The sequence below is a fragment of the Haemophilus haemolyticus M19501 genome, assembly GCF_000222025.1.
GTDB lineage: Bacteria > Pseudomonadota > Gammaproteobacteria > Enterobacterales > Pasteurellaceae > Haemophilus > Haemophilus haemolyticus_G.
Map to the genome: position 1 here is coordinate 230686 of NZ_AFQO01000003.1, position 54266 is coordinate 284951.

Sequence of the window (54266 nt, forward strand, 5' to 3'; positions counted from 1 at the left end):
ATTGCCGTACGTCATGGCAATTTCTACTTGGACATCGATATTTTGCTTATCTAAATAGGCTTGTAATGCGTCTTTTTGTTGTCGCGAAATGGCAAGTAAAGGCGATCCTTGTTTTGTCCAAATTGCTTGATAATTTTTAGCGATACGTTTTGAACGCAATGGCAAAATAATGGCTTTAAGCAGTGGATACCATTTGCAACGCGGTAAATCTACCACGCGAGGATCCGTTAAAAATTGCCATAAATAGTGGCTAATTGACTTCGGTGTTGGGCTATCTGGCGTGCCTAGATTGGCAAGTAACACGCCGATTTTTGCGGATTTTGTCATAAATTGATTACGGAAAGGGTTAATCGAGAAACACAACAAAGTTTATTCTCTTCTGTGCGGATGTCAATTTGCCAAACTTGGATATTTCTGCCCAAATTAATTGGTGTGGCTCTTGCAGTCACTTTACCTGAACGAACAGGGCGAAGATGATTGGCGTTAATATCCAATCCAACCGTAGCTTTGCCTTCTTCTAAACAAAGCGAACTCGCAAGAGAACCAATTGTTTCAGCTAAAGCAACCGAAACCCCACCGTGCAATACACCAAACGGCTGCATAGTACGATGATCCACAGGCATCGTCGCTTCAATCCAATCCTCGCCAAAAGCAGAAATTTCAATGCCAAGATGACTAACTGCACTGTTGGAGCAAAGTTGATTTAAGTTTTCAAGGGTAAAAGTTTTTTTCCAGAGCATTTTTATCTTTATAAAAAATAAAGGTAAATTATTAGACTTACTTCATTAATAATTGCCTTTTTTAATTAATGTATCGACGGTCATTTTGATTTTTTTCAAGATTGCTTCATTATTTTTTTCATTTAATGAGCCAAACATTTTATCGTGAGTGATTAAAAATCTGACAGAGAAACTATATTCTCCTCGTTTATCTTCATTATCTTTTCTTAATACGATTAAAGGGTCATTCTTCTCTGAAATTCTAGCGTGATAAAGTTCTAAATACCAAGGGATAGCGTATTTACCCAGATCAGAACGTTTTAAACGACCAACTTTGCGATCACTATAATTTTCGTAAACTTCAACAAACCCTTGTTGTTCCCATTTATCAAGTAATTCAAAAACATCCATTGCGTAATTATCGATGTCTTCATCACTAAAACCTAGTTCTCGACTGATTTCTCGAAACAATTTATGTAGAGAAACTTTTGCTGGAATCTTTATTACATTTGCCATAATTGTAAATTTCCATAAATTTTTTTAAACGCTCTTCACGTGTTTCGCCTGTGATTCTGGTGCTTTCAATATGATTGCCCAACTTTATTAGCTCATTAATGAGTTCTTGATTGGTTGGTGGTGAAAGATGTCTAGACATATTTCCTCCTTAGTAGTATCAAGTTTTGATGTTATTGTGGCATAAGTTCTCTTTTATTCCAATATTTCTAATAATGCCTGCACAGGATGCTTTAACACCACATTTTCATAACGTTTTACCTGACTGCGGCAAGAATAACCAGTTGCTAAACAAAAGTGCGGATCTTTTCCATGCAGTTTTTTATGCCATGATACATCGTAGATTTCTCGGCTCATTTTTTGATTTTGCACTTCATGCCCAAATACACCAGCCATACCACAACATCCTACTTTTTCTACAGTAAGTTGTTGTCCAAATCTTCCAAAAATTTCTTGCCATTCTTTTGGACTATTCGGCATAAAAGTAGATTCTGTACAATGCGGGAATAAATACCAATCGGAAGTGCGGTCAGTTTTGGCGATGTTTTTCAGTTTATCTTGTAATGCCGTATTTTGTAATCTTTGTTTTAACCATTCGTGTGCGGTGAGAACGTGAAAATCGCCACGTTTTTCTTGTAGTGCTTCTTTGTATTCATCTCGATAAGATAGCACGATGGCTGGATCAACGCCTACAAGTGGAATGCCTAATTTTGCCATTCGATTTAAAAACTCGGCTTGGTTTTGTGCTGTTTTGCTAAAGCGTTTTAAGAAACCTTTAATGTGCATTGCTTTGCCGTTTGGTTTAAATGGCAACAGAATTGGTTTGAAACCTAATTTCTGCGTGAGCATAACAAAATCGCGAACCACTTTGGCATCATAGTAAGAGGTATAAGGATCTTGCACAATAAATAAAACATCGTTTTTTTCTACCGCACTTAGGTCTTCCAATTCTTCCAAGGATTTGTCTTGATAATGAATTTCCACCAGCTGTTGTTGCAAATTGGGTTCAGAAAGCAAAGGCAAATCGGTCATGCCTAGCGTTTTTTCCACTAATGTTTGCGTGACTTTTAGCTTGGTAAAATAATTAAAGAATTTTGCTTGTTTTGCCATATAAGGCGCTGCGATTTCTAAATTTGCCACAATGTGATCTTTTACTGGACGTAAGTAGCGGTTGTGATAAAAATGAAAGAATTTCGCACGGAAACTTGGTACATCGATTTTTATCGGGCATTGGCTTGCACAGGCTTTACAAGCAAGGCAAGTGTCCATTGCAGCTTTCACTTCGTGAGAAAAATCATAATCGCCTCGCCATTTTTGAACCGTATTGCTCAGTCTTTTTACAAGTGCGGTTAATTTTATTTCTGTTTTACGGAAGTCTAATTGTTCGGGCGAAACATTTTCATTTGCCATCAATCGAAGCCATTCTCTAACCATGGCTGCGCGACCTTTCGGCGAAAATACACGGTTTTTACTGACTTTCATCGATGGGCACATAATGCTGTGTTCATCAAAATTGAAACATAAACCGTTTCCATTGCAGTTCATCGCACCCTTAAATTCATCGCGCATTTGGATCGGAATTTGACGATCGTTATCAGCCCGCATAGGCGAAAGAATAGAATAAAGTTCCTCTTTGGAATCTAAAGGCGTACAGATTTTGCCGGGATTTAAGCGATTGTTCGGATCGAATAAGGTTTTGATATAACGAAGTTCGTGCCAGAGTTCTGGCGTAAAGAATTTTTCGCCGTAATGGGAACGCACGCCTTTTCCATGCTCTCCCCAGAGTAATCCACCATATTTAATCGTAAGTTCTGCTACTTCATCTGAAATTTGTTTGAATAATTTCACTTGTTCTTTGTCGCATAAATCAAGCGCAGGGCGAACGTGCAACACGCCAGCATCCACGTGACCAAACATGCCATATTGTAAATTGTGTTTGTCTAATAAAGCGCGAAATTCACTGATGTAATCCGCAAGATTTTCTGGGGGGACACAAGTATCTTCCACGAAAGGAATCGGTTTGGCAGCACCTTTTGCATTACCCAGTAAGCCCACTGCTTTTTTTCGCATTGCATAAATACGCTCAATAGAAGGTAAATCTGAGCAAACTTGATAGCCAATAATGTGATCTTGGTTGTGTTCGATTTTTTCATCAAGTGAGCGACAAAGTGCGGTAACTTGGCGGTCTATTTTTTCTTGATTATTACCAGCAAATTCCACAATATTTAAACCAAGAATTGGATCCGTTTCATCTTCTGTAAGAAGTTCATTCACCGAGTGCCAAATAATATCTTGTTTGGCAAGGTTTAAGACTTTGGAATCAACTGTTTCCACAGAAAGCGCATTGGCTTTCACCATAAAAGGTGCATTGCGTAATGCCGCATCAAAAGAACGATATTTAATATTGATGAGCGTGCGATACTGAGGAATTGGCAGAAGATTGAGTTTGGCTTCACAAATAAATGCGAGAGAACCTTCAGAGCCAGTGAGAATTCTCGTAAGATTAAATTCACTTTCATCTTCATTAAAGACATTTTTTAGATCGTATCCCGTTAAAAAACGGTTAAGTTGTGGCAAATCTTTAATGATTGCTGCTCTTTTTTCTTTACAGTGTTGCGCAATGGTTTGATGGAGTCTTTTGCTACTGTCACTTAATTCAAGCGCATCGATGTTTTCTAAAACATCAACAGAATTGACCGCACTTGTATCTAAAATCTCACCGTTCATTAATACTGCGCGTAATGCCAAAACATGATTAGAGGTTTTACCGTATTGCAATGAGCCTTGCCCAGAGGCATCGGTGTTAATCATTCCACCTAAAGTCGCTCGATTGCTGGTGGATAACTCTGGGGCAAAGAATAAACCATGTGGTTTTAAAAATTGATTAAGTTGATCTTTTACTACACCTGCTTGTACTCGAACCCAACGCTCTTTTACATTGAGTTCCAAAATAGCAGTCATATGGCGAGAAAGATCCACTATTATATTGTTATTGATAGATTGACCATTAGTGCCAGTGCCACCACCGCGAGGCGTAAAAGTGAGTGATTGATATTTTGGTAAATTTGCCAATTTGGTTATACGCACTATATCAGCAACAGTTTTCGGAAAAAGAATCGCCTGTGGAAGCTGTTGGTAAACGCTGTTATCCGTAGCAAGACTTAATCTATCTGCATAATTTGTAGCGATATCTCCTTCAAAATGTTGTTTTTTAAGCGCTTGGAGATAGTTAAGTACATTTTGTTCAATTTGTGGAGTGCGATTTAGACTTGGCAACATGGCATTTAACTCATTTAAAGATATAAATATCGAGGATATCTTCGATAATATCTTAAGGTGAGAACAATGTCGAATTAGATTTTAGGCGTTTTGGGGAGGCATTTTATGGAGTGAATTAGTCAAGAAAACGATGTTGTTTGATTAAATAATAGGCAAAATACTCAAAAGAATTTGATCTTTTCAATTTTTGTAGGATAATAAGCGCACTTTTGAACGTTCCTTTGGCGTAAACAAAGGAATTGAATTTGTCAAAAGGTAAAAAGTAGGGCAAATTCAAAACCCTAGTTAAGCGACTGTTTAGAGTGTAACTTTAATTAAAAGTTCAGTATAAACAAGGACACTTTTTTATTATTATTCGATGACTAAATAGAGGACATCAAAATGAAAAAAACTGCAATCGCATTAGTAGTTGCTGGTTTAGCAGCGGCTTCAGTAGCTCAAGCAGCTCCACAAGAAAATACTTTCTACGCTGGCGTTAAAGCCGGTCAAGCATCTTTCCACGATGGCATTCGTGCTCTAGCTCGTGAAAATAGTGAGGGTTATCACCGTAATTCTTTCACTTACGGTGTATTTGGTGGTTATCAAATTTTAAATCAAGATAACTTAGGTTTAGCGGTTGAATTAGGTTACGATGATTTCGGTCGTGCTAAAGGTCGCCAAGCAGGTAAAACTGATGCTAAACACACTAACCACGGTGCACACTTAAGCTTAAAAGGCAGCTATGAAGTGTTAGAAGGTTTAGATGTTTATGGTAAAGCAGGTGTTGCTTTAGTGCGTTCTGACTATAAAAAAGTTAGTGATCAGTTCCGTGAACATAGCTTGCGTACTTCTGGTTTATTCGCAGTTGGTGCAGAATATGCAGTGTTACCAGAGTTAGCAGTTCGTTTAGAATACCAATGGCTAACTCGTGTAGGTAAATTACGTACAGGCGATGATGCTCATAGTGCAATTAATTATAATCCATGGATTGGTTCTATCAATGCAGGTATTTCTTACCGCTTCGGTCAAGGCTCAGCGCCAGTTGTTGCAGCACCTGAAATGGTAAGCAAAACTTTCAACTTAAACTCTGATGTAACTTTTGCGTTCGGTAAAGCAAACTTAAAACCACAAGCTCAAGCAACCTTAGATGGTATTTACGGTGAAATCGCACAAATCAACGGTGCTAAAGTAGCTGTTGCTGGTTACACTGACCGTATTGGTTCTGATGCGTTCAACGTTAAACTTTCTCAACAACGTGCTGACACTGTAGCTAACTACTTCGTTGCTAAAGGTGTTTCTGCAGATGCAATCTCTGCAACTGGTTACGGTAAAGCAAACCCAGTGACTGGCGCAACTTGTGACCAAGTTAAAGGTCGTAAAGCGCTTATCGCATGTCTTGCTCCAGACCGTCGTGTAGAGATCGCAGTTAACGGTACTAAATAATTTTAGTGTTCGTTTAACGAAAGATTAAATACAGCAAAAGGCTTAAACTTCGGTTTAGGCCTTTTGTCTTATATGAATCTAAAACCAAGCATTTCAATCAAGTTTTAACTTATGATAGAATACGGTTCTCATTTATTTATAGGGAACATTATGGAAACCTTAGACAAAATCAAAAAGCAAATTAGTGAAAATCCAATTCTTATTTATATGAAAGGTTCACCAAAATTACCATCTTGTGGCTTTTCTGCTCGTGCATCTGAAGCATTGATGAATTGTAAAGTACCTTTTGGTTATGTAGATATTTTGCAACATCCAGATATTCGTGCTGAATTACCAGCATATGCAAACTGGCCAACTTTTCCGCAATTATGGGTAGAGGGGGAATTAATTGGTGGTTGTGATATCATTTTAGAGATGTATCAATCTGGTGAATTACAAACTTTATTAGCTGAAGTTGCAGCAAAGCACGCTTAATTACATTAGAAAAATGAAACCCGCTTATAGCGGGTTTTTTATACAAATAAATTTGTTTTTTATTGAATAAATAGTCTAGGCAAGCTTTAATACCTTAGAAAGTGCGGTAAAAAATCGATTATTTTCTTCAGGTAAACCAATACTTATACGCAAATGATTCGGCATGCCATAACCAGCAATAGGGCGAACGATTACGCCTTCGCGTAATAACGCATCATAAATTGGGGCAGCAGGTTGTTTGAAATCAATGGTTATAAAATTTCCTTTGGAGGGAATATATTCCAATTGATTTTTTTGACAAAAGTCTTCATAACGTCGCATTTCTACTCGATTATTTTCAGCTACTTTCTCAACAAATTCATCGTCATTCATTACGGCAACTGCAGCGGTTAATGCCAAAGAATTACAGTTAAATGGTTGTCGAACTCGATTTAATAAATCTGCGATTTCAGGATTAGATACCGCATAACCAATGCGTAAACCCGCCAAGCCATAGGCTTTAGAAAGAGAGCGTGAAATAATTAAATTTGAATATTTTTTTAATAAACGGAAGGAGTCCACTCGTTCTTCAGATCTGGTAAATTCGGTGTAGGCTTCATCTAATACCACGATTACATTTTGTGGAACTTCTACTAAAAAATCTTCAATTTCTTGCGACGTTAAAAAATTACCCGTTGGATTATTGGGATTAGCAATGTAAATGAGCTTTGTTTTATCAGAAAGTGCGGTCAAAAATCCTTGTAAATCGTGCCCCCAATTTTTAGCTGGAATTTCTTTTGCAATTGCATTAATCGCTTTAGTTACTAAAGGATAAACAATAAAGGCATATTGTGAATAAATGATTTCATCGCCTTCGGTTGCGAAAGTGTGAGCAAAAAGTTCTAATAAATCGTTTGATCCATTTCCGAGTGTAATTTGATTTGGTTGAACGCCAAATTTTTTTGCGATAGTTTGTTTTAGTTCAAAGCCATTCGCATCTGGATAACGAGTCAGTTTATCTAATTGTTCGAAAATTGCTTTTTTTGCACTTTCTGGAAAACCAAATGGGCTTTCGTTTGAGGCAAGTTTAACGATATTGGAAATCCCAAGTTCTCTTTCTAATTCTTCAATGGGTTTGCCTGCTTGATAAGGGGATAAGGATTGTACGCCTCGATTGGCAATATTTATGTACTGCATAGTGTTATTTGAAAATATTGATGTGGATTAGGAGTAATTTTCAAGTAAATTTGGGCGTAGTAAATACGCCCATTGAAAATGTTCTTTAACTATTGAGGAAGATTTTCAGCTTCAAATTTTTTCATAAATGAAATGAGTGTCTCAACGCCTTCCTGTGGCATAGCATTATAAATAGATGCTCGCATTCCACCTAAAACTTTGTGGCCTTTCAAAGCTTGTAAGCCCGCAGCAGTGGATTCTGCGACAAATTTAGCATCTAATTCAGCATTACCAGTGATGAAAGTGACATTCATTGTTGAGCGGTTTTCTTTTGCTACCACATTGCGGTAAAGTTTGCTCGAATCAATATAATCATAAAGGGTTTGTGCTTTTAGCATATTACGTTTTGCGATCACCGCTAAGCCCCCCCATCTCTTTAAGATGTTTAAATACGAGGGAACATAAATACCAAGCAAATGTTGGTGGTGTATTGATCATTGAATCTGCATCACGTTGAGTTGCATAATTCCAAATAGATGGGGTTTCTTTACGTGCATTACCGATTAAATCATCACGAATAATGACTAATGTAATGCCCGCAGGACCAAGATTTTTTTGCGCACCTGCATAAATTACACCAAATTTACTGATATCGATTTGGCGTGAAAGAATATTTGAAGACATATCAGCCACCAATATAGCATCGCCCACATTTGGAACATCAAAAATCTCTACACCACTGATAGTTTCATTTGGGCAATAATGAACGTAGTCATATTGATCAGCAATATGGCTAAAATCAAGATCGGTAATTCGAGTCTGTTCGCCATTTTCTACAATAGTGATTTCATCAATTTCTGCAAAACTTCTTGCTTCTTTTGCTGCTGTAGCTGACCAATGTCCACTATTTAAATAAAGGGCTTTGCCTTTTTTACCGATTAAGTTCATCGGAATCGCTGCAAATTGACCGCGAGCACCACCTTGTAGGAAAAGTACGCGATAGTTATCAGGAATATTGTAAACCTCACGTAGATCTTTTTCTGCTTGTGCAATAAGCTCCATGAAATATTTACCGCGATGGCTTACTTCCATCACGGACACACCTTGATTGAGCCAGTTTGTCAGTTCACCTTGTGCTTTTTGTAGTACTTCTGGAAAAATCATCGCTGGTCCAGCGCTAAAATTAAAGACTTGTGACATTGTGTTTCCTTATTTTTGTAGATAGTTGAATCTGTTTTATCACTACAAAAGCAGAGAATCAAACGCTTTTTTGGTAAATAAAAAATTTTTTTGAGCTGACTCACAAAATTTACTTTCAGCTTTTGACGAATTACCAAAAAGAGGCTACATTACCGCCATCAATTTTCTTACTAAAAGAGAGTCATTATGGAAACTGTAAACAAGCAATCTTTCCAAGAGGTGTTGGAATACGTGCGTATGTATCGTTCGAAAAACAAAATTAAGCGCGACATGGAAGACAATAATCGTAAAATCCGTGACAACCAAAAACGCGTATTATTGTTAGATAACTTAAATCAATACATTCGTGATGATATGACCATCGAAGAGGTGCGCGGAATTATTGAAAGTATGCGTGATGACTATGAAGGTCGTGTTGATGATTATACGATTCGCAATGCAGAGCTTTCTACGCAACGTCGAGAGATCAGTGCGAAAATGAAAAGTCAGAAAAAAGCGCATGCGGAATTATTGAAAAATTCTGAAAAATAATTGTAATGAAATAGCCGGCTGAATCAGTCGGCTTATTTTTTATAAGCCATTCATTGCATTAATGATTTTAATTTCATCGAAATTGCCAATATCTTCTAGGAATATTGTACGTTCTTGAATTTTCCTCTCTTGTAATAATTTTTCTCGTTGTGTGCCTAAAAGCAATGGCGTATCTGGTGTGTACCATTTTTTTCCTTGGCGAAAAATTAAATTACCAATGGAACAATCTGTCACTTTTCCATTTTTGATAATCATAATTTCATCACAAGTGCCTCGTTGAGCAAACAATGTATTAATTAAACTGCGATCAGAATATTTCAAGCTATATTCGATGTCGTCACAAATTACAGGTTGAAAAGTGCGGTAAATTTTTCGATGGTATTCAAAATATTGAATTTGTGTGGTTTCGGCATTGTAATCAATGCGGCAGCGAACTAATCGATTTTGTAAATTTTCAGGTAGTTGAATAAGGGAAAAAAGATTAAAAATTTTTACCGCACTTTTGCCATAATATGCACGTAAACTACGTTCATATCTCGCTTGGTGTAAATCGATATTTTTAATTTCCCCCTTTTCAATGCAAAGGGTTTCAAATAAAGGGAACATTAAGGTATTCCTGTTAGTTATTGACTAGGGTAAGCATAATTAAACCGATTTTGGGGCGGTAGTTAGAAATATCCCAAAGGGGAATATGCGTAACCGTGGGTACACTTACCCACGGTATAACAGATTTTTATATCGCGTAAGTTTCTGAAATAGGCAAATAAACTTTTTCTAATAATTCTTCATATTCATCTTGCACATTGCTATGAATGGTAATCCCGCCTCCACTATGAAAATAAAATTTTTCATCTACTTGAGAAATAAATCGAATTGCCACCGCACTTTGTAGTGTTTTACCATCAAATATGCCAAAAATTCCTGTGTAATAACCGCGTTTTTGTTTTTCTGCTTGTTGAATAATTTGTGTGGTTTTCTCTTTTGGTGCGCCACTAATGGAACCAGCAGGCAAGAGTTTCGCTAAAATATCTCCAATTTGATTTTGCCAGTTTTCATTCAATTTTCCGCAAATCTCAGAACTGGTTTGCAGTATTTCGCCTTTCTGGGTCTTGATACGATCGATATAACGAAATTTTTTCACCTGAATGTGTTCTGCCACCATTGATAAATCATTACGCATTAAATCAACAATTGTGTAATGCTCGCGTTGTTCTTTTTCATTTGTGAGTAACTGATTTTCTGCATCGGGCAGAGACGCATTAATTGTCCCTTTCATGGGATAAGTAAAAATGCGGTTATCCTGAATATTGACAAAACATTCAGGCGAAAAGCAAACAAATTGATCTTGTAACCACAATTTATAAGGTGCATTGGTTTGATGAAAAATTTGTTCAAGTGAAATATTGCCTGAAATTTCAGTAGGATAAGTGAGATTCAATAAATAAGAATTGCCTTTTTGTAATTCATTTTGAACAAGTTCAAAACCTTGTTGATAACGCGAGAAAGGCATTGGATGTTTGGTAAAATTAAGAGGAATAGATTGTGGAGAAATCGTGCTATTTCTTTTCCCTAAAATATCAAAATAAATGCCTTGTTGTGCAGAATTTTCGAGAGGACAAATCAAGGGTTTTTCTTTTTCAAAATCAATAAGAAAGAAAAATGGCGTGCGTTGTTTGCCATAATGATTAGCCTGTTCAATAAAATGTTGCATTGTGATTTGTGTTATTTTGCGTAAAATTGCACGATTATAACGAATACCGAGCGGTTATGAAATTACTCATCATTAATAATCACGATTCTTTTACTTTTAACTTGGTAGATTTAATTCGCAAATTAAATGTGCCTTATGATGTTTTAAATGTGGAAGATTTGAAAGAAAATACAGCGGAAAAATATAGTCATATATTGATTTCGCCGGGGCCTGATGTGCCACGCGCTTACCCACAACTTTTTTCCATGTTGGAAAAATATTATCAGCAGAAATCTATTTTAGGTGTGTGTTTAGGGCATCAAACCTTATGTGAATTTTTTGGCGGTACATTGTATAACTTAGAGAATGTTCGTCACGGGCAGAAAAGAACATTAAAAGTGCGGTCAAATTCCCCATTGTTTTTTGATCTTCCTGCTGAATTTAATATCGGGCTATATCATTCTTGGGGCGTACAGAAAAAAGATTTTCCTAGTTGCCTAGAAGTTACCGCACTTTGTGATGAAAGCGTGGTGATGGCTATGCAGCATAAGTTTTTGCCAATTTATGGTGTTCAGTTTCATCCAGAATCTTATATGTCAGACTTTGGAGAGCAAATTTTGCGTAATTGGTTGGCAATTCCTCCCACAACTACCCCATAATACCGCTTGCTTATTAAGCAAAAATGCGTATTATAGCCGTCTATACGTCAATACATCCAAATTTAAAAGAAAAAGAGAGAAAATATGTCTAGCTATTTATTTACATCTGAATCTGTCTCTGAAGGGCATCCAGATAAAATTGCCGATCAAATTTCTGATGCGGTACTTGATGAAATCCTAAAACAAGATCCAAAAGCACGAGTCGCTTGTGAGACCTACGTAAAAACCGGTATGGCATTGGTGGGTGGTGAAATTACCACATCAGCATGGGTCGATATTGAGAATTTAACGCGTAAAGTGATTTGTGATATTGGTTATGAACATTCTGAAATGGGTTTTGATGGCCATTCTTGTGCGGTGCTTAATGCGATTGGTAAACAATCTGTAGATATTAATCAAGGCGTTGATCGTGAAAATCCATTAGATCAAGGTGCAGGCGACCAAGGTATTATGTTTGGTTATGCCACCAATGAAACAGATGTATTAATGCCAGCAGCCATTACTTATGCACATCGCTTAATGGAAAAACAAGCTGAAGTGCGTAAAAGCGGTAAATTAGCATGGTTACGCCCAGATGCGAAAAGCCAAGTCACGTTAAAATATGAAGATAATAAAATTGTTGGTGTGGATGCGGTTGTGCTTTCTACTCAACATTCTGAAGAAGTTAGCCAAAAAGATTTACACGAAGGTGTGATGGAAGAAATTATCAAACCTGTATTACCAAGTGAATGGCTTTCTAAAGAAACAAAATTCTTCATTAACCCGACTGGTCGTTTTGTTATTGGTGGGCCAATGGGCGATTGTGGTTTAACAGGTCGTAAAATTATCGTAGATACTTACGGTGGTGCCGCTCGTCACGGTGGTGGCGCATTCTCAGGAAAAGATCCATCTAAAGTAGATCGTTCCGCTGCTTATGCTGCACGTTATGTCGCAAAAAATATTGTGGCAGCTGGTTTGGCAGATCGTTGTGAAATCCAACTTTCTTATGCGATTGGTGTGGCTGATCCAACATCTATTATGGTCGAAACCTTTGGAACTGGAAAAGTTGCAAATGAATTATTAGTGTCATTAGTTCGTGAATTTTTTGATTTACGTCCTTATGGCTTAATTAAAATGTTAGATTTAATTCAACCAATCTATCGTGAAACGGCAGCTTATGGTCATTTCGGTCGTGAGCAATTCCCTTGGGAAAAAGTGGATCGTGCAGCAGAATTACGTATTGCGGCAGGTTTAAAATAATAGGCTTGAATTTTTAGTTTGAAAGGCTTATATTGGAAAGGCAACAAGGTTACTTGCTGCCTTGACTGATAAGTGTTACCAAGCTGGCGAGCTATACAGTAACACAATAAATATGATGACGATTATAAAGATAATTTTCATCAATTTTGTCTCCCAATCAGTGTTAAAACAAACTGATCGAGATGATTGCATTACCTGACCCCCCAGTCAGGTAATGACAACACCTGACCAGCCACTGATCATTCTATCATATAAAAGCCGCTTATCTAGCGGTTTTTTCTTTTCAATCATGACATCAATAGAGCAAATTCCATTTCGTCATTTAAAAATGCAAGTGCAACGCAAATTGAATCAGTCTTTGCTGCTTGCAGAGGCTTATTTTAAGCGAAAATTTACAATGCCTGAGGTAAATTATGATTTACGTGGCATAAAGGCAGGCGTGGCTTATCTGCAAAAAAATCAAATAAAATTTAACCGCACTTTATTACAAGAAAATGCAGATGAATTTATTCGACAAGTCGTGCCACACGAGCTTGCGCATTTGATTGTGTATCAAATGTTTGGTCGCGTAAAACCACACGGGAAAGAGTGGCAGCTTGTAATGAATGAAATTTTTAAGCTTCCCGCAGACACTTGCCATCAATTTGATATAAAAAATGTGCAAGGTAAAACCTTTGAATATCGTTGTGCGTGCCAAACCCATTTTCTAACTATTCGTCGGCATAACAAAATAATGAAAGAACACATCGAATATTTGTGTAAAAAATGTAAGGGAAAATTAGTTTTTGTCGATGAAACAGAATAATTTTTGTGATATATTTTTCCAGTTTATTCAATAAATAAAGGAGTTATCCAATGAAAAAATCTTTATTAGCAGTTATTGTTGGTGCATTTGCCTTTGCTTCTGTTGCAAATGCGAATATCTATGCTGAAGGCGATATCGGTTTATCTCAAACTAAAGCAAACGGTAGTAATAATACTCGAATTGAACCTCGTGTAGCGGTTGGTTATAAATTAGGAAATACGCGTGTTGCGGGTGATTATACTCATCATGGAAAAGTTGATGGTGCGAAAATTCACGGTTTAGGTGCATCAGTATTATATGATTTTGATACAAATTCTAAAGTTCAGCCTTATGTCGGTGCTCGTGTTGCAGCTAACCAATTCAAATATGATAATAGAGCTAATCAAGTATATAAAAGTTCTTCTGAAACTAAAATTGGCTATGGTGTTGTAGCAGGTGCGAAATATAAATTAGATGGCAACTGGTATGCAAATGGCGGTGTTGAATACAATCGTCTAGGTAGTTTTGATAATACTAAAGTTAATAACTATGGCGCGAAAGTTGGCGTGGGTTACGGATTCTAATTTTTAGAATACAAAAATCTTTTTATAAAACACTTTAATTTAACGGTGATCGTTTAAAACAATCACCGTTATTTATTTTTGGATTATTTCAATACGCTAAAACCCAAAACTTACCCCAGTTGCAGCACCCACACCGTTATTGGTATCAGCAGAGCCAGAAAGGCTAATTACCACATTTGGTTTAGGTGTATAACGAACCCCAACAGCAACAGCAGATTGTCCTCGATAAGTACCCGCAGCTGCCCCAACGGTAAAGCGTTTTCCTTGCACTGGGTAAATTTGCCCCATTGCCATTGCAGCTGCAATACCCGCACGGCTTTCACGAGTGGTTTTTCGGATTTGTCGATTGATTTCGCCAGTCGCTTGATTCAATCCTTTGATTGCTGCACGAGTGAGATCAGTTTCATTGGCAGAAAGTCCATTTGAACCATTGTTACCATTTATACCGTGATTAGCGTTAGCTCCATTTTGTCCGTTGGCTCCATTTTGTCCATTAGCACCGTCTTGACCTGCTGCACCGTTGGAACCTTGGCTACCAGCAGAACCTGCATTACCTGTTGAACCTGAACCACCAGCTTGTCCATTTTGTCCATTAGCACCGTCTTGACCTGCTGCACCGTTGGAACCTTGGCTACCTGCAGAACCTTCATTACCTGTCAAGCCTGTGCTACCAGCTTGTCCATTTTGTCCATTAGCACCGTCTTGACCTACCGAACCGTCTTGACCTGCTGTACCATTGGAACCTTGGCTACCAGCAGAACCTGCATTACCTGTTGAACCTGAACCACCAGCTTGTCCATTTTGTCCATTAGCACCGTCTTGACCTGTCGAACCATTGTGACCTACTGAACCATCAGCCCCTTGATTACCAGCAGAACCTGCATTACCTGTCGAGCCTACGCCACCAGCTTGTCCATTTTGTCCATTAGCACCGTCTTGACCTGCTGCACCATTGTGACCAGCTGTACCATTTGAACCTTGACTACCTGTAGAACCTGCATTACCTGTCGAGCCTGTGCCACCAGCTTGTCCATTTTGTCCATTAGCACCGCCTTGACCTGCCGAAGCATTGTGATCTGTTGTACCATTTGAACCTTGGCTACCAGCAGAACCTGCATTACCTGTCGAGCCTGTGCCACCAGCTTGTCCATTTTGTCCGTTAGCACCGTCTTGACCTGCTGTGTTGTGATTACCGTCTGTGCCATTATTCGGGGTTTGTGGTTTTTCTTTGGCTGCATTATTCGCTTCAGGTGCTTTTTCTTCCTGCATTAAATAGGTTTTACCCTTATTGTCTGTTTTGGCATAAAGTTCTAAAGATTTACTCGGATCATCTTTATTGACTAAGGTTAAACGGTCAAATACTGGATTAGTTTTCATTGCAATGCGAATACCGTCATTGTCGTGATAAGTAATCAAGTTGCGACTGCTATACAAATCTGCTTTGTAGCCAACACCACTCTCGCCTAAAATAGAGAGCGTTTCGCCCACGTGTTTGTAGAAGTTGGTTTTATCCGTGTCAGTAAAACCTTGATTGTCGGAATTAACCGCAAAACGCAAGCCTGCCGATTTCAACTGTGCCAAGTTTACGGCATCAGTGTCTGCCGTCCCCGCTGCTACACCAGTAATTTGGCGGGTTAAATTGCGATAGCGATTTCCTACAGAAAATGCCCCCGTAGTACCACGCCACACTGAAACAATTTTATTTTGAGCTATTTGTTTTTCTTTTAGATTTCCTTCATCTGTAACAAGTTGTGCATCAAGTGCGGTCAGTTTTTGCTCAATTTCTTCGAGTTCTTTTTTAGTTTTCTCTGAATTGTTATTATTTGCCGTATCAGATGACATTGCTACTTCATTGTTAATGCTATGTTTGGTTTCCAATTCACTACGGCGAGCCTTTAACTTATTCAAATTTGCTTCAGCTGTTTCTTTAGCTTCTTTGGCTTTTTGTACATCTTCGGCTTTTGGTTTTTGATTGCTTGAACTTGTACTATTCATTTTGTTTTGCAATGTAGTATACGCAGTATTTCGAGAATTAAATGTACTGTTTGCAGCAGGGATTTCTCCCTCGATCAAATTCCGCAATTCTGATAACTCGCTGTATTTTTCTACATCCGTTTTAAATCTCTCTTTTGCATTATTAATGTCAGTTTGCATAGCCTCTGATTTAGTTTTCAATTCTCCTTTTAGAATGTACTGATTATTAGCATCTATACCTGTATATTCGCCACTGAAATCAACACCCACCGAGTTTGCTCCTCGATCGGTAATAGAATGCGACCCAAGAGCAACACCACCATCAATAATTACTTGCGAATATGTACCAATAGAAACCGAATTGTCTGCGTGAGCGGTAGCAATTCGACCTATGGCTATGCCACTTTCTCTTTTCGCTACAGCAGACGAACCAATTGCTAAAGAATAATGCCCACGTGATTCAGCAGCAATACCAAAAGAAAGCGAATCCGCTCCTGATGCACGAGTGCCTGCACCAAATGCGATACTTTGATGTCCTACAGTTTGTGCAAGTGTGCCAAAGGCAATACTATTTTCAAATTGTTTGGCGTATTCAGGAAAAATAAGGCGATACTTTGATATTGCAATACGTTTAATGCCTTCAGCTGAGTTTGCAATATATTCCGAGCCACCAATTTTTTCTGGATTTTCATCCACAGAAATTTTTTGTTCGCCCGGTTTTAACAACATTGTTAGCTTGCTAGGTTGCGTGCCACGCCCTGCATAAGCTCCATTACCGATAATAATATTTGTTGCTGTTCCCACATTATTGATAGCAGAATTAACCCCTATAGAAATACCATATTTTCCTTGACTGATTGCGTGATCCCCGATAGCGATTGCCCCATTTCCTGTACTAATAGATGCAAAACCCTGAGCTATCGCACGTTCAGCATAAGTTACCGAATTCAATCCGATTGATATACCACCTTCTTTTAAGGCTTTGGTACTACGACCGATAGCAACGGAATATTTACCAGATGCGTTTGATTGAGCTCCCAAGGCTAACGCACTATCTTCTAACGCTGTTGCCCAAGGTCCCAACGTAACAGAATAGTCGCCACTTGCTTTTGTATCATAACCAATAGAAATAGCTTCTCCTTTAGATGCCGTAGCATTATGTCCTATTGCTATAGTATATGCCTCTGATGCCTTTGAATCTTCCCCAAATACTATTGCACGATTACCTGAAGCAGTGGAATTGATCCCTATTACCATAGCCCCTTGTCCAGTTGCAACGGTTTTATTACCAATAGCGATATTATCATTTTGAGTTACATTAGTATCCTTGCCTATGGCAATGGTATTTTTTTTATTTGAATTGCTCGTTTCTAAACCAATTAGCTTACTATTTTCGTCGGTGACTTTAACAAATTTAAGTAGCATACTCACTTTTTCGTTAAGTTCTTTATTTTGTTTCTTTATTTCTTCATATTGTTTCTTAATTTCTTCATTGGTAGGGCTAGAATTTGTATTATCCCCCGCCAACACCGCACCACTCACTAATGCCATACAAAGTGCGGTTAATTTTACCGATGTTTTTGCAGATTTTACCTTGCCTTTAGCAAGTTCAGAGACCACTTGAAAAACACCTGATGCCCGATTAAAAATAATTCTATAAATATGATTCATACTAACCTCGATTTGATTTTTCGTTTATGTTTACAATAAAAAAGACAAAGAAAACCCCAGCCGTGTTTTAAGGTTGAAAAACACAGCGAGACTAAAGAATAATGTTTTCTTTAAAATGAACTGGATTTGTGCGATGAAGTGCAGAAAAAAGACATCCACACAACACAGAAGAGATGTATCGCCTCAGCTTAAAAGGTGTTGTGCCTCTGGCGGAAAGTGCTAGTATTGTTTGTTTGTTTGTTTGTTTGTTTGTTTGTTTGTTTGTTTGTTCACAAAGTCTATCCTTATTATTTGCAATAACAAATTTCTTTTAATTCTACGCGGATTAATCTCAAAAATATGTGATCAAGATCACAAAATAGAAAATCCCAACCTAGTTTGGGATTTAAAAATCACTAAAAATTTTACCGCACTTTATGCTTTGCTTACTTCAAAACGTTCAAATGCCAATACTTTGTTCTCTAATTTACGTAGTAATAAAGTCGCAATGCCCGTAATAATTAAATAGATACCGCCTGCGATGCCGTAAATTGTGAGTGCATCATATTCTGTACCATAAAGTTGGCGAGCATAGCCCATAATATCCATAATGGTAATGGTGGAAGCTAATGCTGTGCCTTTAAATACCAAAATAATTTCGTTACTGTAAGACGGCAATGCGCGTTTTAAGGCATAAGGAATTAAAATTTTTAAAGTTTGTATGCGGTTTAGTCCTAATGCGGCACAACTTTCCCATTGCCCTTTTGGAATAGCTTTCACTGCACCATGAAATAATTGTGTGGAATAGGCTGCGCTGTTTAGTGCTAAAGCTAATGCGGCACAGAACCACGCATTGGATAAGAAAAACCATAATGGGCTGTCAATAATCCACTGGAATTGGCCGGGCCCCGCATAAATTAAAAAGAACTGTACTAACAGTGGCGTGCCAGTGAATAAAGTAAGGTATAAATTGACCGCACTTTTTACCCATTTATTTTCCATTGAAAGTAAAAAAGTCAGAAATAAGGCTAAAAAGAAAGCAATCAGTAAGGATACGACAGTAAGTAGTAAACTCGTTGGGATCCCTTGTACGATCACGCTTAAATATTCTTGAAACATTATTTCACGCCCCTTTCAAAACGAGTAAAACGCAGCTCTAATTTTCGAATACCAACTTGGCTAATTAATGTCACTGCCAAATAAATTAACGCAGCAATGCCGTACCAAGTAAAGGGTTGATGTGTATTAGTATTAATCAGATCCGCTTGACGCATTAAATCGTCCACGCCGATTAATGAAACTAATGCCGTATCTTTTAGCAATACAAGCCATTGATTGCTTAAACCCGGTAAGGCGTGACGCCATACTTGTGGCATAACAATGTGAATAAAGGTATAGCTTTTGCTTAAGCCTAACGCTGCACCAGACTCCCATTGACCTTTCGGGATAGCTTGAATTGCACCACGTAATGTTTGTGAAGCATAAGCTGCAAAAATAAGAGAAAGCGCAAACACACCACAGCCAAATGCCCCAAATTCAATGTATTCTCCTGTTAGCATTTCTACTAATTCAGTAGAACCAAAATAGACAAGTAATACAACAATAATTTCGGGTAAGCCACGTAATAATGCCACAAATACTGTCATCGGCTTGCCAACAAAACGATTTGCTTCAAGTGCGGCAAAAATTAGGCTTAAAAATAAGCCTAAGATCAATGAGCAGACCGCAAGCCCTAAAGTCATTAAGGCAGCGGTAAACATTAAAGAAAGAAAATCAGAAAACATAAATTATTTTGTCATCCATTTATCATAGATTTTTTGGTATTCGCCATTCGCTTTAATTGCGGCTAAACCTTTATTTAGTTGTGCAGCCAAATCTTTGTTTGATTTATGCATTGCAATGGCTAAACCGTTACCAAAATATTTTTTATTGGTCACTTTTTCGCCTATAAATTGAATTTCTGGTTCTTTGGAAATCATATCGGAAAGCACTGCGGTATCGCCAAAAATAATGTCAATTCGACCGCTTTTTAAGTCTAAAATAGCATTTTGTAAACTCGCATAGGATTTTGGACTATATTGCTTGGTTTCCGCTACGGTATATTGTTGAAGCGTGCTTCCATTTTGAACGCCTACATTTTTTGCACTTTCTAAGGTCATTTTGCCTTTAAGAGCAACATAGCTTGCTGTGCTGTCGTAATAAGCATCAGAGAATAAAACCTGTTTTGCACGAGCATCAGTAATATCAATTGCGGAAATTGCGGCATCAAAACGTTTTGCTTTTAAATTTGGAATTAACGCATCAAAGGCTTCGCTCTTAAATTTACAAGTTGCTTGAATTTCTTGACAAATTGCATTCGCCACATCAACATCAAAGCCGATAATTTCGCCTTTTTCATTTGTGGTTTCAAATGGTGGATAGCTAGGTTCCATTGCAAAAGTGAGTTCTTGTGCGTTTGCAGCAACAGATGATCCCAATAAAATGGCAGTTAATAATGTTTTTTTCATCGTAAGCTCCTTATTTCTAGTGAGAAAGATAGTGTTTAAATTGTTCCGTTTTTGGATTTTCAAAGCAATCTGCCGATCCTATTTCGACGATTTTACCTTGTTCCATATAGACGACTTTTGTCGCCACTTTTTGTGCCACATTGACTTCGTGGGTTACAATCACTTGCGTAATGCCGGTTTCTTGTAATTCTTTAATAATATCTACAACTTGTGCCGTAATTTCTGGATCTAATGCAGCTGTTGGTTCATCAAATAACAGAACTTGTGGCTTCATCATCAGTGCGCGGGCTATTGCAACACGTTGTTGTTGCCCGCCTGACAAATGTAATGGAAAGCGATCGGCAAGTTGTTCTAAACGTAAACGTTTTAACAATTCCATTGCATCGGTTTTCGCTTCATTTTCACTCACACCACGCACTTTCATTGGTGCTTCAATTAAGTTTTCAATTACCGTTAAGTGCGGCCAAAGATGATATTGTTGAAATACCATTCCTACATCTTGACGTAATTGTCGGATTGCTTTTGGATTTGCCATTGCATTGGATAAATTAAATTCATTGTTTGCAATGCTTAATTCGCCAGATTTTGGCACTTCTAACAAATTTAATGTGCGAATTAATGTGCTTTTTCCTGCGCCACTTGGACCCAGCAATACAACGGTATCGCCTTCTTCTGCTTCAAGGTTAATATCAAATAACGCTTGTGATGAACCGTAAAAGAAATTGAGATTTTTAACACGAATAGCCATTTTTCTTCTCTATGCTTTATAAGATGAAAAAATATTACATTTTTATGCATAATTATGCAAGTGCTATTAATAAAAAATCCCAAAAAAATTTGGGATTTTAAAAACTCGATTGAAATCAACCGCACTTTAGGCTTGTTTTGCCATTTCAAACTCAATTAACATCATTAAAATATGAATGACTTTGATATGGATTTCTTGAATACGATCTGCATAACGGAAATGGGGTACGCGAATTTCAACATCTGCTAATCCTGCCATTTTTCCGCCGTCTTTGCCTGTCATCGCAATCACTTTCATTCCTTTTGCTTTTGCCGCTTCAATAGCATTTAAGATATTTTTTGAATTGCCTGAAGTCGATAAGCCAAATAACACATCGCCTTTTTGACCCACCGCTTCAACATAGCGTGAAAAGACATATTCATAGCCAAAATCATTACTTACACAGCTTAAATGGCTTGCATCTGAAATCGCAATGGCGGGATAGCCTGGGCGATTTTCACGATAACGACCCGTTAATTCTTCTGCAAAATGCATCGCATCACAGTGCGAACCGCCATTACCACAAGAAAGCACTTTTCCGCCTTGTTTGAAGCTATTCGAAATTAATAATGCCGCTTCTTGAATTAATTTAATGTTATTTTCATCAGAAATAAATTTGTTTAACACATCTTGTGCTTCTACAAGTTCCGCTTTGATTTGATCTAAATACATTGATTGCTCCTTTTAGCATAAAATCGCGATGGCATTGTATAGCAGATAAACATTCTTCGCTAGCGTAAATAAAAATTCATCTTTTTTCGATGAAATGATGATTTTTTGCGATTTAGATCGAAAAAATAAGTTTGAGTGGTTGGGGATTTTTCAAGATATGTTTATCTTGCGTAAACTTATTAGCCTTTTAATTTTCAAAAACACAATGAAATTTTACCGCACTTTGTTACTTTTCTTGGCGAGTTCTTTTGCTTTTGCTAACTCAGATTTAATGCTTCTTCATACTTACAATAATCAACCCATAGAGGGTTGGGTCATGTCTGAAAAGTTAGATGGCGTACGCGGTTATTGGAATGGAAAGCAATTATTAACCCGACAAGGGCAACGTTTATTACCGCCAGCCTATTTCATTAAGGATTTTCCGCCTTTTGCCATTGATGGCGAATTATTTAGCGAGCGGAATCATTTTGAGGAAATTTCATCCATCACAAAATCTTTTAAAGGCGACGGTTGGGAAAAACTGAAATTGTATGTTTTTGATGTGCCTGATGCAAAGGGCAATTTATTTGAGCGTTTAGCTAAATTGAAAACCTATTTACTTGAACATCCAACAACTTATATTGACATTATTGAGCAAATTCCTGTTAAAGATAAAACCCATTTATATCAATTTCTTGCACAAGTTGAAAATTTGCAAGGCGAGGGCGTTGTTGTACGCAACCCCAATGTACCTTATGAACGTAAGCGAAGCTCACAAATTTTAAAATTAAAAACAGCACGAGATGAAGAATGTACAGTCATTGCACACCATAAAGGCAAAGGACAATTTGAAAATGTGATGGGTGCTTTAACTTGTAAAAATCATCGGGGAGAATTTAAAATCGGTTCGGGGTTTAATTTAAAGGAACGAGAAAATCCCCCTCCGATAGGATCTGTAATTACTTATAAATATCGAGGTCTCACGAGTCGTGGAAAACCTCGATTTGCAACCTATTGGCAAGAGAAAAAATAAGCCTATTTATCAGGCTGATAAAATGAATTTAATCAATATGGAAACAAGCGATTAATTTGCCATCAGTATGTTGCGCTAAGTGCGGTTGATTTTCACGACATTTTTCTGTCGCTTTCCAACAACGAGGATTAAATGCACAGCCTTTGGGCGGATTAATCGGACTTGGCAATTCGCCTGTTAGTTTTATTCGCTCACGGCGTAAGTTTGGCGACAAACGTGGTGTTGCGGAAAGTAACGCTTTGGTATATGGATGCTGAGGATTAGAAAAAATCTGCTCTGTCGTCCCTTTTTCAACACAACGACCTAGATACATTACCATCACTTCATCAGCGATATGTTCTACTACAGAAAGATCGTGTGAAATGAACACGTAAGACAAGCCTAGTTCATCTTGTAAATCCATCATTAAATTTAGTACTTGCGCACGCACGGAAACATCTAATGCAGAAACAGGTTCATCGGCAACAACGACATCGGGATCTAACATTAAACCTCGTGCAATGGCTATACGCTGGCGTTGTCCGCCTGAGAACATGTGAGGATAACGATCATAAAATTCAGCACGCAATCCCACTTTTTCCATCATCGATAAAACTTTTTCTCGACGTTCTTTGGCGGAAAGTTTTGTGTTGATAATTAATGGTTCTTCTAAAATTGAACCAATCTTTTTGCGTGGATTCAATGATGCATAAGGATTTTGAAAAACAATCTGAATTTTTTTACGACGTAGTGCTTTTGTTTCAGAATCATTTTCTAAAAAATTATGCCCTTTGTAATAAAGTTCGCCTTCGGTGGGTTGTTCAATCATTGTTAATAAACGACCTAGCGTTGATTTTCCACAACCAGACTCCCCCACGACAGCTAACGTTTTACCCCGTTCAAGCTGAAAAGAGACACCGTCTAACGCCTTTACTTGCTGTGGTTTTGCAAACAAGCCTTTTTTTACAGGGTAATATTTTTTCAAGCCAATGGCATCTAATAATGGCGCATTTTCTTTTACTTCATTCGTCATTATTAAGCTCCTTGATATTCAACGGGATTGCCTTGCTCGTTCAGCGGAGTATGGCATTTTACTTTACGCGAACCGATCTGATGCAATTGAGGTTCGACTTCGCGGCAGTATTCAGTGGCATAAGGGCAACGAGGATTTAATAAGCAGCCTGTTGGGCGATCGTATTTTCCAGGTACTACACCTTGTAATGACGCTAAGCGAGATTTTCCTTCTGCAAATTCAGGTAATGAACGTAACAAGGCTTGCGTGTAAGGATGTTTTGGCTCGCGGAAAATATCTTTTGCTGTGCCTTCTTCAACGATTTGTCCAGCATACATCACGATAATTCGATCTGCCGCTTCAGCCACAAGTGCTAGATCGTGAGTAATCAAAATTAGGGACATACACTCTTTCTTTTGCAATTCAAGTAAGAGTTCCATAATTTGTGCTTGAATAGTCACGTCCAATGCCGTGGTTGGTTCGTCAGCAATCAATAATTTAGGTCTGCAGGCAATTGCCATCGCAATCATCACACGTTGGCTCATACCGCCAGAAAGCTGATGGGGATAAACATTCATTCGAGATTCAGGATCTGGAATACCGACCAATCTTAAAAGCTCTAAAGTACGGTCTTTTCTCGCCTTTTTTGTGCCACTCTCGTGAGTTTTTAACGCTTCCATAATTTGGAAACCCACAGTATAAGCTGGATTTAAACTTGTCATCGGATCTTGGAAAATCATCGCAACATCAGCACCAATAAGCTGGCGTTTGGCTTTATTATCTAAAGTGAGTAAATTTGTGTTTTCAAATTGCAAGGATTCTGCCGATACACGTCCGGGATGATCAATTAATCCCATAATAGCGAGCGAACTTACAGATTTACCCGAACCTGATTCTCCCACAATGCCAAGCACTTCGCCTTGTGCAACTTGATAGCTGATGCGATCCACTGCTTTAAATGGCGTTTTTTTATCGCCAAAGTGAACAGAAAGTTCTTTTACGTCTAATAATACCATTCTGTTTTCCTATTGTTTGAGTTTTGGATCAAGGGCATCACGCAAGCCATCGCCCATTAAGTTGAAAGCTAATACCAAAGATAAAATCACTAAACCGGGAATTGTAACCAACCAGTTTGCCGCTTGCATAAAACCACGCGCTTCTGAAAGCATTGTGCCAAGTTCTGGTGTTGGCGGTTTTGCACCAATGCCTAAGAAACCAAGTGTCGCGAGTTCTAAGATCGCATTGGAAATGCCCATTGTCATTTGCACAATTAAAGGAGCTAAACAGTTTGGTAAAATCACAATAAACATGAGGCGAAGAACACCTGCGCCAGCGACTTTAGATGAAGTCACATAATCACGATTTTTTTCATTCATTACCGCCGCTCGAGTTAAACGTACATAGCTAGGAATTGACACAACGGCGATAGCTAAAGTGGCATTGGCGAGTGATGGCTCTAAAATAGAGACGACGACAATCGTCAAGAGCAAGTTTGGAATCGCGAGCATAATATCAATTAGGCGAATGATAATTGTATCTAGCACGCCGCCATAATAACCAGAAATCAAGCCAAGACTGGTACCAAAGGCACAAGATAGCAATACAATAACAAATCCCGCAAAGACGGAAATTTGCGTTCCGTAAATGATGCGAGAAAGGATATCTCGCCCAATATCATCTGTTCCGAGTAGATAGGCAGGATTGCCGCCTTCATACCAAGCGGGAGGCAGTAAAAGTGCGGTACGATTTTGTTCTGTTGGATCAAAAGGCGCAATATAAGGCGCGAGAATGCTGATTAATGCAACCAGTAAAATAAAGATTAAGCCAATTAGCGCACCACGATTTTGTTTGAAGTAAAACCAAAATTCTTGCAAGGGCGTTTTTGGCGCGAAATTTGAAGGCGTGTCAGACATAATTTCTCCCACAATTAATGACGGATACGCGGATTGACCACGCCGTAAAGTAAATCGACAGTTAAATTTACCACAATAATAATTGTTGCAATAATCAGTACAGAACCTTGTAACACCGGATAATCACGCGCTTGAATAGCATCAATAATCCATTTTCCAATTCCCGGCCATGAGAAAATGGTTTCTGTCAGTACGGCACCGGAAAGCAATTGACCTACAATTAATCCCACCACAGTGACAACAGGGATTAACGCATTACGTAATGCATGAACAATGACGATTCGAGTATAACTTAAGCCTTTTGCTTTTGCCGTGCGAATGTAATCTTCACCTAACACTTCCAACATTGCAGAGCGTGTCATACGCGTAATAATGGCGAGAGGAACTGTGCCTAGGACTATTGCAGGAAGAATTAATGATTTAATCGCATTTTCGAATGCTCCAGGCATACCAGAAAGCCAGCTGTCAATGAGCATAAATCCTGTCGGCGTATCGATCCAAAATTCATTATCTAAACGTCCACCTTGCGGTAAACCGAGTTGTGGCGAAACATATAAAATTAAAATTAAACCCCACCAGAATATTGGCATAGAATAACCTGTGAGCGATGCTGCTGTAACCGTGTGAGAAATCCAACTGTCTTTTTTTACTGCAGCAATCGTGCCTAAAATCACTCCGCCTAATAATGACCAAAATAACGCAAAAAAAGCTAATTCAGCGGTAGCAGGAAAAAGCGTAAAAAATTCACTAAGAACGGGTTGTTGAGTGCGGAACGATGCACCGAAATCCCCTTGAATTACATTGCCAATATAGTGGAAATATTGCTGATAAAGAGGTAAATCTAAACCCAATTGGTGCATCATTTGTTGATGTACTTCTGGCGTTAAGCCACGTTCACCCATCATAATTTCCACAGGATCACCGGGAATAAAATGCACAAGGGCAAAGGTAATAAAAGTAATGGCAATAAAAGTAGGGATTACCATTAAGATTCGTTTGAATACAAATTTAAACATTCCATCACTCGTAGATAATAAAAGTGCGGTAAAAATTCACCGCACTTTTCAAAGAAATTAATCGGTAAAAAATATAATACTCTTGGATTCTACCGTACTTTTTCCAATTTTGCCAAATGCGCAATCAACCATTTAATGCCTTGTGCTTGGAATGCTATTTGTAAGCGTGTGTTATTTTCAGATCCTTCCACATTAATGACTGTGCCAAAACCAAATTTTTCGTGTTTAACTTTTTGCCCCATTTTCCATTCATTTTCGACGGCACTGGTATTAGACAATGAACCGACTTTTGCTAGATTCATTGCGCGAGTAACTGTTCCTCGTAAACGAATTTCTTGGATACATTCTCTCGGTAATTCTGCGATAAAACGTGATGGCAAATGGCGTTCTTCTTTTGCATATAACCGACGGCTTTCCGCATAAGAGATGGTCAGTTTTTTCTTCGCGCGAGTAATGCCGACATAAGCTAAACGACGTTCTTCCTCTAAACGTCCAGGTTCTTCAAAAGAACGGAAACTTGGGAATAAACCTTCTTCTACGCCAACCATAAATACACGCGGAAATTCTAAGCCTTTCGCAGAGTGCAACGTCATCATTTCTACACAAGATTGATGCGGCGAGGCTTGTTCTTCGCCAGCCTCTAAGGAAGCGTGCGTTAAAAAGGCGGTGAGCTCTGTCATATCTTCTGCATCATCAGGTTTGATAAATTCACGGGTTGCGGTAACTAATTCTTCCAAGTTTTCAATACGCACTTCGCCTTTTTCACCTTTTTCTTGTTGATACATTTCATATAAACCAGAATGTTTAATCACAAAATCAGTTTGTGCGAAAAGCGGCATTTCTGTGGTATCAAGTTGTAGTGAATTAATTAATTCCTGGAAACGCAATAATGCTGTTGAGGCTCGCCCAGCCAACATATTTTCTTGTGTTGCAACTTGTACTGCTTGCCATAAGGTAATTTGGCGTTCGCGTGTTAAGTTACGCAATATATCTAAAGTGCGGTCGCCAATGCCACGGGTTGGCGTATTAATTACACGCTCAAAAGCTGCATCATCTTGACGATTATTAATCAAACGAAGATAGGCTAACGCATCTTTAATTTCTTGGCGTTCGAAGAAACGCATACCGCCATAAATACGATATGGAATTTGACAGCGAATTAAGGCTTCTTCAATAACACGTGATTGGCTATTACTACGATAAAGTACCGCACAATCATCAAGTTTTCCGCTATGTTCTACCCAATCCTGAATTTGTGAGGCGACAAATTTTGCTTCGTCTAATTCATTAAAGGCAGCATAGATGCCTACCGGATCGCCTTTTTCACCCTCTGTCCATAAATTTTTACCAAGACGATCACTATTGTTTGCAATTAATTCATTTGCGCTGTTTAGGATATTGGCGGTAGAACGGTAGTTTTGTTCAAGGCGAATTGTTTCGGAGTTGAAATCTTTCAAGAATTTTTGGATATTTTCAATTTGTGCGCCACGCCAGCCATAAATAGATTGATCATCGTCGCCCACGATCATGACTTTGCCTGTTTCTCCTGCGAGAATTTTGATCCATTTATATTGAATTTTATTGGTGTCTTGGAACTCATCCACCAAAATATGCTGAAAACGTTGTTGATAACGTTGCAAAATTAATGGTTTTTTCTCAAATAATTCATAGGCTCGAATTAATAATTCGGCAAAATCGACCAATCCTGCGCGATCGCAAGTATCTTGATAGATCTTATAAATTTTAATCCATTCGCGTTCTTGACGATCATTAAAATCTTCAATGTCGTTTGGTCGCAAACCTTCATCTTTTTTGTTATTAATGTACCAACAAGCCTGTTTAGGCGGAAAAGCTTTTTCATCAAAATTATGTAATTTTAATAACCGTTTAATTAAACGAAGTTGATCTTCTGAATCCAGAATTTGGAAATCTTGTGGTAATCCCACATCTAAATGATGAGCTCGCAATAAACGATGGGCAATGCTGTGGAAGGTGCCAATCCACATACCAAATAATTGATGTTGTGCGTGTTTGGCAAGGGTAGATTGAATACGATGACGCATTTCTGCTGCTGCTTTATTGGTAAACGTCACCGCCATAATGCTGCCTTCAGAAATATTTTCTACCGCAATTAACCAAGCGATACGGTGCGTCAATACACGCGTTTTGCCAGAGCCTGCACCAGCTAGCACTAAGTGATTACCAAGAGGGGCAGCTACGGCTTCGCGTTGTTTATCGTTAAGTCCGTCAAGTAATTCAGAAATATCCATGATGAAATTTTTATCTGTTCAAATTTACAGGAATTATAAGTCTAATTTTTTTATATCACAATCAAGAAAATCATAAACTTATCCGACTTTACAAAAATAGTATTACAACTTATATTGATTCGCGGTTAGTCGGGGTGAGGACATCGCTGAGAAAATACCCGTGAACCTGAAACAGTTAGCACTGGCGTAGGAAACTAATCTCTCCCTCCTTAAAGAGCTGACTTACTTTTTTTCTGTATTCATATAAGTAAGGATGCATCATGGCACTCCCTTTTTCTTTAAAAAATTCTTTTAAATTGACCGCACTTTCCAGCGTGCTTGGTTGCGGCTTATTAGGATTAAGTTTATCAACCCCAGCTCAAGCGGAAGGCAAATTAGTGCTTTATTGCAGCGTCCAAAACACCACTTGTGAAAAAGTCGCTCACGCTTTTAGCAAAAAATATAATGTGGACACTCAGTTTGTGCGTAATAGCACAGGGACTGTATTAGGCAAAATCAAAGCCGAAAAAGAAAATCCACAAGCAGATGTGTGGTATGGTGGTACATTGGAACCGCACTTTCAAGCTCGAGATGCTGGTTTGTTAGAAACTTATCGTTCGCCTCTACAAAAAGAAATTATGCCTCAATTCAAAAAGCTAACGGAACAACGTGGCGATACCACATCGATTATTTATCTTATGGAACTTGGCATTGGGATGAATGAAAAACTGCTAGCTGAAAAAAATATCGCGAAGCCTCAATGTTATGCTGATTTATTAAAACCAGAATTTAAAGGGTTAATTCAATATCCAGATCCTCGTGTATCGGGCACAGGCTACACCATTCTTACAACTTTAATTGAAATTATGGGCGAAGATAAAGCCTTTGCTTATTTGAAAGACCTTGACAAAAACATTGCTCAATACACGAAAACTGGATTAGCAACGGCTAATATTTCTACGGGTGCTGCCGCAGTTGATATTGGTTTTATGCATACTTATGTGCGTGAAAAGGATAAAGGCGCATCGGTTATTGGTGCTTTACCTTGCGAAGGCACAGGCTATACGTTAGGGGCGCTCAGTATCATTAAAAATGGGCGCAATTTAGATAATGCTAAACGCTTTGTCGATTTTGTTCTTTCTGCTGAAGCTCAAGAAATTCCTTGGCGTGAGGCGGATTCTTACCAACTGCCAACAAATATTCATGCCAAAGCGCATCCACATCTTTCAGAGCCAGCAAAACTTAAATTACTTGATATTGATTTCATCAAATTTGGTTCGGATCAAGAAGCGAAACGATTAATAGAACGCTGGGTTGAAAATGTGAAGGAAAGAAAAGAGTAATTGATGTTAACCCAAGAAAAAGTGCGGTGAAAATTCACCGCACTTTGCTTTTCCCCTTGAAATCTTTCTTTTTATTCTTATATCTGTGACGTTCAATTTTTATCTTTATGAAGGAAAAAATTATGTCACAAAATCAAGAAACTCGCGGCTTCCAATCTGAAGTCAAACAACTTCTCCAATTAATGATTCATTCTTTGTATTCCAACAAAGAAATTTTCTTACGTGAACTGATTTCTAATGCCTCTGATGCGGCAGATAAATTACGCTTTAAAGCGCTTTCCAATCCTGCTTTATATGAAGGCGATGGCGACTTGCGTGTGCGTGTTAGCTTTGATTCGGATAAAGAAACAATCACAATTAGTGATAACGGCATAGGTATGACTCGTGAGCAAGTCATCGATCATTTGGGGACGATTGCAAAATCAGGAACAAAAGAATTTTTAACCGCACTTGGCCAAGATCAAGCAAAAAACAGCCAGCTTATTGGGCAGTTTGGTGTGGGTTTTTATTCTGCTTTTATTGTGGCAGATAAAGTGACTGTAAAAACTAGAGCGGCTGGCGAAGAGGCGGATAAAGCAGTACTTTGGGAATCTGCTGGCGAAGGTGAATATTCTGTGGCGGATATTGAGAAAAAATCCCGTGGCACAGATGTGATTTTACATTTACGCGAAGATGAAAAAGAATTTTTAAACGAATGGCGTTTACGTGAAATTATCGGTAAATATTCTGACCATATTGGCTTGCCAGTGGAAATGCTGACGAAAGAATACGATGATGAAGGCAAAGAGTGCGGTGAAAAATGGGAGAAAATTAATAAATCCGATGCGCTTTGGACGCGTTCTAAAAATGATGTGTCCGATGAGGAATACAAAGAGTTTTACAAACACTTAAGCCATGATTTTGCTGATCCTGTCACTTGGGCGCATAACAAAGTGGAAGGAAATCAAACATATACTAGTTTGCTTTATGTGCCAGCTAAAGCACCTTGGGATTTATTTAATCGCGAACATAAACATGGCTTAAAACTTTATGTTCAACGTGTATTTATTATGGATGATGCTGAGCAATTTATGCCGAATTATCTACGTTTTATGCGTGGTTTAATCGATAGCAATGATTTGCCATTAAATGTATCTCGTGAAATTTTACAAGATAACAAAATTACGGCAGCATTGCGCAAAGCATTAACTAAGCGTTCATTACAGATGCTAGAAAAATTAGCAAAAGATGATGCAGAAAAATATCTTCAATTCTGGAAAGAGTTTGGTTTAGTCTTAAAAGAAGGCCCAGCAGAAGATTTTGCTAACAAAGAAACTATCGCGAAGTTATTGCGTTTTGCTTCGACACATAATGATAGTAGCGAGCAAACTGTGTCTTTAGAAGATTACATCTCGCGTATGAAAGAAGGGCAAAAAGCTATCTATTACATTACAGCCGACAGTTATGTTGCAGCGAAAAATAGCCCGCACTTGGAATTATTCAATAAAAAAGGCATTGAGGTTTTATTGCTTTCCGATCGCATTGATGAATGGATGTTAAGCTATTTAACTGAATTTGACGGTAAACCATTACAAAGTATCACGAAAGCAGATTTGGATTTAGGCGATTTAGCGGATAAAGAATCTGAAACACAAAAACAACAAGATGAAGCCTTTGGTAGTTTTATTGAGCGTGTGAAAAACTTGCTTGGCGAACGTGTGAAAACGGTGCGTTTAACTCACAATTTAACAGATACACCAGCGGTGGTTTCTACAGATAACGATCAAATGACGACCCAAATGGCGAAATTGTTTGCAGCCGCGGGGCAACCTGTTCCAGAAGTAAAATACACTTTTGAACTTAATCCAGAACACCATTTAGTGAAAAAAGTGGCTGATATTGCCGATGAAACAGAATTTGCTGATTGGGTGGAACTGTTGCTTGAACAAGCTATGTTGGCAGAGCGTGGATCTTTGGAAAATCCAGCTGCGTTTATTAAACGCATAAATAAATTATTAGGCTAACTAAAAATAAATAAGCCCGATTTAATCGGGCTTATTTATTGGGATAGTATTTAGGATAATCCTCAATCCATTTTTTCATTGTTTTTTGTTGCTTGAGTGTATTCGCAAAATTAAATGTTTTTCGTTTATTATTAAATTTAGCACCTAAAATAATGACTTTTCTTTCGTCTTCGGCAACTTCATATAAAAAATAGATATTATTGATTGTAATGTATTTATAGCCTGTTTTTCCCCAGAAAGGTCTAAGTTGCGGGATATTCGTTAAAATCATTTTTAGTTTATCAAGATCATCTTGAGTTAGATAAGTCACGATAAATCGTTTTAGAAGATCTTTTTCAAGACAACCCCCTGATGTTTCAGCAATATAAACATCGTATGTTGGCAGCATAATCAACTCTATTTTTTAAAATCGAATGGCTCAATTTTATGATTTAAAATAGCTTGCCAAGCTTCCGAACTTGCTTTTGCAGCTAATTGTCGTTCTTCCAAACTAAAAGCGTATTCTTCCTTGTCTTTTTTTTGTGTTTTGAGTAAATCAGAAATTTGTTCAAAAGTGAGTGCCATTTGAGACTCCTTACTGTGAATATTGACAATATTATGCCTGACTAAGCGACTTTTTTCATCTGTTTTTTCATCGAATTATTGGTTGTTTTTCAGTTATAATACTCAGCCAAATAACAAATAAGAGAGAAAAATATGATTACAGTTTACGGTATTAAAAATTGCGATACAATAAAGAAAGCGTTGAAATGGTTGGCGGATCACAATATTGAACATAAACTCCATGATTACCGTATTGATGGGTTAGATTTGAATTTTTTAACTCAGGCGGAAGCTCAATTTGGCTGGGAGGCATTGGTCAATAAACGCAGTACAACTTGGCGTAATTTGGATGAGCAAGTTAAAAATTCTCTTGATAAAACCACCGCACTTTCTGTGTTGGAGGAAAATCCAACCTTAATTAAACGCCCAATTATTTTACAAGATGGAAAGGCATTAATTGGTTTTAATGAGAAGGAATATCAGGCTACATTTGCTTAAAGTGCGGTTATTTTTTTAGGAGTTTTTTATGAGAGGAAAAGTGGTTTCGTTAGCGCAAGATTTAATTCGTCGCCCGTCTATTAGCCCTAATGACGAAGGTTGTCAGCAAATTATTGCAGAATGTTTAGAAAAGTTAGATTTTCAAATTGAATGGATGCCTTTTAATGATACGCTGAATTTGTGGGCAAAACACGGAGCAGGTGAGCCAGTTATTGTTTTTGCAGGTCATACGGATGTTGTACCTACTGGCGATGAAAATCAATGGTCGTTTCCGCCGTTTTCTGCTGAGATTATCGATGGCATGCTTTATGGGCGTGGTGCGGCGGATATGAAAGGATCCCTTGCTGCAATGATTGTGGCGGCAGAAGAATATGTAAAAGCAAATCCTAATCATAAAGGCACAGTTGCATTATTGATTACGTCTGACGAAGAGGCAGCCGCAAAAGACGGCACCGTGCGAGTGGTTGAGACGTTAATGGCGCGTGATGAAAAAATTACTTATTGCATGGTTGGCGAGCCATCGAGTGCTAAAAATTTAGGCGATGTTGTCAAAAATGGTCGCCGAGGCTCAATTACAGGAAATCTCTATATTCAAGGTATTCAAGGACACGTAGCCTATCCGCATTTAGCTGAAAATCCAATCCATAAAGCAGCCCCGTTTTTGCAAGAATTAACGACCTATCAATGGGATAAAGGTAATGAATTTTTCCCGCCAACAAGCCTACAAATTGCTAATATTCACGCAGGGATGGGAAGTAATAATATAATTCCTGCAGAGTTATATATTCAGTTCAATTTACGTTATTGCACAGAAGTCACGGATGAAATCATCAAGCAAAAAGTAGCTGAAATGCTAGCAAAACACAATTTGAAATATCGTATTGAATGGAATTTATCAGGTAAACCGTTTTTAACAAAACCGGGTAAATTATTAGATTCGATAATCTCCGCTATTGAGGAAACCACAGGCATAACGTCAAAGGCTGAAACAGGTGGTGGCACGTCAGACGGTCGTTTTATTGCATTGATGGGCGCTGAAGTAGTGGAATTTGGGCCACTTAACGCAACAATTCATAAAGTCAACGAATGTGTCAGTGTAGAAGATCTTGGCAAGTGCGGTGAGATTTATCACAAAATGTTAGTGAATTTATTGGATAGCTAAAATGAAATTAACGCCAGAAATACTTACAGGAAAGTCTCGTGAGCATTTAGTCAATTTACCCGTAATTCATTCCTCAAATCATTTTTTGCAAACACAAGCGGTGAGCGCATTTCAAGGATTGCAACAAAGTGCGGCAAAAAATGGCTTTAATTTACAGCCATCGAGCAGTTTTCGTGATTTTGAACGCCAAAAGCTTATTTGGAACAGCAAATTTAAGGGCGAGAGAAAAGTCCATGATGACACAGGCAAGGCATTAGATTTGAACCAATTAGATGACTGGCAAAAATGTCAGGCGATTTTACGTTGGTCTGCATTGCCAGGGGCGAGCCGTCATCATTGGGGAACGGAAGTGGATATTTTCGATCCTGATCTTTTGCCACAAGGTCAATCTTTACAACTGGAGCCTTGGGAATATGAAAAAGGTGGCTACTTCTTTGAGTTAAGTGAATTTCTTACCGAAAATTTACCGCACTTTGATTTTGCTTTGCCTTTTATGAATATGCAATCCAATAAGAAAGTAGGGCGAGAGCCTTGGCATATCAGTTATTTGCCGCTAGCAGAACAAGCGAGTCAGCAATTTTCTCCAGAGATTTTGCAACAGGCATGGAAAGGGGAAAATATTTTAGGGGCAGGCTGTTTAATATCAAATCTTGAACAAATTTTTTCTGAATATATTGTTTGAAAATAAAGCCTTATCGTGAAGATAAGGCTTTATTCTTAGGCGTAAAAAAGCCCTTTTCCATGCAAATAAATTGGTAGCTCATCGCCAATAGATAAATCAGGGGAAATGATATTCTCAATCCATATTGTGTAGCCATTAATTTCAATTTGAATAGCGGTAATTTTCCCTTTAAATTCGATTTGTTTTACTTGCCCTTTGAAAAGTGCGGTTGGATTTTCCGATGTTTTAAACAGGCTAAATTGTTCTGGGCGAAGTAAAATCTTACCTTGTTTCAGCGAGATTGATTTGTTTTTTACAGGAATATTACCTAATTGGCATTGAACTGTGTTTTCATCAATCAGATTCGCCGATAGCACGATGTTGTCACCAATAAAACTTGCGGTTTCAATATGATTAGGCGACCAATAAAGTGTACGAGGCGTGTCGATTTGTAAAATTTTACCTTGTTGGATAACTGCGATTTTATCCGCATAACGTAATGCTTCATCACGATCATGGGTGACGAAAATCGCTGATGCACCACTTTGACGAAGTGCTTTTAGCATATCATGACGAATTTGCTGGCGAAGATGTTCATCTAAGGCACTAAAAGGTTCATCCAATAAAATTAGTTCGGGATTTGGCGCTAATGCTCGAGCTAGCGCCACTCGTTGTTGTTGTCCGCCTGAGAGTTGGTGAGGAAAACGTTCCGCCAGTTCACTAATTCCAGTGAGTTGCATTGCTTGCTCAATTCGCATTTTCTCTTCATCTGTTTTCCCTTTGCCATTCCCTAACCCGTAAGCAATGTTGCGATAGACATTTAAGTGAGGAAATAGTACGCCTTCTTGCACCACATAACCTAGATGGCGCTGTTGCGTTGGAACATTCGCATTCTCGCCAAAAATTAACCGCTCTTTTAGCCAAATTTCGCCCGTATTAGGTTGTTCAAATCCTGCGATCGCTCGCAATAACGTTGTTTTTCCACAACCAGAAGCACCAAGCAAAAAGAGGATTTCACCTCGTTGTAAGGTAAAGGAAATATCGTGAAGAACTTGTTGTTCATTAAAAAATTTATTGAGATTTTTAACGGTTAATAAAGGGTTATTTATCATTTTATTTGAATGCATATTTTTTCAATAAAAACACAGGAATCCCTGAAAAGAGAACGAGCATTAAGGCATAAGGCGTTGCCGCAGCGTATTGCGCATCACTGGTATATTCCCAAACGGCAATCGAAAGGGTTTTGATGTCGTTTGGCGTGAGCAAAAGTGTTGCAGTAAGCTCTTTCATTAAATTCAAAAATACTAGGGAGAATGCTGCCGCAATGCCTGGTAGCATTGCTGGTAACGTTAAAGTACGGAAAATATAGAATGGACTTCGTCCTAGGCTTTGTCCGACTTTCTCAATATTATCAGAAAGTTGCTCAAGTGAGGCTCTAAGTGTGGTTTGTGCCATTGGTAAATAGAGCATAAAGTAAGCCACGATAATAACTAAAAAGGTTTGATATAAGCTGTTGGCATAGTTGATTGTAAAGTAGATCAGCGATAATGCGATAACTAAGCCGGGTACAGCGTGTAATAGGTAAGGTAATCGATCGATCCAAATGGTTAATTTGCTACGATAGCGTACAGCTGCCCAAACCAATGGCAAAGCACAAACTACGGTAAGCAATGCGCCTAGTCCTGAAATGATAAATGAATTGCTGAATGCCGATAAAAATTCTGAAAAATCACCCGCACTTTCGAGTGAAGTTCCCACAATAAGCCAGTAAATTAACATAATCACAGGCACGCCAATACTTAAGATGAATATGCTAGAGAAAAAAACGAAGGTTAAACATTGTTTGCCAAAGGAAAGTGTTTTTACTGGATAAGGACGAGTGACACCTTTGCCACTGTTGTAAAGCGTTTGTTTACCGCGGAAGAATGTTTCTCCCAGCACAATAATGCTACAAATTGTCATTAATACAGCGGAAAGTAGTGCTGCGGTGCTGTTATTAAAAGACATTTCATATTCTTGGAAAATAGCTGTGGTGAATGTTTGGTAATTCAAAATTGAAACCGCACCGAAATCTACCAGCATATGTAATGCTATTAGCAATAAACTACTACCGATTGCTGGTTTTAATTGCGGGAAAATAGCGTGCCAAAAGGTGTAAGTTTGGCTTTTTCCTAATGAAAGGCTTACTTCTTCAAGAGAGCGATCTAGTCGTTTAAGTGTGGCTGAAATTGGCAAGTAAGCGAGTGGGAAAGAGCTTAATGTCATGATGCCAATCGTTCCCCAAAAACCTTCTACTCGAAAGGTGAGGCTGATCCAAGTAAAACAGCTCACAAAGGCTGGAATACAAAGTGGTAAGCTCATCGCCACTTCAAAAAATGATTTACCGAAAAAACGATAGCGTTCAAGTAAAAATGCACAAAGCGTACCGAGAGAAATGGAACCAATGGTTACACAGACCATGAGAAGCATTGTGTTACTCAGTAATTCCGCCATTCTTGGGCGAAACAATAGCTCAACACTTCGCGTTAATCCCACTTCTGTCGCACGCAAAATGACATACAGAAACGGCAAGCATAACGGAAGCCCGATTAAGATGATAAGTAAAGTGAGCCAGAATGGCGGTCTGCGAGGCAAAGTTAAATCCTTTTAGGAATGTGAACCTTTCAGTTCACGCACGCAAGCGGTTAATTTTGGAGGAGAATTGTAAACGCGTGCGTGAATTTTTTCAAATCCACACACGCAATATTTGGATTATTTCAATCCAGCTTCTTCAATTAATTTGGTCGCGTGTTCTTTATCTTGAGCTGTTGTTGCAGATACCACAGGGGCTTCTAATTTAGCATAAGGTTCAAGATTAAATGGCGAAACCACGTCAGCACGTAATGGATATTCTGCACGCACTGCCACTAATGCTTCCTGACCTTTTTTACTCGCTAAGAAATCAACGAATTTTTGTGCTTCAGCTTGATTTTTAGAGGCTTTTAATACTGCTGCACCTGAATAGCTAACTAACGCACCTGGATCTTGGTGGCGAACAAAATAAAGACGGCTTTTTAGGTTTTCCACGCCTTTTTCTTTTGCAAGGTTATACCAATAATAGTTATTGATTAACGCAGCAGGCACTTCGCCATTTTCTACCGCTTGTAATGCCACACTATTTTTAGCGTAAAGTTTACCGTTCTCTTTTAAGCCTTTTAACCAATTAAGTGCAACTTTGTCCCCTTTCATTTTGCTTAACGCAACAACTTGCTCTAAGAACGCGCCTGAAGTTGGCACATAGCCGATTTTATCTTTCCATTTTGGAGTTGCATAATCAAGCACTGATTTTTCCATATCTTTTTCAGATAATTTAGTGTGATCGTAAACCACTACGCGAGAACGTCCACTTAATGCAACCCAGTCTTTTTTCGGTGCAAGTGGTACGCCTTTTTGTGCAGTTTGTTTAATGGTTTGTTCTGAAATTGGTGCTAAAAGCCCAGCTTCAGAAAGATCAGCAAAAGTCGCTGTTTGTTCAGTATAGAAAACATCGGCTGGTGTTTTATCGCCTTCTTCTTTTAATTGACCTGCAAGTTGTGCACTTTTTCCGCTATTTAGCGTAACTTTAATGCCTGTTTCCTGTTCAAAGGCTTTTGCCACAGCAGCAGCGGCTTCTTTGTGCTGACCATTATAAACGGTAATATCAGCAAAACTATTAGCAGAAAAAGCAAGTGCTGCCGCAAGGGTAGCAAGTTTGAAATGTTTAAATTGCATTGAAAAGCTCCTTATGTTGAGTGCAAATTATTCAGTTAAGACTGAATTGCGGCTATTCTATGCCTAATTTTATTTAAATGCAAATAATTATCAATTTAAGTTAATATTTAGATGAAAAATAAAACGGTGCATAACACGCACCGTCCACAGATTATAGGTTTACAGGCTGGATATAACCTAATTTTGTTAATACATCACAAAGCGCATTAAACAACTCACTGCAATCATAAGTTTCATCAATCAATTTATCATTGTTGTTCATATCTTTATATTCATTTTGAATTAAATAGCCTTGTAATGCTGATTTCAACTCAGCTTTAGTTGTTGGTTTTTCCATTTGAGACATCATATAAAGATGAAGTTTATTCAAATCTTCTACGCCGCCGTTATACATATTTCCAACACCAATATACTGATTTGCGCCTTCTACCAATGTTTTTACATATTGAGTAAAGCGTTTCGGTATGTAAGTTTTGTTATCTTCAAAGGAATAAATTGGATAGGTCGTAAGATAAACATAGACATAACCTAAAATAACTAAAGATAGCACCGCAGAATACAGTTCATTTTCAGTAATATTGGCAAATTCTTTATTTTCCTCAATATGCTGTGTTAAAGATTGAATAGTAAATGAACCAACTTGATAAATAAAATATTCAAGCAAACGAACGAGTGCTTGATTGTTAAATTGATGACTAAGATGATTTGTATGATTGGTATTTATAAAGGTAAATTTATCTAACAAATGCTTTTCAACATTTTCTGTACGATTGATACTTTCTTGTAAATGCTGATGACATAACAAACTTCGTCTAAATGCCACATCGTAAAGATAATCAAGACATTGCTCACGGGCGACATAATCTGTCTCAGATAATTGATCGATCATTTCTCTCAAATGGTGAGGCATCCAAGAAATATAGGAAAGTTGGAAACTGGTATCGCCAATATAAGCTAATTGATGTTGATTGACGCTATCTACAAATTGATTTAAATAGAGAGGGTCATTGTGATATTCAAGATATTCATGTGCAATATAATGGTCATCTTGATTTTGAATAGTATCAAAATTTGAAATTCTAAATTTATTTCGTTCTTTTTCTGATTCAATAGATTTAATTGCATCGGAGAATAACTGAACAACGGCCTTGCCACGACGAGTTTGTTCTGCAAGCGGCAAATCCTGCGTATATTTATTGGCATAAAGCATAATATCCCGTGCAACTTCACGGCTTTTCCAACCTGGATAGGTATTATAAGAAATATAAGCAATACCATTCGGGGTTAAATTTTCGCGACAAATTTCAAGAATTTTATCTTTCACATTATCAGGCACCCAAGAATAAATACCATGCACGAGAATATAGTCAAACATGCCAAATTCAGGCGTAATATCGAGAATATTTTTTGCTTCTAAACGAACATTTATTAATCCTATTGATTTAATAATTTCATTACCTTGGGTAATTTGGATTTCTGATAAATCAATACCTACAAATTCTGTATCTGGATAATAAACCGCTTGAGAAATTAAGTTCCCACCAAAAGAAGAACCTAGTTCTAATACTTTAGCACCTTTGAGTGCTGGAGGGGTTAATCCCCATAATGTTGCATTTCCTTCCAAAAGCGCAATGCTCGTGTAAGAAAAGGGTTTTGAGTAGTATCTAAGTTCGTCGTAAGAGTTATTTTGCTCGGTCATAATATATCCAGTTTATCACATAATTAAAGTCGCATATTATAGAGGGAATAGGGATAAAAACAAAGCGATGATTATTTCCCATGAACTGGTAATTACGCTAGAATAACAGCAATTTTCACCAGCTTAGTATCCTCATGCTTTCATTTACTCTCGAACCTCAAGATAACGCACGTTTGCAATCTTTATGCGGTGCATTTGATGATCATCTAAAATTTATCGAAAAAGAATTTAATCTTGTCATTGCTCGTCATAATTTCACTTTCAATATTGATACTACGGAAGAGGATCCAAAACCTCATCATGCAAAATTGATAAAAAGTGCGGTGAAATTAATCCAAGATTTATATGTTGAAACTGCGCCCGTAAAAGGTAAAGTGAAAGAGTTAGATTTGGAAGATGTGCATATGGCTTTACAAGAAAGCCGAATGCTATCTCAAGTTGAACCGAACCGTGCTGAAAATCATGTTTTCAGTACAACGATTAAAACTAAACGAGGTGTGATTAAACCTCGCGGTGAAAATCAAGTTCAATATTTGCATAATATTTTAACTCACGATATTAGTTTTGGTATTGGCCCAGCAGGAACGGGGAAAACATTCTTAGCCGTTGCTGCAGCTGTTGAAGCCTTAGAGCGTCAAGAAATTCGTCGCGTTTTACTTACTCGTCCTGCGGTGGAAGCAGGCGAAAAGCTAGGTTTTTTACCTGGGGATTTAGGTCAGAAAATCGAACCTTATTTACGTCCGCTTTATGATGCTTTGTTTGAAATGTTAGGTTTTGAGCGTGTGCAAAAATTAATTGAACGTAATGTTATTGAAATAGCGCCTTTGGCTTATATGCGTGGGCGTACGCTTAATGATAGTTTTATTATTTTAGATGAAAGCCAAAATACGACAGTTGAGCAAATGAAAATGTTTTTAACCCGTATTGGTTTTAATTCTAAAGCCGTGATTACGGGCGATATTACGCAAATTGACTTACCTCGTAGCACAAAATCTGGTTTGCGTCATGCTATTGAAGTGTTGGAAAAAGTGCCAGAATTAAGTTTTAACTATTTTGATAGCAAAGATATTGTGCGTCATCCGGTGGTGGCTAAAGTCGTGCAAGCATACGAAGAATGGGAAGTGCAAGATGAAATTCGTCGAAAAGAATTAGCGGAGCTTCGTAAAGCCGAACGTGAAAAAGAGCGGTCAGAAATTGAAAAGAATTTAGGAGAGTGAAATGGAAAGTATATTCGTTGATCTGCAAATTGCCACAGAAAATATAGAGGGTTTGCCAACAGAAGAACAGATTGTGCAGTGGGCAACAGCTGCTGTTCAACCGGAAGGGGATGAAGTCGAAATGACGGTGCGTATTGTGGATGAAGCCGAAAGCCATGAATTAAATTTAACTTATCGTGGCAAGGATCGCCCTACTAACGTGCTTTCATTTCCATTTGAATGCCCTGATGAGGTGGAGTTGCCATTGTTAGGGGATCTCGTTATTTGTCGTCAAGTTGTGGAGCGAGAAGCCGCAGAACAAGAGAAACCATTAATTGCGCATTGGGCGCATATGGTCGTGCATGGTTGCTTACATTTACTCGGTTATGATCATATTGAAGACGATGAAGCTGAAGAAATGGAAAGTTTAGAAACCCAAATTATGCAAGGATTAGGCTTTGATGATCCTTATCTAGCAGAGAAATAATCTTTATTCGGAGTAATGATGTATAAAGCGGTATTTAGTGATTTTGATGGCACCTTATTAACCTCTCAACATACCATTTCCCCTCGAACTGTTGCAGCAATTAAGCGTTTAACGGCGAATGGTATTCCTTTTGTGCCAATTTCGGCGCGTTCTCCTTTGGGGATTTTGCCTTATTGGAAACAGCTTGAAACGAATAATGTGCTTGTTGCATTTAGTGGCGCGCTTATTTTGAATCAACACCTTGAACCAATTTATAGCGTACAAATTGAACCAAAAGATATTTTAGACATTAATACCGTTTTGGCGGATCACCCTTTGCTTGGTGTAAATTATTATACAAATAATGATTGCCATGCTCGTGACGTAGAAAATAAATGGGTGATTTTTGAACGCAGCGTCACTAAAATTGAGATTCATCCTTTTGATGAAGTAGCGACACGTTCGCCGCATAAAATTCAAATTATTGGGGAAGCTCAAGAAATCATTGAGATTGAAATTATTTTAAAGGAAAAATTTCCACACCTGAGTATTTGTCGTTCCCATGCTAACTTTTTAGAGGTGATGCATAAGAGTGCAACCAAAGGAAGTGCGGTGTGTTTTTTGGAAGATTATTTTGGCGTACAAACCAGTGAGGTGATTGCGTTTGGTGATAACTTTAATGATCTAGATATGCTAGAACATGTTGGGCTTGGGGTGGCAATGGGAAATGCACCTGATGAAATTAAACAAGCTGCAAATGTAGTCACCGCGACCAATAACGAAGATGGGTTAGCATTAATTTTGGAAGAAAAATTTCCTGAATAATTGGTAAGAAAAAGGCTCTCAAACGAGAGCCTTTTAGTTATGAATTTTTTGATTCTTTTGAATTATACATATCTTCAATTTGCTTACGATAACGTTCTAAAATCACTTTTCTACGTAATTTTAATGTTGGTGTAATTTCACCCAATTTAATGCTAAATGCTTGAGAAAGTAACGTGAATTTTTTTACTTGCTCGAAATGAGCCAATTCTTTTTGCAGCGCATTAATACGCTGCTCAAACATTTTCAGAATGTCAGAATTTTTTAGTAATTCTAAACGGTCATGATATTTAATATTGAGCTGTTTAGCGTACTCTTCCAAACTATCAAAGCAAGGCACAATAAGTGCAGACACATATTTTTTCGCATCGGCGATGATCGCAATTTGTTCGATAAATTTGTCTTTACCGATTTTGCTTTCGATATATTGCGGCGCGATATATTTGCCGTTTGAGGTTTTCATTAATTCTTTAATACGATCGGTAATAAATAAATTGCCTTGTTTGTCAAATTCTCCCGCATCGCCAGTTTTTAAGAAACCATCTTCTGTAAAGGCTTGAGCCGTTTCTTCTGGCTTTTTGTAATAGCCTTTCATTACCATTCCACCACGTACGAGGATTTCATTATTTTCCCCAATTTTAACTTCCGCTTTTGGTATGAGTGTGCCGATTGAATTGGGGTTAAATTGAAAATCGTGCCAGCAAGAAACGGTTGCGGTTGTTTCTGTCATGCCATAGCCTAATTTGATGTTGATACCAATGACGTGGAAAAATAACCCAATAGCCGGTTCTAATTTTGCTCCTCCGCAAGGCATCATTTTTATACGCCCCCCCAATAATTGGCGAAGTTTTGAGAGCACTAATTTATCTGCCAAAGCAAATTGTTTTTTCAATAAGAACGGAATAGCTTTGTTATTCGCACGTAGATCAAAATGTTTTTGTCCCACGGAAATTGCCCAATGGAACATAATTTGGCGAAGTTTTGGGGCTTTTTGAACTTTATCTAGCACTGCCGCATAAATTTTTTCGTAAAAACGTGGTACGGCACACATTAAAGTTGGGCGAATTTCCGTTAAAGCCGACCGCACTTGATTGGTGTCTTCTAAATAGCAAAGTATTGCACCTCTATGAAGAATATAAGCCGCCCATGCCCGTTCAAAAATATGAGAGAATGGTAAAAAAGAAAGTGAAACGTCCTGATCTGTCACGTTAAGTGAAAGATCATGAGCTTCTAATTGGTGAGCGAGATTAGCGTAATCTAACATGACACCTTTAGGCTCTCCAGTAGTGCCAGAGGTATAAATAATCGTAAACAAATCCGATAATTGTTTTTGGTTTAAGCGTTGAGTCAGTTCATCTTGTTGTACGTTTGAACCTGTTTTAATAAAACTTTCCCAAGAGCAAGAAAGAGGATCTTGTTGTAATTGAATGGTGGATTTCATTGCCACAATTTTTTGTAATTGTGGACAATGATGAGCAATTTCCAATGCTTGATCGTATTGCTCTTGATCGCCGACGAAGAGAATTTTTACATCGGCGTGATTTAGGATAAATTCTGCTTGCTGGGCTGTATTGGTTGCGTAAATAGGTACTGTGATTGCTCGAATTTGTAAGGTCGCAATGTCAGCGATTGTCCAACGTTCCATATTATGGGCAAAAATGGCGATTTTATCTTGTACGTCAATATTGTGAGCAAGCAATGCTCGAGAAAGTTGATTGAGTTGCTCTTGAAAGTTTTTCCAAGAGATATCTCGCCACAAGCCGTGTTCTTTATAGCGAAGTGCGGTCATATTTGCACGAGTTTTGGCTTGTTGTTGAATACGATGAACAAAATGGAGATCGAGATTCATATTAACCCTATTTTTTGATTTCATTGAGCGAACAGTTGTGCGCTAATATAATCTTAAATAGGAATAAAAGCTAGAAGAATATTGATTGTTTTAAATTATTTTTAGTGATCATTTGTTCATTTTTATATCGCAAATTCAATTCTAGATAATAAAAAACCGCTCCGAAGAGCGGTTAATTTTTCCAAAGTTTTAATTAGCCTTTGTAGTTGTAGATATGAGCTACTAAGTCTAATACTTTGTTTGAGTAACCCGTTTCGTTATCGTACCAAGATACTAATTTAACGAAAGAGTCAGTTAATGCGATACCAGCATCTGCATCAAATACAGAAGTTAAAGCACAACCGTTGAAGTCAGTAGAAACAACCGCATCTTCAGTGTAACCTAATACGCCTTTTAATTCGCCATTGAAAGTTTTACCTTCAGCTGCATCTTTGATTGCTTGTTTGATAGCATCGTAAGAAGCTGGTTTTTCAAGATTAACAGTTAAATCAACAACAGATACGTTTGGCGTTGGAACACGGAAAGCCATACCGGTTAATTTACCGTTTAATGCAGGTAATACTTTACCTACTGCTTTCGCTGCACCTGTTGAAGATGGAATGATGTTTTGTGATGCACCGCGGCCGCCGCGCCAGTCTTTAGCTGATGGGCCATCCACAGTTTTTTGAGTTGCAGTCGTTGCGTGAACAGTGGTCATTAAACCATCTTTGATACCGAAAGTTTCATGAACAACACGTGCTAAAGGAGCTAAACAGTTTGTTGTACAAGATGCGTTAGAAACGATATCTTGACCTGCGTATGCGTTGAAGTTTACACCACGAACGAACATAGGGGTTACATCTTTAGATGGACCAGTTAATACAACTTTTTTCGCGCCTGCAGTGATGTGTTTACGAGCAGTTTCATCAGTTAAGAATAAACCAGTCGCTTCAACAGCGATATCAACACCGATTGCACCCCAGTTTAAGTTTGCTGGATCACGTTCTGCAGTTACACGGATAGTTTTACCATTAACTACTAAGTTACCATCTTTCACTTCAACAGTGCCGTCGAAACGCCCGTGAGTTGAATCATATTTCAACATATAAGCCATGTATTCAACGTCGATTAAGTCGTTAATACCTACAACTTCGATGTCATCACGGTGTTGTGCTGCACGGAATACGATACGGCCGATACGGCCGAAACCATTGATACCAATTTTAATTGCCATAAGATTTTCACCTTTTATTTAAGTTAAACAAATCTGTTTGCTTTGAGTAATACTGCTCACTCAGTAAGACAGCGCACAAAGTATAGCACGAGCATTTTTATAAAACTATAAACCCTACTACTTTTTTGTGATCTATATCAAATCATCATTAGAATGAAAAAGTACCGTAAAAAATCACCGCACTTTTGATGATTTTTTATAGAGAAATCTGCATAATAGACTGAAATTGTTAGAGAAGGTTAAATATTCTATGTCTCAAGGTAATCTTTATATTTTGTCTGCACCAAGTGGCGCAGGAAAATCTTCATTAATTTCAGCGTTATTGGCATCAGATAGTTCAACTCAAAAAATGGTGTCTGTATCACATACGACACGAGCCCCACGTCCAGGTGAAGTTGAAGGCGTACACTATTATTTTGTATCAAAAGAAGAGTTTGAATCACTCATTGAGCAAGATTTATTTCTAGAATATGCCAAAGTTTTTGGTGGCAATTATTATGGAACCTCTTTACCTGCGATTGAAGAAAATTTAGCAAAAGGCATTGATGTATTTTTAGATATTGATTGGCAGGGTGCCCAACAAATCCGTAAAAAAGTGCCTTCAGTAAAAAGCATTTTTATTTTACCGCCTTCATTGCCTGAATTAGAGCGTCGTTTAATTGGTCGTGGGCAAGATAGTGAAGAGGTTATCACCGAACGAATGTCAAAAGCGATAAGTGAAATTTCGCATTATGACGAATATGATTATGTTATTGTGAATGATGATTTTGAGAAAGCATTAAAAGATTTACAAAGTATTTTGCAATCGGAACGCTTAACAAATGATTATCAACAAAAACAAAATGCAATGTTAATTCAACAGCTACTAGCAAAATAGGGCGAAATTGAGTATTATAACTCCCCTTCAATAGAGTAATTTTTGACAAATCGGAGTAAATTATGGCTCGTGTTACTGTGCAAGATGCAGTAGAAAAAATTGGTAACCGTTTTGATTTAATTTTAACGGCTGCGCGTCGTGCAAGACAATTACAACTTAACCAAAGTGCGCCGTTAGTGCCAGAAGATAATGACAAACCAACAGTAATCGCATTGCGTGAAATCGAAAAAGGTTTGATTAATCAAGATATTATGGATGCACAAGAATTCCAAGAAATGGCAAAAGTGCAAGAAACGGAAGAAGCAGCTGTTGCATTAATTACAGAATAATCTTTTAAAAGTGCGGTAAAAAATCACGATATTTTAACCGCACTTTCTCTTTCAACGATAAGTAGGTCTCCTTTGGAACTGTTTGCGGATTTAGATCGAATTATTCAAGGGTATTTGCCCGCAGATAAAATTGAACTCATCAAGCGTGCGTTTGTGATTGCAAGAGATGCGCACGAAGGACAATTTCGCTCCAGCGGCGAACCTTACATTACCCATCCAGTGGCGGTAGCCTCCATTATTGCTCAACTTCACTTAGATCACGAAGCGGTAATGGCTGCGCTTTTACACGATGTTATTGAAGATACACCTTATACGGAAGAACAACTGAAAGAAGAGTTCGGTGCCAGTGTGGCTGAAATTGTGGACGGTGTATCAAAACTCGATAAGTTGAAATTTCGCACTCGCCAAGAAGCACAAGTCGAGAATTTTCGCAAAATGATTTTAGCGATGACGCGTGATATTCGTGTTGTGTTAATTAAGCTTGCTGACCGCACGCATAATATGCGCACGCTTGGTTCGTTACGACCAGATAAACGCCGCCGTATTGCGAAAGAAACCCTTGAAATCTATTGTCCGCTTGCTCATCGTTTAGGTATTGAGCATATCAAAAATGAATTAGAAGACTTATCTTTTCAAGCAATGCATCCTCACCGTTATGAGGTGTTGAAAAAACTCATTGATGTGGCGCGGAGTAATCGACAAGATTTAATCGAACGTATTTCACAAGAGATTAAAGTGCGGTTAGAAAACGCAGGCATTTTTGCCCGAGTGTGGGGACGTGAAAAACACCTTTACAAGATCTATCAAAAAATGCGCATAAAGGATCAAGAATTCCACTCTATTATGGATATTTATGCGTTCCGTGTGATTGTAAAAAATGTTGATGACTGTTATCGCGTTTTGGGGCAAATGCATAATCTTTATAAGCCACGCCCTGGCCGAGTAAAGGATTATATCGCGGTACCTAAAGCAAATGGCTATCAATCTTTGCAAACTTCAATGATTGGGCCGAAAGGTGTCCCCGTAGAAGTTCATATCCATACAGAGGATATGGAACAAGTCGCCGAAATGGGTATTACTGCGCATTGGGTTTATAAAGAAAATGGTAAAAACGACAGTACAACCGCACAAATTCGCGCACAACGTTGGCTGCAAAGTTTGGTCGAAATTCAACAAAGTGTAGGTAATTCGTTTGAGTTTATTGAGAATGTAAAATCAGAGTTTTTCCCGAAAGAAATTTATGTTTTTACGCCAAAAGGTCGAATTGTTGAATTGCCAATGGGCGCAACGGCAGTAGATTTCGCTTATGCTGTGCATTCAGATGTGGGGAATACTTGTGTTGGCGTAACCGTTGAGCATAAACCTTATCCGCTTTCACAAGCCCTTGAGTCTGGTCAAACGGTCAATATCATCACCGATCCAAATGCTCATCCAGAAGCTGCATGGTTAAATTTTGTGGTAACGGCTCGTGCGAAAACACGGATTCGCCATTATCTCAAACAGCGTTGTGAAGAGGATGCGGTGAAATTAGGTGAAGTTGAGCTTAATGCGGCATTACAACCGCATAATTTAGGTGATTTTTCTATTCAACAAATTAGCACTGTATTAGATGCTTTAGCGCTTTCTTCTTTAGATGAATTATTACGAGAAATTGGTTTAGGCAATCAATCTGCCTCCATCATTGCGCATCAATTTGTGGGCGTGCCGTTAGAATCTGCTAATACTCAGAATTTTGAATTTGAATCAAAAATACTCACTATTGCACCAATGCAAGTGGGTAAAATACAATTTGCTCAATGTTGCCATCCAATCCCGGGTGATCCTATTGTGGGATGTCATACCGAAGAAAACACCGTTGTGGTGCATCATCAACATTGTGCAAGTTTGAAAAATGCTTGTCGCCAATCGTTGGCTAAATGGGATAATGTTCAAAGTGCGGTGAATTTTGAGGCTGAATTACAAATAGAAATATTGAATGAGCAGAATGCCTTGTTGAGTTTAATAACCGCAATTTCTGCGAGCGAAAGCAGTCTCCAAAATATTTGGACGGAAGAATTAGAGAACAATTTATTGCTTGTGATTTTGCAGGTTTGTGTAAAAGATATCAAACACCTTGCCAATATCGTTCATCGCATTAAAGGCATCACTGGCGTGGTTAATGTCAAACGCAATATTAATGAGCTATGAGCCTTGAACTTCTCGATGCTGTACCTTTGACCAGCCTCTCTGGTGTGGGTGCGGCCATTTCTAATAAACTGGCTAAAATCGGCATTCATAACCTGCAAGATTTACTCTTTCATTTACCTATTCGCTATGAAGATCGTACGCGAATTACGCCAATCGCTAATCTCCGCCCCGAACAATATTTTACCATTGAAGGAATTGTACAAACCTGTGAAGTGACTTTTGGCCGTCGCCCGATTTTATCGATTAGTTTGTCAGACGGCACATCGAAAATTATGTTACGTTTTTTTAATTTTAATGCGGGAATGCGTAATAGTTTTCAAGCAGGTGTGCGAGTAAAGGCCTTTGGAGAGGTAAAACGTGGGCGTCACATGCCAGAAATTCATCATCCAGAATATCAAATTGTGCGAGATAATGCGCCCATAGTATTGGAAGAAACGCTAATGCCGATTTATTCCACAACGGAAGGGCTAAAACAAAATTCATTACGAAAATTAACGGATCAGGCTTTGGCATTACTCGACAAAGTTCAGATTGCAGAAATTTTGCCTAATGAATTTAATCCACATCAATATAGCTTAAAAGAGGCGTTGCGATTATTGCATCGTCCACCGCCAGATATTTCATTAGAAATGTTAGAGCAAGGTAAGCATCCTGCACAACAACGATTAATTTTTGAAGAATTATTGGCGCATAATCTTGCTATGCAAAAAGTGCGGTTAGGAACGCAGCAATTTTCTGCCTTACCGCTACATTATCAAACAGATTTGAAACAGCGATTTTTAGCCACCTTGCCATTTCAACCAACTAATGCGCAAAAACGAGTAATGTCGGATATTGAACAAGATCTTATCAAAGATTATCCGATGATGCGCTTAGTGCAAGGGGATGTCGGCTCAGGAAAAACATTGGTTGCTGCATTGGCTGCGTTAACGGCAATTGATAACGGCAAACAAGTCGCCTTAATGGCACCAACAGAAATTCTTGCAGAACAGCACGCGAATAATTTCCGACGTTGGTTTGAGCCTTTCGGCATTGAAGTTGGTTGGTTAGCCGGTAAAGTAAAAGGAAAATCAAGACAAGCAGAGCTTGAAAAAATCAAAACTGGTGCGGTGCAAATGGTGGTGGGAACGCATGCTTTATTCCAAGAAGAAGTCGAGTTTTCCGATTTAGCATTGGTGATTATTGATGAACAACACCGTTTTGGTGTGCATCAACGATTAATGTTGCGTGAGAAAGGCGAAAAAGCGGGATTTTATCCCCATCAGTTAATTATGACAGCGACGCCGATTCCAAGAACGTTGGCAATGACCGTCTATGCCGATTTGGATACATCAATTATTGATGAATTGCCTCCAGGCCGTACGCCGATAACAACCGTAGTGGTTTCTGAAGAACGTCGCGCTGAAATTGTGATGCGTGTAAAAAACGCTTGTGTTAATGAAAAACGTCAAGCCTATTGGGTGTGTACGTTAATTGATGAATCAGAGGTTTTAGAAGCTCAAGCCGCAGAAGCAATTTGGGAAGATCTAACTAAGGAATTACCTATGTTAAATATCGGGTTAGTTCACGGGCGGATGAAATCACAAGAAAAACAAGATGTCATGATGCGTTTTAAAAATGCAGAACTCGATTTGCTTGTGGCTACAACAGTGATCGAAGTGGGCGTGGATGTGCCGAATGCCAGTCTAATGATCATTGAAAATGCAGAGCGTTTAGGTTTATCGCAACTTCATCAGTTACGAGGGCGTGTCGGTCGAGGCAGCACGGCTTCTTTTTGTGTACTAATGTATAAACCTCCGCTCGGTAAAGTGTCGCAAAAACGCTTGCAAGTGTTACGAGATAGCCAAGATGGGTTTGTTATTTCGGAAAAAGACTTAGAAATTCGTGGACCAGGTGAAGTGCTGGGAACGAAACAAACTGGAGTTGCTGAATTGCGAGTAGCAAATTTAATGCGAGATAGAAAAATGATACCAACGGTGCAATTTTATGCGAAATCACTTATCCAAAAATACCCTGATCTAGCAGAAAGTCTGATTCGTCGTTGGTTAAATAATAAAGAGATTTACTCGAACGCTTAAAAGTGCGGTCAATTTTCAAAGAGTTTTAAATGGATAAAAAAGAAAAACGCCCAACTGTACTTTTTTTTGACTCTGGCGTTGGTGGGTTTAGCGTATACCGTGAAGCTAAAAAATTATTACCAAATTGGCACTATCTCTATTGTTTTGATAATGCCGGTTTTCCTTATTCAGAACGAGAAGAGGAAAGTATTATTCACCGCACTTTAGCGGTTTGCCAACTTATTAATCAACGTTATCCATTAGATGCAATTGTGATAGCTTGCAATACAGCGAGTACAGTTGTGCTTCCGCCTTTGCGAGCTGCTTTTGATATTCCTATCATTGGGACTGTGCCCGCTATTAAACCTGCATCAGAAATGACAAAGACAAAACATATTGGTTTATTAGCTACAAAGGGTACGGTAAAACGTCACTATGTCGATGAGTTGATTGATAAATTTGCGCAAGATTGTATTGTTGAGAGACTGGGAACAACAAAATTAGTCGAAATTGCGGAGCAAAAAATTCGTGGTCATTCCGTTGATCTAATTAGTTTAAAAGATGAGTTATCTCCGTGGGCAGACATGGCAGATTTGGATACATTAGTTTTAGGTTGTACTCACTTTCCACTCATCAAAGATGAAATTCAGTTGTGCTTGCCACAAATTAAATATTTTATGGAGCCTGGCGCGGCGATTGCTAAGCGGATAAAATATTTACTCGATGGTAAAAGTGTACGTGCTCAAGGTAAAAAACATAATCAAATGTTTTGTACTGAACATTTTTCTGAAGAATCTCAATTTAAAAAAGCTTTACACCTATGGGGATTTGAATCTTTAGATGTAATAAAAATAGACTAAAATTGATGTCAAATAGACCTTTTTGTATTAACTTTATCCAAAAGATCATTTTTTTAAATATTTTTACAAAAAGTACTTGCAAGGGTTTTGAAAATCCCTATAATGCACCGCACACAACGACGCACTGTTGTGAAGTATTTAAGTTTGCACGTGCGTCGTTGTTTTTTGCTCTTTAACAATGTATCAGACAATCTGTGTGGGCACTTGTTGATTGACTTGTTTTAAAACTATTTTTTAATTTTGAAGTCTTAATAGGTGCTTAACTGAAAATTCATCATTACTTTTTTAAGTAGTGTTTTATTTATAGCTAAGCAGTTTATTGAGCGATTGAACTTGAATTGAAGAGTTTGATCATGGCTCAGATTGAACGCTGGCGGCAGGCTTAACACATGCAAGTCGAACGGTAGCAGGAGGAAGCTTGCTTTCTTGCTGACGAGTGGCGGACGGGTGAGTAATGCTTGGGAATCTGGCTTATGGAGGGGGATAACGACGGGAAACTGTCGCTAATACCGCGTAGTATCGGAAGATGAAAGTGCGGGACTGTAAGGCCGCATGCCATGAGATGAGCCCAAGTGGGATTAGGTAGTTGGTGGGGTAAAGGCCTACCAAGCCTGCGATCTCTAGCTGGTCTGAGAGGATGACCAGCCACACTGGAACTGAGACACGGTCCAGACTCCTACGGGAGGCAGCAGTGGGGAATATTGCACAATGGGGGCAACCCTGACGCAGCCATGCCGCGTGAATGAAGAAGGCCTTCGGGTTGTAAAGTTCTTTCGGTATTGAGGAAGGGATGATGTGTGCTAATAGTACACGTCATTGACGTTAAATACAGAAGAAGCACCGGCTAACTCCGTGCCAGCAGCCGCGGTAATACGGAGGGTGCGAGCGTTAATCGGAATAACTGGGCGTAAAGGGCACGCAGGCGGTTATTTAAGTGAGGTGTGAAAGCCCCGGGCTTAACCTGGGAATAGCATTTCAGACTGGGTAACTAGAGTACTTTAGGGAGGGGTAGAATTCCACGTGTAGCGGTGAAATGCGTAGAGATGTGGAGGAATACCGAAGGCGAAGGCAGCCCCTTGGGAATGTACTGACGCTCATGTGCGAAAGCGTGGGGAGCAAACAGGATTAGATACCCTGGTAGTCCACGCTGTAAACGCTGTCGATTTGGGGGTTGGGGTTTAACTCTGGCGCCCGTAGCTAACGTGATAAATCGACCGCCTGGGGAGTACGGCCGCAAGGTTAAAACTCAAATGAATTGACGGGGGCCCGCACAAGCGGTGGAGCATGTGGTTTAATTCGATGCAACGCGAAGAACCTTACCTACTCTTGACATCCATGGAATCTTATAGAGATATGAGAGTGCCTTCGGGAACCATGAGACAGGTGCTGCATGGCTGTCGTCAGCTCGTGTTGTGAAATGTTGGGTTAAGTCCCGCAACGAGCGCAACCCTTATCCTTTGTTGCCAGCGATACGGTCGGGAACTCAAAGGAGACTGCCGGTGATAAACCGGAGGAAGGTGGGGATGACGTCAAGTCATCATGGCCCTTACGAGTAGGGCTACACACGTGCTACAATGGCGTATACAGAGGGTGGCGAAGCTGCGAGGTGGAGCGAATCTCAGAAAGTACGTCTAAGTCCGGATTGGAGTCTGCAACTCGACTCCATGAAGTCGGAATCGCTAGTAATCGCGAATCAGAATGTCGCGGTGAATACGTTCCCGGGCCTTGTAC

48 protein-coding genes, 1 rRNA gene and 1 pseudogene (1 of these 50 running past the window's edge) are annotated in these 54266 nt (G+C 38.6%); 22 read left to right on the forward strand and 28 right to left on the reverse strand.

Annotated features, from left to right (window positions below; translation table 11 throughout):
* The 5 genes in view from hemH to ydiJ are tightly spaced (at most 53 nt apart) and all read right to left on the reverse strand, a layout consistent with a single transcriptional unit that may run on beyond the window.
* A protein-coding gene (gene hemH / locus GG9_RS0108510) for a ferrochelatase (protein WP_032825030.1) crosses the window boundary here: on the reverse strand, positions 1 to 327 show its 5' end (the start). It extends 645 nt beyond the left edge of the window; 327 of the gene's 972 nt are visible here — the first part of the coding sequence; it begins with the start codon at positions 325 to 327; the stop codon falls past the left edge of the window.
* On the reverse strand, positions 324 to 740 hold the full coding sequence (locus GG9_RS06910) for a hotdog fold thioesterase (protein WP_005630414.1): 417 nt from the start codon (positions 738 to 740) through the stop codon (positions 324 to 326). The genes hemH and GG9_RS06910 overlap by 4 nt, the downstream gene beginning before the upstream one ends.
* A 45-nt stretch (positions 741 to 785) precedes the next feature.
* On the reverse strand, positions 786 to 1235 hold the full coding sequence (locus GG9_RS06905; protein WP_005630416.1) for a death domain-containing protein: 450 nt from the start codon (positions 1233 to 1235) through the stop codon (positions 786 to 788).
* Positions 1192 to 1374 (reverse strand): hypothetical protein, encoded by a 183-nt coding sequence (locus GG9_RS09565; protein WP_032825031.1) that lies wholly within the window; start codon positions 1372 to 1374, stop codon positions 1192 to 1194. The genes GG9_RS06905 and GG9_RS09565 overlap by 44 nt, the downstream gene beginning before the upstream one ends.
* Positions 1375 to 1427: 53 nt before the next feature.
* Positions 1428 to 4511, reverse strand: coding sequence for a D-2-hydroxyglutarate dehydrogenase YdiJ (gene ydiJ, locus GG9_RS06900; RefSeq protein WP_005630418.1), 3084 nt, complete (start codon positions 4509 to 4511; stop codon positions 1428 to 1430).
* Positions 4512 to 4892: 381 nt separating this feature from the next.
* Between ydiJ and ompA the strand changes: the two genes are divergently transcribed.
* The gene (gene ompA, locus GG9_RS06895; protein ID WP_005630420.1) at positions 4893 to 5933 is read left to right on the forward strand and encodes a porin OmpA; all 1041 of its coding nucleotides are present in this window, start codon (positions 4893 to 4895) and stop codon (positions 5931 to 5933) included.
* Between the two features lie 150 nt (positions 5934 to 6083).
* A complete protein-coding gene (grxD, locus tag GG9_RS06890) occupies positions 6084 to 6407 on the forward strand; it encodes a Grx4 family monothiol glutaredoxin (protein WP_005627223.1) in 324 nt (107 codons plus the stop codon).
* 75 nt (positions 6408 to 6482) lie between these two features.
* Here grxD and hisC read toward each other — a convergent pair whose 3' ends face one another.
* Together hisC and serC are read right to left on the reverse strand one after the other, a co-directional pair.
* Positions 6483 to 7583 carry a histidinol-phosphate transaminase gene (gene hisC / locus GG9_RS06885; protein ID WP_005630423.1) on the reverse strand — a complete coding sequence of 367 codons (1101 nt, stop codon included), beginning with the start codon at positions 7581 to 7583 and terminating at the stop codon, positions 6483 to 6485.
* Between the two features lie 89 nt (positions 7584 to 7672).
* Positions 7673 to 8762: pseudogene (serC, locus tag GG9_RS0108520) on the reverse strand (3-phosphoserine/phosphohydroxythreonine transaminase).
* A gap of 186 nt (positions 8763 to 8948) precedes the next feature.
* On the opposite strand from serC, the gene GG9_RS06880 reads away from it, so the two are divergent.
* Positions 8949 to 9293 (forward strand): DUF496 family protein, encoded by a 345-nt coding sequence (locus GG9_RS06880; RefSeq protein WP_005630430.1) that lies wholly within the window; start codon positions 8949 to 8951, stop codon positions 9291 to 9293.
* A gap of 39 nt (positions 9294 to 9332) precedes the next feature.
* On the opposite strand, the gene GG9_RS06875 is transcribed toward GG9_RS06880, so the two are convergent.
* Both GG9_RS06875 and GG9_RS06870 read right to left on the reverse strand, forming a co-directional pair.
* Positions 9333 to 9899, reverse strand: coding sequence for an aminotransferase class IV family protein (locus GG9_RS06875; RefSeq protein ID WP_005630432.1), 567 nt, complete (start codon positions 9897 to 9899; stop codon positions 9333 to 9335).
* A gap of 127 nt (positions 9900 to 10026) precedes the next feature.
* Positions 10027 to 11019 (reverse strand): aminodeoxychorismate synthase component I, encoded by a 993-nt coding sequence (locus tag GG9_RS06870; RefSeq protein ID WP_032825032.1) that lies wholly within the window; start codon positions 11017 to 11019, stop codon positions 10027 to 10029.
* Positions 11020 to 11060: 41 nt separating this feature from the next.
* On the opposite strand from GG9_RS06870, the gene GG9_RS06865 reads away from it, so the two are divergent.
* From GG9_RS06865 to GG9_RS06850, 4 genes are all read left to right on the forward strand, one after another.
* Complete coding sequence (locus GG9_RS06865) at positions 11061 to 11642, forward strand: anthranilate synthase component II (protein WP_005630436.1); 582 nt, start codon at positions 11061 to 11063, stop codon at positions 11640 to 11642.
* An 84-nt stretch (positions 11643 to 11726) separates the two neighbouring features.
* A complete protein-coding gene (gene metK, locus GG9_RS06860; RefSeq protein WP_005630438.1) occupies positions 11727 to 12881 on the forward strand; it encodes a methionine adenosyltransferase in 1155 nt (384 codons plus the stop codon).
* 289 nt (positions 12882 to 13170) lie between these two features.
* Complete coding sequence (locus GG9_RS06855; RefSeq protein ID WP_032825033.1) at positions 13171 to 13686, forward strand: SprT family zinc-dependent metalloprotease; 516 nt, start codon at positions 13171 to 13173, stop codon at positions 13684 to 13686.
* Between the two features lie 50 nt (positions 13687 to 13736).
* Positions 13737 to 14249 (forward strand): OmpW family outer membrane protein, encoded by a 513-nt coding sequence (locus GG9_RS06850; protein ID WP_005630442.1) that lies wholly within the window; start codon positions 13737 to 13739, stop codon positions 14247 to 14249.
* Positions 14250 to 14345: 96 nt separating this feature from the next.
* Here GG9_RS06850 and GG9_RS06845 read toward each other — a convergent pair whose 3' ends face one another.
* The 6 genes from GG9_RS06845 to lpcA form a co-directional block, all read right to left on the reverse strand.
* A complete protein-coding gene (locus tag GG9_RS06845; protein WP_005630444.1) occupies positions 14346 to 17894 on the reverse strand; it encodes an ESPR-type extended signal peptide-containing protein in 3549 nt (1182 codons plus the stop codon).
* A 414-nt stretch (positions 17895 to 18308) separates the two neighbouring features.
* On the reverse strand, positions 18309 to 18992 hold the full coding sequence (artM, locus tag GG9_RS06840; RefSeq protein ID WP_005630445.1) for an arginine ABC transporter permease ArtM: 684 nt from the start codon (positions 18990 to 18992) through the stop codon (positions 18309 to 18311).
* The gene (artQ, locus tag GG9_RS06835; protein ID WP_005630447.1) at positions 18992 to 19657 is read right to left on the reverse strand and encodes an arginine ABC transporter permease ArtQ; all 666 of its coding nucleotides are present in this window, start codon (positions 19655 to 19657) and stop codon (positions 18992 to 18994) included. The genes artM and artQ overlap by 1 nt, the downstream gene beginning before the upstream one ends.
* Before the next feature lie 3 nt (positions 19658 to 19660).
* A complete protein-coding gene (locus GG9_RS06830) occupies positions 19661 to 20380 on the reverse strand; it encodes a lysine/arginine/ornithine ABC transporter substrate-binding protein (RefSeq protein ID WP_005630449.1) in 720 nt (239 codons plus the stop codon).
* Positions 20381 to 20396: 16 nt separating this feature from the next.
* On the reverse strand, positions 20397 to 21128 hold the full coding sequence (gene artP, locus GG9_RS06825) for an arginine ABC transporter ATP-binding protein ArtP (protein WP_005630451.1): 732 nt from the start codon (positions 21126 to 21128) through the stop codon (positions 20397 to 20399).
* Between the two features lie 126 nt (positions 21129 to 21254).
* Positions 21255 to 21839: a D-sedoheptulose 7-phosphate isomerase gene (gene lpcA, locus GG9_RS06820; RefSeq protein WP_005630454.1), complete on the reverse strand. Its 585-nt coding sequence runs from the start codon at positions 21837 to 21839 to the stop codon at positions 21255 to 21257.
* A 205-nt stretch (positions 21840 to 22044) separates the two neighbouring features.
* On the opposite strand from lpcA, the gene GG9_RS06815 reads away from it, so the two are divergent.
* Positions 22045 to 22851 carry a DNA ligase gene (locus GG9_RS06815; RefSeq protein ID WP_032825038.1) on the forward strand — a complete coding sequence of 269 codons (807 nt, stop codon included), beginning with the start codon at positions 22045 to 22047 and terminating at the stop codon, positions 22849 to 22851.
* Between the two features lie 28 nt (positions 22852 to 22879).
* Here the strand turns inward: GG9_RS06815 and GG9_RS06810 are convergent, their stop codons facing one another.
* The 5 genes from GG9_RS06810 to uvrD all read right to left on the reverse strand — a co-directional run bounded on the left by GG9_RS06810 (position 22880) and on the right by uvrD (position 29041).
* The gene (locus GG9_RS06810) at positions 22880 to 23863 is read right to left on the reverse strand and encodes a peptide ABC transporter ATP-binding protein (protein WP_005630459.1); all 984 of its coding nucleotides are present in this window, start codon (positions 23861 to 23863) and stop codon (positions 22880 to 22882) included.
* A gap of 2 nt (positions 23864 to 23865) precedes the next feature.
* The gene (dppD, locus tag GG9_RS06805) at positions 23866 to 24858 is read right to left on the reverse strand and encodes a dipeptide ABC transporter ATP-binding protein (RefSeq protein ID WP_005630460.1); all 993 of its coding nucleotides are present in this window, start codon (positions 24856 to 24858) and stop codon (positions 23866 to 23868) included.
* Between the two features lie 9 nt (positions 24859 to 24867).
* A complete protein-coding gene (locus GG9_RS06800; protein WP_005630461.1) occupies positions 24868 to 25755 on the reverse strand; it encodes an ABC transporter permease subunit in 888 nt (295 codons plus the stop codon).
* 14 nt (positions 25756 to 25769) lie between these two features.
* The gene (locus GG9_RS06795) at positions 25770 to 26771 is read right to left on the reverse strand and encodes an ABC transporter permease subunit (protein WP_005630462.1); all 1002 of its coding nucleotides are present in this window, start codon (positions 26769 to 26771) and stop codon (positions 25770 to 25772) included.
* An 89-nt stretch (positions 26772 to 26860) separates the two neighbouring features.
* The gene (uvrD, locus tag GG9_RS06790; protein WP_005630464.1) at positions 26861 to 29041 is read right to left on the reverse strand and encodes a DNA helicase II; all 2181 of its coding nucleotides are present in this window, start codon (positions 29039 to 29041) and stop codon (positions 26861 to 26863) included.
* A gap of 260 nt (positions 29042 to 29301) precedes the next feature.
* Between uvrD and GG9_RS06785 the strand changes: the two genes are divergently transcribed.
* Complete coding sequence (locus GG9_RS06785; RefSeq protein ID WP_005630466.1) at positions 29302 to 30363, forward strand: ABC transporter substrate-binding protein; 1062 nt, start codon at positions 29302 to 29304, stop codon at positions 30361 to 30363.
* A 122-nt stretch (positions 30364 to 30485) separates the two neighbouring features.
* Entirely contained in the window at positions 30486 to 32366 is a 1881-nt protein-coding gene (htpG, locus tag GG9_RS06780; RefSeq protein ID WP_005630467.1) for a molecular chaperone HtpG, read from the forward strand.
* A gap of 31 nt (positions 32367 to 32397) precedes the next feature.
* Here htpG and GG9_RS06775 read toward each other — a convergent pair whose 3' ends face one another.
* Entirely contained in the window at positions 32398 to 32754 is a 357-nt protein-coding gene (locus GG9_RS06775; RefSeq protein ID WP_005630469.1) for a hypothetical protein, read from the reverse strand.
* Positions 32755 to 32762: 8 nt separating this feature from the next.
* Positions 32763 to 32930: a hypothetical protein gene (locus GG9_RS09600; RefSeq protein ID WP_005630471.1), complete on the reverse strand. Its 168-nt coding sequence runs from the start codon at positions 32928 to 32930 to the stop codon at positions 32763 to 32765.
* Between the two features lie 132 nt (positions 32931 to 33062).
* Between GG9_RS09600 and GG9_RS06770 the strand changes: the two genes are divergently transcribed.
* Genes GG9_RS06770 through GG9_RS06760 form a run of 3 tightly spaced genes read left to right on the forward strand, consistent with a single transcriptional unit; the run spans position 33063 to position 35251 of the window.
* Positions 33063 to 33407: an ArsC family reductase gene (locus GG9_RS06770; protein WP_005630473.1), complete on the forward strand. Its 345-nt coding sequence runs from the start codon at positions 33063 to 33065 to the stop codon at positions 33405 to 33407.
* Positions 33408 to 33435: 28 nt separating this feature from the next.
* On the forward strand, positions 33436 to 34569 hold the full coding sequence (gene dapE / locus GG9_RS06765) for a succinyl-diaminopimelate desuccinylase (RefSeq protein ID WP_005630475.1): 1134 nt from the start codon (positions 33436 to 33438) through the stop codon (positions 34567 to 34569).
* Position 34570: 1 nt separating this feature from the next.
* A complete protein-coding gene (locus GG9_RS06760; protein ID WP_005630478.1) occupies positions 34571 to 35251 on the forward strand; it encodes a M15 family metallopeptidase in 681 nt (226 codons plus the stop codon).
* 35 nt (positions 35252 to 35286) lie between these two features.
* Here GG9_RS06760 and fbpC read toward each other — a convergent pair whose 3' ends face one another.
* The 4 genes from fbpC to GG9_RS06740 all read right to left on the reverse strand — a co-directional run bounded on the left by fbpC (position 35287) and on the right by GG9_RS06740 (position 40679).
* Positions 35287 to 36357, reverse strand: a complete 1071-nt coding sequence (gene fbpC, locus GG9_RS06755; RefSeq protein WP_005630480.1) for a Fe(3+) ABC transporter ATP-binding protein FbpC — start codon at positions 36355 to 36357, stop codon at positions 35287 to 35289.
* Positions 36344 to 37864 carry an ABC transporter permease gene (locus GG9_RS06750; protein WP_005630483.1) on the reverse strand — a complete coding sequence of 507 codons (1521 nt, stop codon included), beginning with the start codon at positions 37862 to 37864 and terminating at the stop codon, positions 36344 to 36346. Before GG9_RS06750 ends, fbpC begins: the two co-directional genes overlap by 14 nt.
* Positions 37865 to 37981: 117 nt before the next feature.
* Positions 37982 to 38980: an iron ABC transporter substrate-binding protein gene (locus GG9_RS06745; RefSeq protein WP_005630485.1), complete on the reverse strand. Its 999-nt coding sequence runs from the start codon at positions 38978 to 38980 to the stop codon at positions 37982 to 37984.
* Between the two features lie 151 nt (positions 38981 to 39131).
* Entirely contained in the window at positions 39132 to 40679 is a 1548-nt protein-coding gene (locus GG9_RS06740; RefSeq protein ID WP_005630487.1) for a class I SAM-dependent methyltransferase, read from the reverse strand.
* 134 nt (positions 40680 to 40813) lie between these two features.
* Between GG9_RS06740 and GG9_RS06735 the strand changes: the two genes are divergently transcribed.
* The 3 genes from GG9_RS06735 to GG9_RS06725 are packed head-to-tail and all read left to right on the forward strand — an operon-like array spanning position 40814 to position 43166.
* A complete protein-coding gene (locus GG9_RS06735; protein WP_005630490.1) occupies positions 40814 to 41896 on the forward strand; it encodes a PhoH family protein in 1083 nt (360 codons plus the stop codon).
* 1 nt (position 41897) lies between these two features.
* On the forward strand, positions 41898 to 42362 hold the full coding sequence (gene ybeY, locus GG9_RS06730) for an rRNA maturation RNase YbeY (RefSeq protein WP_005630493.1): 465 nt from the start codon (positions 41898 to 41900) through the stop codon (positions 42360 to 42362).
* A gap of 18 nt (positions 42363 to 42380) precedes the next feature.
* On the forward strand, positions 42381 to 43166 hold the full coding sequence (locus GG9_RS06725; protein ID WP_005630495.1) for a Cof-type HAD-IIB family hydrolase: 786 nt from the start codon (positions 42381 to 42383) through the stop codon (positions 43164 to 43166).
* A 37-nt stretch (positions 43167 to 43203) separates the two neighbouring features.
* Here GG9_RS06725 and GG9_RS06720 read toward each other — a convergent pair whose 3' ends face one another.
* Complete coding sequence (locus GG9_RS06720; RefSeq protein WP_005630497.1) at positions 43204 to 45012, reverse strand: AMP-dependent synthetase/ligase; 1809 nt, start codon at positions 45010 to 45012, stop codon at positions 43204 to 43206.
* 193 nt (positions 45013 to 45205) lie between these two features.
* On the reverse strand, positions 45206 to 46225 hold the full coding sequence (gene gap / locus GG9_RS06715; protein ID WP_005630498.1) for a type I glyceraldehyde-3-phosphate dehydrogenase: 1020 nt from the start codon (positions 46223 to 46225) through the stop codon (positions 45206 to 45208).
* Between the two features lie 250 nt (positions 46226 to 46475).
* Here gap and gmk point away from each other — a divergent pair, with 250 nt between their 5' ends.
* The 6 genes from gmk to GG9_RS0108525 form a co-directional block, all read left to right on the forward strand.
* A complete protein-coding gene (gene gmk / locus GG9_RS06710) occupies positions 46476 to 47102 on the forward strand; it encodes a guanylate kinase (protein WP_005630500.1) in 627 nt (208 codons plus the stop codon).
* A 62-nt stretch (positions 47103 to 47164) separates the two neighbouring features.
* Positions 47165 to 47431: a DNA-directed RNA polymerase subunit omega gene (gene rpoZ / locus GG9_RS06705; protein ID WP_005625717.1), complete on the forward strand. Its 267-nt coding sequence runs from the start codon at positions 47165 to 47167 to the stop codon at positions 47429 to 47431.
* A 72-nt stretch (positions 47432 to 47503) separates the two neighbouring features.
* On the forward strand, positions 47504 to 49618 hold the full coding sequence (gene spoT / locus GG9_RS06700; protein WP_005630502.1) for a bifunctional GTP diphosphokinase/guanosine-3',5'-bis pyrophosphate 3'-pyrophosphohydrolase: 2115 nt from the start codon (positions 47504 to 47506) through the stop codon (positions 49616 to 49618).
* Positions 49615 to 51696 (forward strand): ATP-dependent DNA helicase RecG, encoded by a 2082-nt coding sequence (gene recG / locus GG9_RS06695; RefSeq protein ID WP_005630504.1) that lies wholly within the window; start codon positions 49615 to 49617, stop codon positions 51694 to 51696. The genes spoT and recG overlap by 4 nt, the downstream gene beginning before the upstream one ends.
* A 29-nt stretch (positions 51697 to 51725) precedes the next feature.
* On the forward strand, positions 51726 to 52535 hold the full coding sequence (gene murI / locus GG9_RS06690; RefSeq protein ID WP_005630506.1) for a glutamate racemase: 810 nt from the start codon (positions 51726 to 51728) through the stop codon (positions 52533 to 52535).
* A gap of 335 nt (positions 52536 to 52870) precedes the next feature.
* Positions 52871 to 54266 (forward strand): 16S ribosomal RNA (locus GG9_RS0108525); the annotation flags it as partial.

What these genes read in the sequence shown, in the direction of transcription:
- ompA (WP_005630420.1), top strand. Translation starts at nt 4,893, where the DNA reads ATGAAAAAAACTGCAATCGCATTAGTAGTTGCTGGTTTAGCAGCGGCT.
- lpcA (WP_005630454.1), bottom strand. Translation starts at nt 21,839, where the DNA reads ATGTATTTAGATCAAATCAAAGCGGAACTTGTAGAAGCACAAGATGTG.
- GG9_RS06830 (WP_005630449.1), bottom strand. Translation starts at nt 20,380, where the DNA reads ATGAAAAAAACATTATTAACTGCCATTTTATTGGGATCATCTGTTGCT.
- GG9_RS06855 (WP_032825033.1), top strand. Translation starts at nt 13,171, where the DNA reads ATGACATCAATAGAGCAAATTCCATTTCGTCATTTAAAAATGCAAGTG.
- htpG (WP_005630467.1), top strand. Translation starts at nt 30,486, where the DNA reads ATGTCACAAAATCAAGAAACTCGCGGCTTCCAATCTGAAGTCAAACAA.
- GG9_RS06740 (WP_005630487.1), bottom strand. Translation starts at nt 40,679, where the DNA reads ATGACCGAGCAAAATAACTCTTACGACGAACTTAGATACTACTCAAAA.
- gmk (WP_005630500.1), top strand. Translation starts at nt 46,476, where the DNA reads ATGTCTCAAGGTAATCTTTATATTTTGTCTGCACCAAGTGGCGCAGGA.
- hisC (WP_005630423.1), bottom strand. Translation starts at nt 7,583, where the DNA reads ATGCAGTACATAAATATTGCCAATCGAGGCGTACAATCCTTATCCCCT.
- GG9_RS06850 (WP_005630442.1), top strand. Translation starts at nt 13,737, where the DNA reads ATGAAAAAATCTTTATTAGCAGTTATTGTTGGTGCATTTGCCTTTGCT.
- rpoZ (WP_005625717.1), top strand. Translation starts at nt 47,165, where the DNA reads ATGGCTCGTGTTACTGTGCAAGATGCAGTAGAAAAAATTGGTAACCGT.
- GG9_RS06810 (WP_005630459.1), bottom strand. Translation starts at nt 23,863, where the DNA reads ATGACGAATGAAGTAAAAGAAAATGCGCCATTATTAGATGCCATTGGC.
- GG9_RS06800 (WP_005630461.1), bottom strand. Translation starts at nt 25,755, where the DNA reads ATGTCTGACACGCCTTCAAATTTCGCGCCAAAAACGCCCTTGCAAGAA.
- GG9_RS06735 (WP_005630490.1), top strand. Translation starts at nt 40,814, where the DNA reads ATGCTTTCATTTACTCTCGAACCTCAAGATAACGCACGTTTGCAATCT.
- ydiJ (WP_005630418.1), bottom strand. Translation starts at nt 4,511, where the DNA reads ATGTTGCCAAGTCTAAATCGCACTCCACAAATTGAACAAAATGTACTT.
- fbpC (WP_005630480.1), bottom strand. Translation starts at nt 36,357, where the DNA reads ATGCATTCAAATAAAATGATAAATAACCCTTTATTAACCGTTAAAAAT.
- GG9_RS06905 (WP_005630416.1), bottom strand. Translation starts at nt 1,235, where the DNA reads ATGGCAAATGTAATAAAGATTCCAGCAAAAGTTTCTCTACATAAATTG.
- GG9_RS06865 (WP_005630436.1), top strand. Translation starts at nt 11,061, where the DNA reads ATGAAATTACTCATCATTAATAATCACGATTCTTTTACTTTTAACTTG.
- GG9_RS06720 (WP_005630497.1), bottom strand. Translation starts at nt 45,012, where the DNA reads ATGAATCTCGATCTCCATTTTGTTCATCGTATTCAACAACAAGCCAAA.
- GG9_RS09565 (WP_032825031.1), bottom strand. Translation starts at nt 1,374, where the DNA reads ATGTCTAGACATCTTTCACCACCAACCAATCAAGAACTCATTAATGAG.
- recG (WP_005630504.1), top strand. Translation starts at nt 49,615, where the DNA reads ATGAGCCTTGAACTTCTCGATGCTGTACCTTTGACCAGCCTCTCTGGT.
- metK (WP_005630438.1), top strand. Translation starts at nt 11,727, where the DNA reads ATGTCTAGCTATTTATTTACATCTGAATCTGTCTCTGAAGGGCATCCA.
- GG9_RS06875 (WP_005630432.1), bottom strand. Translation starts at nt 9,899, where the DNA reads ATGTTCCCTTTATTTGAAACCCTTTGCATTGAAAAGGGGGAAATTAAA.
- artQ (WP_005630447.1), bottom strand. Translation starts at nt 19,657, where the DNA reads ATGTTTTCTGATTTTCTTTCTTTAATGTTTACCGCTGCCTTAATGACT.
- GG9_RS09600 (WP_005630471.1), bottom strand. Translation starts at nt 32,930, where the DNA reads ATGGCACTCACTTTTGAACAAATTTCTGATTTACTCAAAACACAAAAA.
- grxD (WP_005627223.1), top strand. Translation starts at nt 6,084, where the DNA reads ATGGAAACCTTAGACAAAATCAAAAAGCAAATTAGTGAAAATCCAATT.
- GG9_RS06845 (WP_005630444.1), bottom strand. Translation starts at nt 17,894, where the DNA reads ATGAATCATATTTATAGAATTATTTTTAATCGGGCATCAGGTGTTTTT.
- gap (WP_005630498.1), bottom strand. Translation starts at nt 46,225, where the DNA reads ATGGCAATTAAAATTGGTATCAATGGTTTCGGCCGTATCGGCCGTATC.
- GG9_RS06775 (WP_005630469.1), bottom strand. Translation starts at nt 32,754, where the DNA reads ATGCTGCCAACATACGATGTTTATATTGCTGAAACATCAGGGGGTTGT.
- artP (WP_005630451.1), bottom strand. Translation starts at nt 21,128, where the DNA reads ATGGCTATTCGTGTTAAAAATCTCAATTTCTTTTACGGTTCATCACAA.
- GG9_RS06770 (WP_005630473.1), top strand. Translation starts at nt 33,063, where the DNA reads ATGATTACAGTTTACGGTATTAAAAATTGCGATACAATAAAGAAAGCG.
- GG9_RS06725 (WP_005630495.1), top strand. Translation starts at nt 42,381, where the DNA reads ATGTATAAAGCGGTATTTAGTGATTTTGATGGCACCTTATTAACCTCT.
- GG9_RS06910 (WP_005630414.1), bottom strand. Translation starts at nt 740, where the DNA reads ATGCTCTGGAAAAAAACTTTTACCCTTGAAAACTTAAATCAACTTTGC.
- GG9_RS06745 (WP_005630485.1), bottom strand. Translation starts at nt 38,980, where the DNA reads ATGCAATTTAAACATTTCAAACTTGCTACCCTTGCGGCAGCACTTGCT.
- GG9_RS06785 (WP_005630466.1), top strand. Translation starts at nt 29,302, where the DNA reads ATGGCACTCCCTTTTTCTTTAAAAAATTCTTTTAAATTGACCGCACTT.
- uvrD (WP_005630464.1), bottom strand. Translation starts at nt 29,041, where the DNA reads ATGGATATTTCTGAATTACTTGACGGACTTAACGATAAACAACGCGAA.
- ybeY (WP_005630493.1), top strand. Translation starts at nt 41,898, where the DNA reads ATGGAAAGTATATTCGTTGATCTGCAAATTGCCACAGAAAATATAGAG.
- dapE (WP_005630475.1), top strand. Translation starts at nt 33,436, where the DNA reads ATGAGAGGAAAAGTGGTTTCGTTAGCGCAAGATTTAATTCGTCGCCCG.
- GG9_RS06815 (WP_032825038.1), top strand. Translation starts at nt 22,045, where the DNA reads ATGAAATTTTACCGCACTTTGTTACTTTTCTTGGCGAGTTCTTTTGCT.
- dppD (WP_005630460.1), bottom strand. Translation starts at nt 24,858, where the DNA reads ATGGTATTATTAGACGTAAAAGAACTTTCTGTTCACTTTGGCGATAAA.
- GG9_RS06880 (WP_005630430.1), top strand. Translation starts at nt 8,949, where the DNA reads ATGGAAACTGTAAACAAGCAATCTTTCCAAGAGGTGTTGGAATACGTG.
- GG9_RS06760 (WP_005630478.1), top strand. Translation starts at nt 34,571, where the DNA reads ATGAAATTAACGCCAGAAATACTTACAGGAAAGTCTCGTGAGCATTTA.
- GG9_RS06795 (WP_005630462.1), bottom strand. Translation starts at nt 26,771, where the DNA reads ATGTTTAAATTTGTATTCAAACGAATCTTAATGGTAATCCCTACTTTT.
- artM (WP_005630445.1), bottom strand. Translation starts at nt 18,992, where the DNA reads ATGTTTCAAGAATATTTAAGCGTGATCGTACAAGGGATCCCAACGAGT.
- murI (WP_005630506.1), top strand. Translation starts at nt 51,726, where the DNA reads ATGGATAAAAAAGAAAAACGCCCAACTGTACTTTTTTTTGACTCTGGC.